The organism is Kitasatospora sp. NPDC002965 (assembly GCF_040611255.1).
GTDB lineage: Bacteria > Actinomycetota > Actinomycetes > Streptomycetales > Streptomycetaceae > Kitasatospora.
In genome coordinates this window covers 1-57,536 of sequence record NZ_JBEXNT010000004.1, presented here as the reverse complement: position 1 = coordinate 57,536, position 57,536 = coordinate 1, and the positions used below count along the sequence as shown (strand labels likewise).

The 57,536-nt window shown below is 73.0% G+C and carries 46 protein-coding genes and 1 riboswitch (1 of these 47 running past the window's edge); of the genes, 21 read left to right on the top strand and 25 right to left on the bottom strand.

The window, feature by feature from the left end:
• From ABZY91_RS03090 to sodN, 5 genes are all read right to left on the bottom strand, one after another.
• Nucleotides 1–201, bottom strand: partial view of a nuclear transport factor 2 family protein gene (locus ABZY91_RS03090; RefSeq protein ID WP_355399372.1) — the 5' portion only. 183 nt of this gene lie to the left of the window's left edge; 201 of the gene's 384 nt are visible here — the first part of the coding sequence; it begins with the start codon at nt 199–201; its stop codon lies off the left edge, out of view.
• A gap of 79 nt (nt 202–280) precedes the next feature.
• The gene (locus ABZY91_RS03085) at nt 281–1,276 is read right to left on the bottom strand and encodes an ABC transporter substrate-binding protein (RefSeq protein ID WP_355399370.1); all 996 of its coding nucleotides are present in this window, start codon (nt 1,274–1,276) and stop codon (nt 281–283) included.
• 28 nt (nt 1,277–1,304) lie between these two features.
• Nucleotides 1,305–2,078 carry an ABC transporter ATP-binding protein gene (locus ABZY91_RS03080; RefSeq protein ID WP_329952295.1) on the bottom strand — a complete coding sequence of 258 codons (774 nt, stop codon included), beginning with the start codon at nt 2,076–2,078 and terminating at the stop codon, nt 1,305–1,307.
• 44 nt (nt 2,079–2,122) lie between these two features.
• Nucleotides 2,123–3,220: an iron ABC transporter permease gene (locus tag ABZY91_RS03075; protein ID WP_355399368.1), complete on the bottom strand. Its 1,098-nt coding sequence runs from the start codon at nt 3,218–3,220 to the stop codon at nt 2,123–2,125.
• 101 nt (nt 3,221–3,321) lie between these two features.
• Nucleotides 3,322–3,458, bottom strand: a riboswitch (cobalamin riboswitch).
• Nucleotides 3,459–3,599: 141 nt separating this feature from the next.
• On the bottom strand, nt 3,600–3,995 hold the full coding sequence (gene sodN, locus ABZY91_RS03070) for a superoxide dismutase, Ni (protein ID WP_030392857.1): 396 nt from the start codon (nt 3,993–3,995) through the stop codon (nt 3,600–3,602).
• Nucleotides 3,996–4,183: 188 nt separating this feature from the next.
• Here sodN and sodX point away from each other — a divergent pair, with 188 nt between their 5' ends.
• A complete protein-coding gene (sodX, locus tag ABZY91_RS03065; RefSeq protein WP_355399366.1) occupies nt 4,184–4,648 on the top strand; it encodes a nickel-type superoxide dismutase maturation protease in 465 nt (154 codons plus the stop codon).
• A gap of 10 nt (nt 4,649–4,658) precedes the next feature.
• Here sodX and ABZY91_RS03060 read toward each other — a convergent pair whose 3' ends face one another.
• From ABZY91_RS03060 to ABZY91_RS03040, 5 genes are all read right to left on the bottom strand, one after another.
• Nucleotides 4,659–5,249 carry a CGNR zinc finger domain-containing protein gene (locus ABZY91_RS03060; RefSeq protein ID WP_355399364.1) on the bottom strand — a complete coding sequence of 197 codons (591 nt, stop codon included), beginning with the start codon at nt 5,247–5,249 and terminating at the stop codon, nt 4,659–4,661.
• A 112-nt stretch (nt 5,250–5,361) separates the two neighbouring features.
• Nucleotides 5,362–6,114 (bottom strand): amino acid ABC transporter ATP-binding protein, encoded by a 753-nt coding sequence (locus ABZY91_RS03055; RefSeq protein ID WP_329883209.1) that lies wholly within the window; start codon nt 6,112–6,114, stop codon nt 5,362–5,364.
• Between the two features lie 44 nt (nt 6,115–6,158).
• Nucleotides 6,159–7,133: an amino acid ABC transporter permease gene (locus tag ABZY91_RS03050; protein ID WP_329883090.1), complete on the bottom strand. Its 975-nt coding sequence runs from the start codon at nt 7,131–7,133 to the stop codon at nt 6,159–6,161.
• Nucleotides 7,134–7,170: 37 nt separating this feature from the next.
• Nucleotides 7,171–8,097 (bottom strand): ABC transporter substrate-binding protein, encoded by a 927-nt coding sequence (locus ABZY91_RS03045; protein ID WP_355399361.1) that lies wholly within the window; start codon nt 8,095–8,097, stop codon nt 7,171–7,173.
• A 429-nt stretch (nt 8,098–8,526) separates the two neighbouring features.
• Nucleotides 8,527–9,456 carry an ABC transporter substrate-binding protein gene (locus tag ABZY91_RS03040; RefSeq protein WP_355399359.1) on the bottom strand — a complete coding sequence of 310 codons (930 nt, stop codon included), beginning with the start codon at nt 9,454–9,456 and terminating at the stop codon, nt 8,527–8,529.
• Nucleotides 9,457–10,079: 623 nt separating this feature from the next.
• On the opposite strand from ABZY91_RS03040, the gene ABZY91_RS03035 reads away from it, so the two are divergent.
• A complete protein-coding gene (locus ABZY91_RS03035) occupies nt 10,080–11,276 on the top strand; it encodes an NADP-dependent malic enzyme (protein WP_355399357.1) in 1,197 nt (398 codons plus the stop codon).
• A 108-nt stretch (nt 11,277–11,384) separates the two neighbouring features.
• Nucleotides 11,385–12,347: a zinc-binding dehydrogenase gene (locus ABZY91_RS03030; protein WP_329952257.1), complete on the top strand. Its 963-nt coding sequence runs from the start codon at nt 11,385–11,387 to the stop codon at nt 12,345–12,347.
• A gap of 52 nt (nt 12,348–12,399) precedes the next feature.
• Here ABZY91_RS03030 and ABZY91_RS03025 read toward each other — a convergent pair whose 3' ends face one another.
• From ABZY91_RS03025 to ABZY91_RS02995, 7 genes are all read right to left on the bottom strand, one after another.
• Entirely contained in the window at nt 12,400–13,524 is a 1,125-nt protein-coding gene (locus ABZY91_RS03025) for a PadR family transcriptional regulator (protein WP_355399355.1), read from the bottom strand.
• A 1-nt stretch (nt 13,525) separates the two neighbouring features.
• Entirely contained in the window at nt 13,526–14,443 is a 918-nt protein-coding gene (locus ABZY91_RS03020; RefSeq protein WP_355399353.1) for a DUF4097 family beta strand repeat-containing protein, read from the bottom strand.
• A 219-nt stretch (nt 14,444–14,662) separates the two neighbouring features.
• Complete coding sequence (locus tag ABZY91_RS03015; protein WP_329883083.1) at nt 14,663–14,842, bottom strand: DUF6104 family protein; 180 nt, start codon at nt 14,840–14,842, stop codon at nt 14,663–14,665.
• Between the two features lie 47 nt (nt 14,843–14,889).
• Nucleotides 14,890–16,950 carry a protein kinase gene (locus ABZY91_RS03010; protein WP_355399351.1) on the bottom strand — a complete coding sequence of 687 codons (2,061 nt, stop codon included), beginning with the start codon at nt 16,948–16,950 and terminating at the stop codon, nt 14,890–14,892.
• Nucleotides 16,951–17,207: 257 nt separating this feature from the next.
• The gene (locus ABZY91_RS03005; RefSeq protein ID WP_355399349.1) at nt 17,208–20,996 is read right to left on the bottom strand and encodes a multifunctional oxoglutarate decarboxylase/oxoglutarate dehydrogenase thiamine pyrophosphate-binding subunit/dihydrolipoyllysine-residue succinyltransferase subunit; all 3,789 of its coding nucleotides are present in this window, start codon (nt 20,994–20,996) and stop codon (nt 17,208–17,210) included.
• A 454-nt stretch (nt 20,997–21,450) separates the two neighbouring features.
• Nucleotides 21,451–22,581 carry a HAMP domain-containing sensor histidine kinase gene (locus tag ABZY91_RS03000; protein WP_329952252.1) on the bottom strand — a complete coding sequence of 377 codons (1,131 nt, stop codon included), beginning with the start codon at nt 22,579–22,581 and terminating at the stop codon, nt 21,451–21,453.
• A gap of 98 nt (nt 22,582–22,679) precedes the next feature.
• Nucleotides 22,680–23,417, bottom strand: a complete 738-nt coding sequence (locus ABZY91_RS02995) for a response regulator transcription factor (protein WP_329883079.1) — start codon at nt 23,415–23,417, stop codon at nt 22,680–22,682.
• A 550-nt stretch (nt 23,418–23,967) separates the two neighbouring features.
• Between ABZY91_RS02995 and ABZY91_RS02990 the strand changes: the two genes are divergently transcribed.
• From ABZY91_RS02990 to ABZY91_RS02975, 4 genes are all read left to right on the top strand, one after another.
• Entirely contained in the window at nt 23,968–24,747 is a 780-nt protein-coding gene (locus tag ABZY91_RS02990) for a rhomboid-like protein (RefSeq protein WP_355399347.1), read from the top strand.
• Between the two features lie 361 nt (nt 24,748–25,108).
• Nucleotides 25,109–27,580: an endopeptidase La gene (gene lon, locus ABZY91_RS02985; RefSeq protein ID WP_355399345.1), complete on the top strand. Its 2,472-nt coding sequence runs from the start codon at nt 25,109–25,111 to the stop codon at nt 27,578–27,580.
• A 164-nt stretch (nt 27,581–27,744) separates the two neighbouring features.
• Complete coding sequence (locus ABZY91_RS02980) at nt 27,745–28,251, top strand: GtrA family protein (protein ID WP_329883076.1); 507 nt, start codon at nt 27,745–27,747, stop codon at nt 28,249–28,251.
• A gap of 130 nt (nt 28,252–28,381) precedes the next feature.
• Entirely contained in the window at nt 28,382–29,596 is a 1,215-nt protein-coding gene (locus tag ABZY91_RS02975; protein ID WP_329883075.1) for an ROK family transcriptional regulator, read from the top strand.
• A 52-nt stretch (nt 29,597–29,648) separates the two neighbouring features.
• Here the strand turns inward: ABZY91_RS02975 and ABZY91_RS02970 are convergent, their stop codons facing one another.
• Nucleotides 29,649–30,737, bottom strand: a complete 1,089-nt coding sequence (locus ABZY91_RS02970; RefSeq protein ID WP_355399342.1) for an ABC transporter permease — start codon at nt 30,735–30,737, stop codon at nt 29,649–29,651.
• Nucleotides 30,738–30,849: 112 nt separating this feature from the next.
• Here ABZY91_RS02970 and ABZY91_RS02965 point away from each other — a divergent pair, with 112 nt between their 5' ends.
• Together ABZY91_RS02965 and ABZY91_RS02960 are read left to right on the top strand one after the other, a co-directional pair.
• Nucleotides 30,850–31,404, top strand: coding sequence for a MarR family transcriptional regulator (locus tag ABZY91_RS02965; protein WP_355399340.1), 555 nt, complete (start codon nt 30,850–30,852; stop codon nt 31,402–31,404).
• A gap of 142 nt (nt 31,405–31,546) precedes the next feature.
• Entirely contained in the window at nt 31,547–33,094 is a 1,548-nt protein-coding gene (locus ABZY91_RS02960) for an MDR family MFS transporter (protein ID WP_329883072.1), read from the top strand.
• Nucleotides 33,095–33,292: 198 nt separating this feature from the next.
• On the opposite strand, the gene ABZY91_RS02955 is transcribed toward ABZY91_RS02960, so the two are convergent.
• Together ABZY91_RS02955 and ABZY91_RS02950 are read right to left on the bottom strand one after the other, a co-directional pair.
• Nucleotides 33,293–33,547: a hypothetical protein gene (locus tag ABZY91_RS02955; protein ID WP_329883071.1), complete on the bottom strand. Its 255-nt coding sequence runs from the start codon at nt 33,545–33,547 to the stop codon at nt 33,293–33,295.
• Nucleotides 33,548–33,574: 27 nt separating this feature from the next.
• Nucleotides 33,575–34,756 (bottom strand): inorganic phosphate transporter, encoded by a 1,182-nt coding sequence (locus ABZY91_RS02950; RefSeq protein WP_355399337.1) that lies wholly within the window; start codon nt 34,754–34,756, stop codon nt 33,575–33,577.
• 405 nt (nt 34,757–35,161) lie between these two features.
• Between ABZY91_RS02950 and ABZY91_RS02945 the strand changes: the two genes are divergently transcribed.
• Nucleotides 35,162–36,814, top strand: coding sequence for an NlpC/P60 family protein (locus tag ABZY91_RS02945; RefSeq protein WP_355399335.1), 1,653 nt, complete (start codon nt 35,162–35,164; stop codon nt 36,812–36,814).
• Nucleotides 36,815–36,902: 88 nt separating this feature from the next.
• Here the strand turns inward: ABZY91_RS02945 and ABZY91_RS02940 are convergent, their stop codons facing one another.
• From ABZY91_RS02940 to ABZY91_RS02930, 3 genes are all read right to left on the bottom strand, one after another.
• On the bottom strand, nt 36,903–39,188 hold the full coding sequence (locus ABZY91_RS02940) for an FdhF/YdeP family oxidoreductase (protein WP_329952246.1): 2,286 nt from the start codon (nt 39,186–39,188) through the stop codon (nt 36,903–36,905).
• 247 nt (nt 39,189–39,435) lie between these two features.
• Nucleotides 39,436–41,355 carry an FAD/NAD(P)-binding protein gene (locus tag ABZY91_RS02935; RefSeq protein WP_355399333.1) on the bottom strand — a complete coding sequence of 640 codons (1,920 nt, stop codon included), beginning with the start codon at nt 41,353–41,355 and terminating at the stop codon, nt 39,436–39,438.
• Complete coding sequence (locus ABZY91_RS02930) at nt 41,352–42,461, bottom strand: amino acid ABC transporter permease (protein WP_355399331.1); 1,110 nt, start codon at nt 42,459–42,461, stop codon at nt 41,352–41,354. The genes ABZY91_RS02935 and ABZY91_RS02930 overlap by 4 nt, the downstream gene beginning before the upstream one ends.
• Before the next feature lie 717 nt (nt 42,462–43,178).
• On the opposite strand from ABZY91_RS02930, the gene ABZY91_RS02925 reads away from it, so the two are divergent.
• The 7 genes from ABZY91_RS02925 to ABZY91_RS02895 all read left to right on the top strand — a co-directional run bounded on the left by ABZY91_RS02925 (nt 43,179) and on the right by ABZY91_RS02895 (nt 50,152).
• Nucleotides 43,179–44,333 (top strand): LLM class flavin-dependent oxidoreductase, encoded by a 1,155-nt coding sequence (locus ABZY91_RS02925; protein ID WP_329883065.1) that lies wholly within the window; start codon nt 43,179–43,181, stop codon nt 44,331–44,333.
• A complete protein-coding gene (locus tag ABZY91_RS02920; protein WP_329883064.1) occupies nt 44,330–44,824 on the top strand; it encodes a GNAT family N-acetyltransferase in 495 nt (164 codons plus the stop codon). Before ABZY91_RS02925 ends, ABZY91_RS02920 begins: the two co-directional genes overlap by 4 nt.
• A gap of 173 nt (nt 44,825–44,997) precedes the next feature.
• Nucleotides 44,998–45,945, top strand: a complete 948-nt coding sequence (locus ABZY91_RS02915) for an ABC transporter substrate-binding protein (protein WP_329952243.1) — start codon at nt 44,998–45,000, stop codon at nt 45,943–45,945.
• Between the two features lie 40 nt (nt 45,946–45,985).
• The gene (locus ABZY91_RS02910; protein ID WP_355399328.1) at nt 45,986–46,999 is read left to right on the top strand and encodes an amino acid ABC transporter permease; all 1,014 of its coding nucleotides are present in this window, start codon (nt 45,986–45,988) and stop codon (nt 46,997–46,999) included.
• Nucleotides 47,000–47,037: 38 nt separating this feature from the next.
• Nucleotides 47,038–47,790: an amino acid ABC transporter ATP-binding protein gene (locus tag ABZY91_RS02905; protein ID WP_329952294.1), complete on the top strand. Its 753-nt coding sequence runs from the start codon at nt 47,038–47,040 to the stop codon at nt 47,788–47,790.
• Nucleotides 47,791–47,882: 92 nt separating this feature from the next.
• A complete protein-coding gene (locus tag ABZY91_RS02900) occupies nt 47,883–48,872 on the top strand; it encodes an ABC transporter substrate-binding protein (RefSeq protein ID WP_329952241.1) in 990 nt (329 codons plus the stop codon).
• Nucleotides 48,873–48,958: 86 nt separating this feature from the next.
• Nucleotides 48,959–50,152 (top strand): serine/threonine-protein kinase, encoded by a 1,194-nt coding sequence (locus ABZY91_RS02895; protein ID WP_329952240.1) that lies wholly within the window; start codon nt 48,959–48,961, stop codon nt 50,150–50,152.
• Here the strand turns inward: ABZY91_RS02895 and ABZY91_RS02890 are convergent.
• The gene (locus ABZY91_RS02890; protein WP_329952239.1) at nt 50,108–50,809 is read right to left on the bottom strand and encodes an MBL fold metallo-hydrolase; all 702 of its coding nucleotides are present in this window, start codon (nt 50,807–50,809) and stop codon (nt 50,108–50,110) included. The two genes, ABZY91_RS02895 and ABZY91_RS02890, sit on opposite strands and share 45 nt — an antisense overlap.
• A gap of 379 nt (nt 50,810–51,188) precedes the next feature.
• Here ABZY91_RS02890 and ABZY91_RS02885 point away from each other — a divergent pair, with 379 nt between their 5' ends.
• Entirely contained in the window at nt 51,189–52,049 is an 861-nt protein-coding gene (locus tag ABZY91_RS02885; RefSeq protein ID WP_355399325.1) for a fumarylacetoacetate hydrolase family protein, read from the top strand.
• 208 nt (nt 52,050–52,257) lie between these two features.
• Here ABZY91_RS02885 and ABZY91_RS02880 read toward each other — a convergent pair whose 3' ends face one another.
• Nucleotides 52,258–52,998 (bottom strand): TetR/AcrR family transcriptional regulator, encoded by a 741-nt coding sequence (locus ABZY91_RS02880; protein WP_355399323.1) that lies wholly within the window; start codon nt 52,996–52,998, stop codon nt 52,258–52,260.
• 174 nt (nt 52,999–53,172) lie between these two features.
• Here ABZY91_RS02880 and ABZY91_RS02875 point away from each other — a divergent pair, with 174 nt between their 5' ends.
• The 3 genes from ABZY91_RS02875 to ABZY91_RS02865 all read left to right on the top strand — a co-directional run.
• Nucleotides 53,173–53,871, top strand: coding sequence for a rhomboid-like protein (locus ABZY91_RS02875; RefSeq protein WP_329952236.1), 699 nt, complete (start codon nt 53,173–53,175; stop codon nt 53,869–53,871).
• Nucleotides 53,872–53,966: 95 nt separating this feature from the next.
• Entirely contained in the window at nt 53,967–55,691 is a 1,725-nt protein-coding gene (locus ABZY91_RS02870) for a DUF885 domain-containing protein (RefSeq protein ID WP_355399321.1), read from the top strand.
• 325 nt (nt 55,692–56,016) lie between these two features.
• Nucleotides 56,017–57,536: MFS transporter (locus ABZY91_RS02865; protein ID WP_355399319.1), on the top strand; the 1,520-nt coding region annotated here is incomplete at its 3' end.

Below are 57,536 nucleotides of genomic sequence, written 5' to 3'. Positions count from 1 at the left end.
GCCGTAGAGGTCGTCCAGCAGGGCGCCGATCTCGTCCCGGCCGTGCATGACCAGGGGGTGGCTGGGCTGGGTGGTGCGGTCGACCACGCGGACCTCGGCGTCGTCCGCGTAGAGCGCCAGCAGGGCCGCGGCGTCGGCGTGTTCGATGCCCTGGCGAAGGGCTCCGGTGTCGAAGGCGGGCGGTGCGGCCATGGCGGTCATGTGCTCGCTCCTGCGGTCGGTTCCGTCGGCTCGTACCTTCGAGCGTACGCCCGGCGGAACCGGCCGCGGGGGCGGTGGTTCAGCGGGCCGGCACGGTCCGCAGGTAGGCCGCCAGCGCGGTGATCGCGGCCGGGTTGCGCGGGCTCTCCACCAGGTCGACGTAGTCCAGGACGAAGATCCGGTCGTTGCGGACGGCGGAGACGCCGGCCAGCGGCGGGAAGGTCTTCAGGAACTTCCGCTTGGCCTCGGCGTCCGGGGTGCCGTAGTTGTTGATCACGATCACCTCGGGGTCGCGCTGGACCACGCTCTCCCAGCCCACCGTGGTCCAGGAGTCGGCGACGTCGCCCATCACGTTCCGGCCGCCGGCCTTGGAGATGATCTCCTCCGGCGCCGCGAACTTCCCCGAGGTGAACGGCTTGTCCTCGCCGCTGTCGTAGAGGAACACGCCGGGGCGGTACGCCGGCTCCGGCACGGCGGCCACCTGGGTCCTGAACTCGGCGATCAGCTTGTCGGCCCGGTCCCGCACGTCGAAGATCTCGCCCAGGTTGGCGAGGTCCGTGTAGAGCGCGTCCAGCGGGGCCATCACGCCGCGCTCCGGGCCCTTGCCGCTGCGGCAGGACTCGCTGAGCACGTAGGAGGCGACACCCAGGTCGGCCAGGGCCTGCGGGGTGACGCCGCTCGCGTCGTCGAAGCCGTAGTGCCAGCCGGCGAAGACCAGGTCGGCCTTGGCCTCCAGCGCGATCTCCTTGGTGATCTGCTTCTTGGAGAGCCAGGTGGTCCGCTGGTAGCCGTCCTTCCAGGCGACCTTCTCGACGTCGCCCTTGTCGTCCGGCATGACGTAGCCGGCCATCCGGTCCTCCAGCCCGAGCGCGAGCATCAGCTCGGTGATGCCGACGTCGTTGGTCACCGTCCGTGCCGGCTTCTGCCGGAAGGTGAGCTCGGTGCCGCAGTTGCGGACGGTCACCGGGTAGTGGGCGGAGGCGGTGGCGCCGTCACCGCTCGGGGCTATCTCGGCGCCGCAGCCGGTGAGGGCGAGGGCGAGCAGGGCGGCGGCGGCAACGGCTTTGGTACGCATGGCGGTTCCTTGCTGGATCAACGGGGGGTCACTTGGCGAGTCGGTCGAAGAGCAGCTGGACGGCGCCGGTCCCCGGGTGCCGGACGGGCGTCGCGCGGACCCCGAACACCTCGGCGAGCAGGCCGGGTTCGAGCACCTCGGCGGGCGGTCCGGAGGCGACGATCCGCCCGGCCGCGACCACGTACAGCAGGTCGCAGTGGCCGGCCGCCAGGTTGAGGTCGTGCAGCGCGGTGAGTACCGTCGGCCCGGCCTCCCGGACCAGCGCCAGCACCTCCAACTGGTGCGCGATGTCGAGGTGGTTGGTGGGCTCGTCGAGCACCAGCACCTTCGGTTCCTGGACCAGCGCGCGGGCGATCAGCACCCGCTGCTTCTCGCCGCCGGACAGGCTCAGGAAGCCCCGTTCGGCGAGGTGGGCCGCACCCACCCGGCGCAGCGCCGCGGCGCACCGCTCGCCGTCGCCGGCGGCGGGCCCGGCGGCCGGGCCGCGCCGGTGCGGCAGCCGGCCCATGGCGACCACCTCGGCCACGGTGAAGTCGAACTCGGCGGAGTGCTCCTGGGGCAGCGCGGCGACCCGCCGGGCGGCCTCGCGCGCGGTGAGCGCGTGCAGTTCCTCGCCGCCCAGCCGGACGGCCCCGGCGGCGGGCCGCAGCGCCCGGTAGACGCAGCGCAGCAGCGTGGACTTGCCGCTGCCGTTCGGTCCGACCAGGCCGACCACCTGCCCGGCGGCGGCGGTCAGGGTGACGTCGTGGACCAGCCGGAGGCCGGCCAGCTCGACCGAGACGCGGTCGACGGCGAGGTCCAGGGCGGGGTCCGCGGTGAGGTCGGGGACGGTCGTGCGGACGGCCCTCATCGGCCACCTCCGAAGGAGTAGCCGCGGCGGCGCATCAGCAGCAGGAAGCAGGGCACCCCGAGGGCCGCGGTGACCACCCCGACCGGAAGTTCGGCCGGGGCCAGCAGGGTGCGCGAGACGATGTCCACCCAGACCAGCAGCAGGGCCCCGGCGAGCGGCGCGATCAGCAGCACCCGGCGGTGGCCGGCGCCGACCAGCATCCGCACCACGTGCGGGACCATCAGCCCGACGAAGCCGATCGCGCCGCTGACCGCGACGACCGTGCCGGTGACGGCGGCGGTCACGACGAACAGTTCGCGGCGCAGCCGGTCCGGGTCGACTCCGAGCGAGGCGGCCGTCTCGTCGCCCATGGCGAGCGCGTCCAGCCGCCCGGCGGAGCAGATCAGGTGGGTCAGTCCGGCGAGCACGGTGACGGCGGCGATCGGCACCGAGCCCCAGGTGGCCCCGCCGAGGCTGCCGAGCAGCCACATCATGGCGGAGCGGGCGGCCTCGCCGCGGGCGGCGGCGAACACCATCAGCGCCGTGACGGCGGAGAAGCCGTAGGACATCGCGGTGCCGGTCAGCACCAGGCGCAGCGGGGTGAGGCCGTAGGCGGTACGGGCCGTCAGGTAGACGAGCACCATGGCGAGCAGGGCCGCGCCGAAGGCGGAGACGGAGAGCGCCCAGACGCCGAGCGAGGCGAAGGCGCCCAGCATGAGCACGGCGTTGGCGCCGACCGAGGCGCCGGAGGAGATGCCGAGCACGAAGGGGTCGGCCAGCGCGTTGCGGACCATCGCCTGGACCGCGACCCCGGTGGCGGCCAGTCCGGCGCCGACCACGGCGGCGAGGACGGCACGCGGCAGCCGGATCTCCCAGACGATCGCGTAGGCGGCGGCCTCGTCGGCCTCCAGCCGGCCGCCGGTCAGGCCGGCGCCGAGCAGTCGCAGCACCCGGGCCCAGCCGAGTCCGGAGGAGCCCACCGCCACGGCGCAGACCAGCGAGAGCAGCAGGGCCGCGGCCAGGCCGGCGGCCAGCGGCGCGGTGGGTGTCCGGCGTGTCCCGGGCGCGGGCGGCGCGGCGGCCGGTATCGGGGGTGCGGTGGCGGTGGTGCTCACAAGCGGCGCGCCTTCGCCTCGGGCCGGGGCGGCGCGGGGCGGCACGTCCGGGCGGAGGGTACGCCGGGGCGGCATCCCCTCGCAGTCCACGGCGAGTTGTCGGGAGGTCGGCGCCCCGGGGCGGTCGGACTCACGGTGCGGGGCACCGTTCACCGTTGCGGGTCAGCGCCGGATTCGCACCGGCTTCCCCTCGGGACGCCCAGGCAGCATAACAAGCGCTCCGGTCAGGTAACCCTTACCGGGCCGGGTGCGGACGCGGACCGCCCGGGCAGGTCGCGGACGCGGGCCTGGGCGGCGGCGGGGCCCGACCCGCGGAGAACGCACGGCCGCCCCCGTCCGGCGGTGCGGACGGGGGCGGCCGAGGGGTGCTGACCGGGGGTCAGCCCTGCTTGGTCTCCCAGAAGATCTTGTCGACCTCGGCGATCAGGTCGAGCAGCGCCTGGCCGGTGGCCGGGTCGGTCGACGCCTTGGCGGCCGAGGCGGCCTTCAGGGTGTCGTTGATCAGCTGGTGCAGCTGCGGGTACTTCTCGAAGTGCGGGGCCTTGAAGTAGTCGCTCCAGAGCACCGAGATGTGGTGCTTGACGGCCTCCGCGCGCTGCTCCTTGATGATGACGGCGCGAGCGCGGAAGTGCGCGTCCTCGTTGGCCTGGTACTTCTCCTGGGTGGCCTTCACCGACTCGGCCTCGATCCGCGCCTGGGCGGGGTCGTACACGCCGCAGGGCAGGTCGCAGTGGGCGTGCGCGGTGGCACGCGGTGCAAACAGACGAGAGAACATGGGAGTCCTTCCTTAGATCGTCTTCCCGCGGCCGAGATTACCCCGCCGGTCGCGGGGTTTCGCGATCGGGCGGCGGGCCTAGGGCAAAAGGCCGAGCCGGAACCCGGCCAATCCGGACACCGGCGGGTGACGGTCCGTACGGCAGACTTGGGAGCCGAGGACGCGGGCGCGAGCCGGGAGGACGAGTCGTGGCACGGAGCGCGGAACCGGAGGACGGCGCCCCGGGGGGCGGCGCGCCGTTCGGGCTGATCGACGTGGCGGGCGACTCGATGGTGCCGACGCTGCGGGAGGGGGACCAGCTGCTGGTCCGGTACGGGGCACGGATCAGGCCGGGCGCGGTGGTGGTGTTCCGTCACCCGTTCCAGCAGGACCTGTTGGTGGTCAAACGGGCCGACGCCCGGCGCCCCACGGGCTGGTGGCTGCTCTCCGACAACCGGCCGGTCGACAGCGACAGCCGCAGCTACGGCGCGGTCCCGGACGAGCTGGTGCTCGGCCGGGTGCTGCTGCGGCTGCGCCCGCGCCCGGCCTGGCTGGCCCCCGGCCGCGGGCTGGAGCGCCTGCTGCTCTCCACCCCGCTGGCCCGGATCCCCGGCCTGGCCCGGCGCTGCGGCGTCTGGGTCCGCCCGGAGGAGATCCGGGGGAGCCGGGCGTAGGTCCGGGCCCTCAGCCCTGGCCGGCGGTGGCGGCCTCCTGGGCCTCCAGCCGCTTGCGGGCCCGGTAGGCGGCGACGTTGGCGCGGGTCGCGCAGCGGTCGGAGCAGTACCGCCGGGACCGGTTGGTCGAGGTGTCCAGGTAGGAGTTGCGGCAGGGTGCGGCCTGGCAGATGCCGAGCCGGTCGGCGCCCGTCTCGGTCAGGTGGACGGCCAGGCCCATGCAGGCGACGGCGCTGAAGTGCGCGGTGGCGGTGGGGGAGTTGTCGGCGAGGTGCAGGTGCCAGCGGGGCCGGCCGGCGGCGTCCAGGTAGTCGTGGCCGGAGACCAGCGGGCTGACCGGGAACTCCATGAGCAGGCTGTTCAGCAGGTCGACGCTGCGGAACTCGTCGCCCTCGGCGGCGGCCTCGAAGACTCCGCGCAGCCGGGTGCGGACGGCCCGCAGCCGGGGCAGGTCGGATTCGTCGGCGAGGTCGCGGGCCCGGGACGAGTCCGAGAACAGTCCGCGCACCGCATCCACCGAGGTCAGCGAGTCGGTGCCGCGCTCGGGCTCCTCGGTGTTCACCAGCCGGACGGCCAGATCGGCGTACGAGGCGAGCTCCACGGGGGTCCTTCCAGGGGTTGGTAACGGGCTGACTGCGTCCAGCCTATTACCTGTGCGGGGAAAACGTCGGCGCCCGGCAGGGCGGGCCTGCCGGGCGCCGACGTGGACGTGCTCAGAGCACCTTGGAGAGGAACGCGCGGGTGCGTTCGTGCTGCGGGTCGGTGAGGACCTGGCGCGGGTTGCCGGACTCGACGACGACGCCGCCGTCCATGAACACCAGCGCGTCGCCGACCTCGCGGGCGAAGCCCATCTCGTGGGTGACGACCACCATGGTCATCCCCTCCTCGGCGAGGCCGCGCATGACGTCGAGGACGTCGCCGACCAGCTCGGGGTCGAGTGCCGACGTGGGCTCGTCGAAGAGCATCAGCTTGGGCTTCATGGCCAGGGCCCGGGCGATCGCCACCCGCTGCTGCTGGCCGCCGGAGAGTTGGGACGGGTAGTTCTTGGCCTTGTCGGCCAGACCGACCCGCTCCAGCAGCGCCATCCCGCGTTCCCGGGCGGAGCTCCTGCTCTCGCCCTTGACCTGCACCGGCGCCTCGATGACGTTCTCTATGGCGGTCATGTGCGGGAACAGGTTGAAGCGCTGGAAGACCATGCCGATGTCGCGCCGCTTCAGCGCGACCTCGCTGTCCTTGAGCTCGTAGAGCTTGTCGCCCTTCTGGCGGTAGCCGACGAGGTCGCCGTCCACCCAGAGCCGGCCGCCGTTGATCTTCTCCAGGTGGTTGATGCACCGGAGGAAGGTCGACTTGCCGGAGCCGGAGGGGCCGATCAGACAGAACACCTCGCCCTGCTTGACCTCCAGGTCGATGCCCTTGAGGACCTGGACGGTGCCGTAGGACTTGTGGACGTTCTCGGACCGGACCATCGGGCCGCCCTGGGCGGCGTCGGCGGTCGGCTTGGTCAGATCGGTCATACGTGACCACCTCCCTCAAGCCCCGGGACCACGTCGGACTGGGTCTTCGGGGTGGGCTTCCCGGCGAACAGGCCCCGCAGTCGCTGCAGCGGGGTGGGCGGGAGGGTCCGGTTGGAGCCGCGGGCGTAGTGCCGCTCGATGTAGTACTGGCCGACGGTCAGCACGGAGGTGAAGGCGAGGTACCAGAGGCTGACCACGATCAGGATCGGGATGTTCTGGTAGTTCCGAGAGTAGATGATCTGACCGGCGCGGAAGATCTCCTCCAGGGAGATCACGGAGACCAGCGAGGTGGTCTTGAGCATCGAGATGGTCTCGTTGCCGGTCGGCGGGATGATCACCCGCATGGCCTGCGGCAGGATGACCCGCCGCATGGTCTGGAACTGGCTCATGCCGAGCGCGTGCGACGCCTCGGCCTGGCCCTCGTCCACCGACTGGATGCCGCCGCGGACGATCTCCGCCATGTAGGCGGCCTCGTTCAGGCCGAGGCCCAGCAGGGCGGCGACGAAGGTCGGGATCAGCACGTTGGTGGACTCGGACCAGAACTCCGGTCCCCACGGCACGCCGATCGAGAGCTTGGCCCAGATCAGGCCGAGGAAGTTCCAGAAGACCAGCTGCACCAGGACCGGCGTGCCGCGGAAGATCCAGATGTAGATCCAGGCGGTGCCGGAGAGCAGCGGGTTCCGGGAGAGCCGCATCACCGCGAGGATGATGCCGCCGACCACACCCATGATCATGGCGAGCGCGGTCAGCTCCAGCGTGACGAGCATGCCGTGCACGATGCTGTCGTGGAAGAGGTACTTCCCGACGATGTCCCACTTGAAAGCGGGGTTGGTGAAGAGGGCGCTCAGCAGCATCGCGCCGAGGACGGCGATGACGACGGCGCCCGCCCAGCGTCCGGGGTGGCGGACCGGGACGGCCTTGATGGTCTCAGGCCGTCCCTTCTCCGCGTGCCCCTTGTCCAGAGAATTCACGGTGTGGCCTCGGGGGAGAGAGGAATCCGGCGGAGGGTCAGCTGACGGCGCCGTTGAGCGTGGACTTGTCGAGGGCGCCGGCCTCGACGCCCCACTTGGCGAGGATCTGCTTGTAGGTGCCGTCGTCGATCAGCGACTGGACGGCGCCCTGGACGGCCGGGGCGAGCGCGGAGCCCTTGGCGAGCGCGATGCCGTAGGGGGCCGAGTCGTAGGTGGAGCCGAGCTTCTCCAGCTGGCCGCCGGACTGCTTGATCGCGTAGTCGACGACCGGGGAGTCGGCCATCATCGCCTGGTCGCGGCCGGAGACCACCGCGTTGGTGACGTCGGTCTGCAGGTCGAACTTGTCGCCGTCGTTCACGACACCCGGCTTGCCGGCCTTGACGCAGGCGGGGCTGCGGGTGTCGGTGATCTCCTGGGCCTGGGTGGTGCCGGTCTGGACGGCGATCTTCTTGCCGCAGAGGTCGTCGGCGTTGATCTTGTCCGGGTTGCCCTTCTTGACCGCGATCGCGCTGCCGGCGTTGAAGTAGGTGACCAGGTCGACGGTCTGCTCGCGCTCCTTGTTGTCCGTGAGGGACGACATGCCGAGCTGGAACTTGTTCGACTGGATGCCCGGGATGATCGCGGTGAACTGCGAGTCCTGGACGTCGGCCTTGAGGCCGAGCTTGGCCGCGACGGCGTTGGCCAGGTCGACGTCCATGCCGACGATCTTGCCGCTGTCGTCCTTGAACTCGTTCGGCGCGTACGAGGCGTCCGTACCGACCACGATCTTGCCGGCGGACTTGACGTCGGCCGGGACGAGCGCGGTCAGCTTCTCGTCGACCTTCACCTCGTTGACGGTTGCGGAGGCATTCGGCGCGCCGCTGCTCTCCTCCTTGCTGCTGCCGCAGGCGGTCAGCACGAGCGACGCGGACGCGAGCACGGCCGCGCCGGCGAGGAGACGGGTGCGCTGGGTACGGACGATCATGGGGGAGATCTCCTCCTGAGGGAGAGGTCGGGCGGAGCGCACCGCGGGGGGCGGCACACCGGGGCAGTAGGCCGTACGGCGCTGTACGGGTGGGGCAGGGTGACTGCGCAGGGTGGTACGAGGTACTGCTCTCCGCCACCGTCCGCCGAGGTGGGCGTTTGACCGAACCGCCTCGACCAGTGGCCGGCTCGATCCGAGATGGGGGGAATCCTGCCATCTGATGACGGGCGGGTGGTCCTTATTCAGATCAAAATCGGATAACGAGGGGGCGTGCCGTCCGCTATTCGGACGGATACCGTGTCCCTGTCACCCTGTGTATAAGTATGCAGACCCCCGTGCGGTCCGCCCGGAGGCCCGCCCGCGCTCTCGCCCGAATTGCGGCTGCCCCGCCGCGCCCGCCCGGACGCGGGCCCCGTGCTCCGTTCCCGCTCAGATTCCGCCGTTGACCACCGCGTTCTGGGCCGCGCCCGCGGAGACGTTCCACTTGGCGAGGATCTTGTCGTACTCGCCGCTGCGGATCAGCTGGTCGACCGCCTTGGCCAGGACGTCCCGCAGCTCGGTGTCCTCCTTGCGCAGGGCGATCCCGTACGGGTTGGACCGGGACTGCGAGCCGGTCACCTCGAAGCGGTTGCCGCCGTCGGTGTTCTTCGCCGCGTAGGCGGCCACCGGGAAGTCGTTCAGTCCGGCCTGCGACGCACCCGAGGCGACCTCGGCCAGCGCCTTGGCGTCGGTGTCGAACTTGTGCACGGTGAGCGGCTTGCCGGCCCGGGTGCAGGCCGTGACCTGCCGGGCCACGATCTCGTCCTGGGTGGTGCCCTGCTGCACGGCGACGGTCCGGCCGCAGAGGTCGTCCAGGGTGCGGATGCCCTTCGGGTTCCCCTTCGGCACCACCAGCGAGGTGCCGGCGATGAAGTAGTCCACGAAGTCCACGCCGGGGCCCGTCGGTCTGCCCTGGTCGTCCATGCCCTCCCGGCGCTGGCGGATGTCGCTCAGCGCGGACATCACCACGTCGAACTGCTTCTTGTGCAGCTCCGGTATCAGCTTGTCGAACGGGGTGTCGACGTACTCGATCCGCAGGTCGAGGATCCGGCCGAGCGCCGCCGCGATGTCGGGGTCCAGACCGTCCGGCTTGCCGTCGGCGCCGCGGAACTGCACCGGCGGGTAGTTCACGTCCATGCCGATCCGGAGCGCCTTCGCGGTCTGCTGGGCCTTCGGGATCTTCCCCCGGATCTCCTGGAGCGGGTCCTGCGCGGCCTGCTCGTCGCCGCCGCCGCCGCAGCCGCTCAGCAGCAGGGCTCCGGCGGTGGCCAGGGCGAGTGCGGCGGCGGCCGGTCGTCGGGAGTGGGGACGGTGATGCATGGGGGTACTCCTGTGGGAGGGATGGAGTGGCACCGCGGCATCGCGGAGGTGTACGCGAGATGGCGGGATGAGGGATCCTCCCATCCCGCTCTGCCGGTCCCGTGGGCGGGTGTGTCAGAATTCGGTACCGGGTGACCCCCGACGCTCGAACCAGACCGCCGAGCCGCAACCGGCTCGGGGTGCGCAGGAACGGAAGTCCATGACGTCGACTCCGTATCCGAGGCACCGGCCTCCCTCCGTGTCTGCGTTCACTCCTGCGGGTGTGCGTGCTCGTTCGCCATTGCCGCCGCCGGGGCCGGTGCTCGCGACGCCTGGTTCCTCAGGGTGGCCGTGAGGCGTACGACCGGTATGTGACTTGGACGAAAAGGCATGGGTGCGATGCCTCTCTCCGACCTACGCTCGGCGCGGAAGCACGACGCAGACCAGGCGCAGCAGAAAACTCGAATAAAACCCTCATCCGAGGGCGCACGCCCGACGGCGGCGCCCCGACCCGGCCTTCCCGGGGACGTCCCGGCGTCCCCGGACACCGGTGACCGGTCACCGCTGACCGGACGTCGGTCCAGGCCGGGCCGTCCGCTCCGTCGGCCGCGTGCCCTCGCTCGATCAATGACGAAGAGGTCATCGTGGCAGCGGAGATCATCCACAGCACTACTCAGGACACCGACGATCCGGTCGATGCCGTGTTCGCGCTCCACCGCGGCGGCAAGATGGAGGTCCGGGCGACCGTCCCGGTGCGCGACGCGGACGACCTGTCCCTCGCCTACACCCCCGGTGTCGCCCGCGTCTGCACGGCCATCGCCGAGCAGCCCGAGCTGGTGAACGACTACACCTGGAAGGCCAACACGGTGGCCGTGGTCACCGACGGCACCGCCGTGCTCGGCCTCGGCGACATCGGCCCCGAGGCGTCCCTCCCGGTCATGGAGGGCAAGGCGATCCTCTTCAAGCAGTTCGGCGGCGTGGACGCCGTCCCGATCGCGCTGGCCTGCACCGACGTGGACGAGATCGTCGAGACCGTGGTCCGGCTCGCGCCGTCCTTCGGCGGGGTCAACCTGGAGGACATCTCCGCCCCGCGCTGCTTCGAGATCGAGCGCCGGCTCCAGGAGGCCCTGGACATCCCGGTCTTCCACGACGACCAGCACGGCACCGCCATCGTCACCACCGCCGCGCTCTGGAACGCGGCCAAGGTGACCGGCCGTGAGATCGGCTCGCTGCGGGCCGTCATCTCCGGCGCCGGCGCGGCCGGTATCGCGATCGCCAAGATGCTGCTGGCCGCCGGCATCGGCGACGTGTCGGTCTGCGACCGCAAGGGCGTGGTGCACGAGGGCCGTGGCGACCTCACCGACGTCAAGGCGGAGATCGCCGCGCTGAGCAACCGGGCCGGCCTCAAGGGCTCGCTGGCCGACGCGCTGGCCGGCGCCGACGTCTTCATCGGCGTCTCCGGCGGCACGGTGCCGGAGGAGGTCGTCGCGACCATGGCCGCGGGCGCGTTCGTCTTCGCCATGGCGAACCCGAACCCGGAGATCCACCCCGAGGTCGCGCACCGGTACGCGGCCGTGGTGGCCACCGGGCGCAGCGACTTCCCGAACCAGATCAACAACGTGCTGGCCTTCCCGGGCATCTTCGCCGGCGCCCTGCAGGTCCGGGCGACCCGGATCACCGAGGGCATGAAGCTGGCCGCGGCCAAGGCGCTCGCCGGTGTGGTGGCGGACGAGCTGACGCCGCAGAAGGTGATCCCCTCGCCGTTCGACGAGCGGGTCGCCCCGGCGGTCAGCAAGGCCGTCGCCGAGGCCGCCCGCGCGGAGGGCGTCGCCCGCCGCTGACGCGCGCCGGGGGAGCGCCGCCCTCGCGGGGGCGCTCCCCCTCCCCGGGACGCGCGTCACACGTACGCGCGGTTCCGGCCCCGGGCGCCCGCCGCTATCGTCCGGATCATGTTTGCTGCCTACGCCGCACGAATCGACGCCGACGACCCGCTCGGCGGGCTGGAGCTGGGCGAGCTCCCCGAGCCGCAGGCCCGTCCGGGCTGGAGCGTGGTCACGGTCAGGGCCGCCAGCCTCAACCACCACGACCTCTGGTCGCTGCGCGGGGTCGGCCTGCCCGCCGGGAAGCTGCCGATGATCCTGGGCTGCGACGCGGCCGGGGTCGACGAGCACGGCAACGAGGTGGTCGTGCACTCGGTCATCGGCCAGTCCGGCCACGGCGTCGGGCCGGACGAGCCCCGCTCGATCCTGACCGAGCGCTACCAGGGCACCTTCGCCCGTCAGGTGGCCGTCCCCACCTGGAACCTGCTGCCCAAGCCCGCCGGGCTCTCCTTCGAGCAGGCCGCCTGCCTGCCCACCGCCTGGCTGACGGCCTACCGGATGCTGTTCACCAACGCCGGGGTGCGGCCGGGGGACACCGTCCTGGTGCAGGGCGCCGGCGGCGGTGTGTCCACCGCGCTGGTGGTCCTCGGCAAGGCGGCCGGGCTGCGGGTCTGGGTCACCGGCCGCGACGAGACCAAGCTCGCCCGGGCCGTGGAGCTCGGCGCCGACGCGGCGTTCCCCGCCGGGGCCCGACTGCCCGAGCGGGTCGACGCGGTGATGGAGACGGTCGGCGCCGCGACCTGGTCCCACTCCGTGAAGTCGCTCCGCCCGGGCGGCACGATCGTCATCTCCGGGGCCACCTCCGGCCCCAACCCGGCCGCCACCGAGCTGAACCGGATCTTCTTCCTGGAGCTGAAGGTGGTCGGCTCCACCATGGGCGACCGGGACGAACTGGCCGGGCTGCTCTCGTTCTGCGCCACCACCGGCGTCCGCCCGGTGATCGACTCGGTGCTCCCGCTGGCCGACGCCCGGGACGGCTTCGCCCGGCTCGCGCGGGGCGACGTCTTCGGGAAGATCGTCCTGACCCCGTGACGCGCGCGGGTCCGGCACCCCCGCGGGGATGCCGGACCCGATGGTGCCGGGGTCAGCCCAGCAGCCGCTTCAGGCGCTCGCCGGCGGCGCCCAGCACCGCGCGGGCCTCGGCCAGCCGGTCGGCGGACACGCCGCCGTCCCGGGCCGCGTCGCGGACCTGGTCACGGAACCGGTCGAGCAGCCGCTCCAGCTCCCGGGCCGGGTCACCGGCCGGGTCGGTGGCCGCCCACGCCGGCAGGTCGGCCGGGGCCGCGCCGGTCGGCTCGTCCTTGTCGAGGTCGATCCGGGTGACGGTGACCTTCTCGGTGGGCGCTCCGGCCGGCCGGTCGGCGGGCCGCTCGCCCCGCTCCTCGGCCCGGTCGTCGGCCTGCTGGCCCCAGCGGGCCGCGTCGGCCAGCCCGGCCAGGCCCCTGGTCAGCTCGGAGAGCCCCTCGGCCAGCCCGGTCGGCCAGTCGCCGCGGGCGGCGTGGTCGCGGACCTGCTGCTCGACCCGGCGCTTGATCCGCAGCGCCTCCTGCTGCGCGGCCGTGCGGGCCGCCCGGGACTGCTCGCGCAGCCGGCGGGCCTCCTCCTCGGCCGCCTTGGCCTTGGCCTTGGCGGCCTTCTCCTGCTCCTTGGCCCGTTTGGCCTGCTCCTTGGCCTGCCGCTTGAACTCGGCGAACTCGTCCTTGGCCCGCTGCCAGGCGGCCCTGTCGCTCCACGGTCCGGCCCACGGGCTGCCGTCCCCGGTGGTGCCCTCGTCCCCGTCCCCGTCCCCGGTCGCGTCCCCGTCACCGGAGGCGCGCCGCCGGGCCTGCTTCGCCGCCGCGCCCCACAGTTCCTCGCGCAGGTCCTGGGCGCTGTCGCGGACGTCCTCGCGGATCGCCCCGGCGAGCTGGGCCACCGAGTCGTGGATCTCCAGCTCCAGGTCGTCCAGCTCGCCCTGGCGGGCCTCCAGCTCGGCCCGGCCGGCGTCGGTGAGCCGGTAGACCTTGCGGCCGCCCTCGGTGCTGTGCGTGACCAGGCCCTCCTGCTCCAGCTTGGCCAGCCGCGGGTAGACGGTACCCGCCGAGGGCGCGTACAGGCCCTGGAAGCGCTCCTCCAGCAGGCGGATCACCTCGTAGCCGTGCCGCGGGGCCTCGTCCAGCAGCTTGAGCAGGTAGAGGCGAAGCCGGCCGTGGCCGAAGACGGGGGTCATCTCAGACCTCCTTGGTGAGGTCGGGGCCCTTGGTGAGGTCGGCCGGGGCGGGCAGCTCCCGCACCACGGCCGGGGCGTCCTCCTCGGCGTCGGGCCGGTGCAGGACGGTGACGGCGCCGGAGACGGTGGTCACGGAGAGGCTGCCCTTGCCGTCGCCGAGCTGGCCGGAGAGCCGCTTGGTGCCCCAGGAGCCGCCGACCTTCAGCTGCTCGAAGGTGGAGGAGAGGTCGCCGCTGGTGGTGCCGGCCTCGACCTTGGTGTCGGCCAGCGACGGCAGCCGGACGCCGACCGCGCCGCTGACCGTGGTGACCTTGATCTCGGTCGGGGTGGCGGCGGCGAGGTCCAGGGTGACCGCGCCGGTGACGGCGTTGGCCGACACCTTCTCCGCGGTGCCGGCGACCACGGTGAGCCGGCCCGAGACGGTGTTCAGCTTGAGCCGGCCGGCCACCGACTGGGCGTCCACGTCGCCGGTGACGGTGTTGACGTCGGTGCGGCCGGCCAGGCCGACGAGGGTGACGTCGGCGCTGGCGGTCTGCGCCGAGACGCGCTCCGTGAAGCCGGAGACCGTCGTCGCGGCCGAGACGGTGCCGACCTTGACCTCGGTGCCGGCGGGCACGGTCAGGGTGACCTCGGCGGTCCGCTTGCGCTTGAACGAGGTGAAGAAGCCCTTCACCGATTCGACCGACTTGAGGACGTCGCCGAACTCGTTCCAGCTGCTGAGGTCCTTGTAGGTGACGGTGAGGACACCGTCGACCAGGGTGACGTGCAGCGGCTCGCCCTTGAGCTCGGTGACCTCCAGGCGGGCGGGCCCCTCGGCGGCCACCACGTTCACCGTGCCGTCGATGATCCGCACCTGGAGGGTCCGGACGGCCTCCTCGATGGTGATCCTGTCAGGTCCTTCGACCGTCCACTGGCTCATCTCTGCCGCCTCCCGTAGATGACTCGCGATGTATCGCGTTCTCTCTCTAAAGACGATATATCGCGTGACGGTGAAGTCAAGGGAATCCGGCCGGACCCCGACCCGGAGCGGACCCGGAGCCCACCCCGAGCCGTCCCCTACGGGGGACGGCGAAGGGCCCGGAGAGCGGGTGCTCTCCGGGCCCTTCGCCCAGCCGGCCTGCGAGGACGGCCTACCGGGTCAGTCGTCGTCCTCGTCGTCGAGCCGGGCCAGCCAGGTGGCCAGCCGCTCGACCGGGACCTCGAAGTCCGGGTTGAGGTCGACGAACTCGCGCAGGCGCTCGGCCAGCCACTCGAAGGTGACCTCCTCGTCGCCGCGCCGGCTCTGCAGCTCCTCGATGCCGCGGTCGGTGAAGTACACGGTTCGCTCCGGTCCGGTGGGGATTCGACCTGGTCAGGATAGTCCGGTCAGCTGGCGCGCCAGGTGGACAGGTTCACCTTGGCCGCACCGGTGGTGGCGTCCGCGACCTCGACCGCGGCGATGGCGATGTTGCGGGTGACGCGGTCGCGGATGCAGAGCAGCCGGCCCGGGGTGACCCGGTTGAAGGTCAGGTCGGTGTCCGGACGGGAGTCGATCGCCGCCGCGCACTGCTCGGGGGTGACGGCCGCCTCGGTGATGACCGCGAAGTCCGACTTGCTGTCGCCGGAGCTGGCGAAGGAGTCGGCCCGGCTGCCGCTGGAGGTGGACTCCCGGGTCAGGCCGAGCCCCCACTTCAGGTCGGAGCCGCGCGGCACCACGTTGCCGGTGGTCAGGTCGATCCGGTACGCCTCGCTGGAGTACTCGGCGCCCGGGATCGAGAGCGGCTTCTTGTCGATCACCAGCTGGTAGCCGGTCGGCCGGGCCGGGGCGGTGACCCCGGAGGCGCTGGACGAGCCGGGCAGGGGCACGGCGCTGACCGGTGCGGAGGTCGCGGACGGGCTCGCCTTCGGTGACGAGCCGCCCGTCGTGGCGGTCGGGGTCGTCTCCACCGGAGTGGTCGGCAGGGCGGCGGGCTGCTGGGTGACCGGCGCGCTCGGGGCGGAGCTCGTCCTGGCCTCGTCCTTCTTCGACTTGTCCATCCGGTCCATCAGCACCACACCGCCCGCGGTGCCGCCGAGCGCCATCACCAGGGCGACGGTCAGCAGCACCTTCCAGGAGACGCCCTTGCGCTTCGGCTCCGGCGCCGCCGGTGTGTCCGTCACCACCGGTCCCGGCGGCGGGGTGTCGTAGGACGGCGGCTCCTGGCGCAGCTGGACGGTCGGCGGTGCGGGGAGCAGCGGGCCGGTGGGCGCTTCGGTGGGCGACTGCGCGGCGCCGTACGCGCCGAGCGCGGGCGGGACGAAGCCCGGCGGCGGGGTGGCCTGGTGGGCCTGGCCGTAGCCGGTGGGCGGGGTGGCCGGCTGGGTGGGTCCGTAGCCGGTGGGCGGGCCGAAGGAGGGCGCGGTGCCCGGGTGGGTGGGGACGGTCGCCGGCTGCGGCGGGGCGGTCGGCGGACCGGCCGGGGCGGGGGGAGCGGTGGGCGCGGCCGGCAGCGGGGTGGGCGGCGTCTTCGGCAGGTCGGAGCGGCGGGTGATCTCGGTGTTGACCTGCCGGGGCAGCCAGTCGTCCGAGAACCGCAGCTGGCCGCCGACGGCCGGGTGGTTGCGGGCGATCTCGATGATCTCGGCGGGCCGGGGCCGGTCCTCGGGGGACTTGGCCAGGCAGCGCAGGATCAGCTCGCGCAGGTCGGCCGGGACGGCGTCCAGGTCGGGCTGCTCGTGCACCACGCGGTAGAGCACCGCGGTGTCCGGGCCGTCGCCGAACGGTGCGGAGCCGGCGGCCACGTAGGCGGCCAGCGCGCCGAGTGCGAAGACGTCGGTGGCCGGCGTGACCGGGCGGCCCTGGGCCTGCTCGGGGGACATGAAGGCGGGCGAGCCGATCCGGTAGCCGGTGCCGGTGAGCGCGGTGGCGTCGGCGGCCCGGGCGATGCCGAAGTCGATCACGCGCGGGCCGTCGCCGGCCACTAGGACGTTGGCCGGCTTGAGGTCGCGGTGGACCACCTCGACGCTGTGGATCGCCTGGAGGGCCTCGGCGACGCCGCCCATCAGCAGCAGCACGGTACGGACCGGCAGCGCGCCGTTCTCGCGCACCACCTGCTGGAGCGAGGGGCCGGGGACGTACGCGGTGACCAGCCAGGGGGCGTCGCCGTCCAGGCCGCCGGAGTCGATCACCTGCGCGGTGTAGAGCCCGTGGATCCGCTGGGCGTTGGAGACCTCCTGCGCGAAGCGGCGGCGGAACTCGCTGTCCTCGGCGAACTCCGGGCGGACCACCTTGAGCGCCACCGGCCGGCCGCCGGGCGTGTAGGAGAGGTAGACCCGGCCCATGCCGCCGGCCCCGAGCCGGGCGAACAGCCGGTAGCCGCCCACCTCCCTCGGGTCGTCCGGGTGCAGCGGCTGGAAGACCGGTGGGAGCGGGGTGGCTGAGGCGTCCCTCGGCGTGTCGGCGGTCATGCGGTAGATCCCCCTGGGAGAGCGGTGAGGTCGTCCGACCGCGTCCCGGGCTCGTTGACGGCGGCCCCGACGACGGTCTGGCGAGGCTTAACCTATCGACCCGTCAGTCTTCCCCGCAGGTCGGTACCGCTTTGGTTGCAGAGCTGGGACCTTCGCACACGCCGTGGTGATACGCCTCCGGCCCCCCGCGCGGCCCTGGGGACCAGGGATGCGCGGGGGGCCGGAGGTACGACGGTGCCGGAGTCCGACCGGGAGGGTCAGATGGTGAAGATCTCCTCCAGCAGCGACTGCTGCTCGGCGGCGTGACGCTTGGCCGAACCGACCGCGGGGGCCGAGGAGGCCGGGCGGGCGACGCGGCGCAGGCGGGCGCCGTTGGCACTGCGGCCGATGACGACCTGGAGGTGGTCGACCAGGTTCATCGCGATGAACGGCCAGGCACCCTGGTTGGCCGGCTCCTCCTGGGCCCAGACGAACTGGACGTCCTCGCCGTAGCGGGCCAGCTCCTCCTGGAGCTCGGCCACCGGCAGCGGGTAGAGCCGCTCGACCCGGACGATCGCCGTGTCGGTGACGCCGCGCTCGGTGCGGGCCGCCTCGACGTCGTAGTAGAACTTGCCGGCGGTGATGACCACCTTCCGGACGTTCGCCGGGTCGACGGTGTTGTCACCGATGACCGGGCGGAACGAGCCGGACGTGAACTCCTCGGTGGCGCTCGCCGCGGCCTTCAGACGCAGCATCGACTTCGGGGTGAAGACGACCAGCGGCTTGTGGTGCGGGTTGTGCGCCTGCCAGCGGAGCAGGTGGAAGTAGTTCGACGGCAGGGTCGGCATGGCGACCGTCATGTTGTTCTGCGCGCACAGCTGGAGGAAGCGCTCCGGGCGCGCGGACGAGTGGTCCGGGCCCTGGCCCTCGTAGCCGTGCGGCAGCAGCAGGGTGACGCCCGAGTGCTGGCCCCACTTCTGCTCGGCGGAGGCGATGTACTCGTCCACCACGGTCTGCGCGCCGTTGACGAAGTCGCCGAACTGCGCCTCCCACATGACCAGCGCGTTCGGGCGGGTCAGCGAGTAGCCGTACTCGAAGCCCATGGCCGCGTACTCGGACAGCAGGCTGTCGTAGACGGTGTAGCGGGCCTGGTCCTCGGTGAGGTACTGCAGCGGGGTGTAGTCGTCGCCGGTCTGGCGGTCGATCAGGACGGCGTGCCGCTGGCCGAAGGTGCCGCGGCGGCTGTCCTGGCCGGCCAGGCGGACCGGGTGGCCCTCCATGAGCAGCGAGCCGATGGCGAGGGTCTCGCCCGTCGCCCAGTCGATGGTGTTGTCCTCGACCGAGGCGGCCCGGCGCTGGAGCTGCGGCAGCAGGCGCGGGTGGACGGTCAGCCAGTCCGGCAGGTTGACCTGGGAGGCGGCGATCCGCTTGACCATCTCCTGGGAGATGCCGGTCTGGATGTTGACCGGGAAGTCGGCGACCGGCTTGCCGTTGGTGGCGGGGGCCGGGGCCTGGGCGGCGTCGCGGACCTCCGCGAAGACCTTCTCCAGCTGGCCCTGGAAGTCCTGGAGCGCCTGCTCCGCCTCTTCCATGGTGATGTCGCCGCGACCGATCAGACCCTCGGTGTAGAGCTTGCGCACCGAGCGCTTCTTGTCGATCAGGTCGTACATCAGCGGCTGGGTGAACGACGGGTTGTCGGCCTCGTTGTGACCGCGGCGGCGGTAGCAGATGAGGTCGATCACGACGTCCTTGTGGAACGTCTGGCGGAACTCGAAGGCGAGCCGCGCGACGCGGACCACGGCCTCCGGGTCGTCACCGTTCACGTGGAAGATCGGGGCCTCGATCATCCGGGCCACGTCGGTGCAGTACATCGAGGAGCGCGAGGACGCCGGGGCGGCGGTGAAGCCGACCTGGTTGTTCACCACGACGTGCACGGTGCCGCCGGTGCGGTAGCCGCGCAGCTGCGACATGTTCAGGGTCTCCGCGACGACGCCCTGGCCGGCGAAGGCCGCGTCGCCGTGGATCTGGATCGGCAGCACCGGGAAGGTCGTGCCGCCCTGGTCCAGGATGTCCTGCTTGGCGCGGGCGATGCCCTCGACGACCGGGTCCACGGCCTCCAGGTGGGAGGGGTTCGCGGCGAGCGAGACCTTGATGGTCTCGCCGTCCAGGCCGGTGAAGGTGCCCTCGGAGCCGAGGTGGTACTTCACGTCGCCGGAGCCGTGCATGGACTTCGGGTCGAGGTTGCCCTCGAACTCGCCGAAGATCTTGCCGTACGGCTTGCCGACGATGTTGGCCAGCACGTTCAGACGGCCGCGGTGGGCCATGCCGATGACGGCCTCGTCCAGACGGTGCTCGGCCGCCGAGTCGATGGTGGCGTCCAGCAGCGGGATGAGCGACTCGCCGCCCTCCAGCGAGAAACGCTTCTGCCCGACGTACTTGGTCTGCAGGAAGGTCTCGAAGGCCTCGGCGGAGTTCAGGCGGCGCAGGATGCGCAGCTGCTCCTCGCGCTCCGGCTTCGTGTACGGCTTCTCCACGCGCTCCTGCAGCCACTTGCGCTGCTTCGGGTCCTGGATGTGCATGTACTCGATGCCGACGGTGCGGCAGTAGGTGTTCCGCAGCAGGCCGAGGATGTCGCGGAGCTTCATCATCCGCTGGCCGCCGAAGCCGCCGACCGCGAACTCGCGCTCCAGGTCCCACAGGGTGAGGCCGTGGGTGGTGACGTCCAGGTCGGGGTGCTTGCGCTGCTTGTACTCCAGCGGGTCGGTGTCGGCCATGAGGTGGCCGCGGACCCGGTAGGAGTGGATCAGCTCGATGACGCGCGCGGTCTTGTTGACCTCGTCGTCGTGGGTGGTGGCGACGTCGGTGGCCCAGCGGACCGGCTCGTACGGGATCCGCAGCGACTCGAAGATCTCGTCGTAGAAGCCGTTCTCGCCGAGCAGCAGGCGGTGGATCTCGCGCAGGAACTCGCCGGACGCCGCACCCTGGATGACGCGGTGGTCGTAGGTCGAGGTCAGCGTCATGATCTTGGAGACGCCGAGCCGGGACAGGGTCTCCGGGGCGGAGCCCTGGAACTCGGCCGGGTACTCCATGGCGCCGACGCCGACGATGGTGCCCTGGTTCTGCATCAGGCGCGGCACGGAGTGCACGGTGCCGATGCCGCCCGGGTTGGTCAGCGAGACCGTGACGCCGGTGAAGTCGTCCATGGTCAGCTTGTTGGCGCGGGCCCGGCGGACGATGTCCTCGTAGGCCTGCCAGAAGCCGAAGAAGTCGAGGGTCTCGGCCTTCTTGATGGCCGCGACGACGAGCTGGCGGTCGCCGTTCGGCTTGACCAGGTCGATGGCCAGGCCGAGGTTCACGTGCTCCGGCTTGACCAGGTAGGACTTGCCGTTCTCCACCTTGTAGCTGTTGTTCATCCCGGGGGAGGCCTTGACGGCCTGCACCAGGGCGTACCCGATCAGGTGGGTGAAGGAGACCTTGCCACCACGGGCGCGCTGCAGGTGGTTGTTGATGACGATGCGGTTGTCGATCAACAGCTTGGCCGGGACGGCGCGGACCGAGGTCGCGGTCGGCACCTCCAGCGAGGCGTCCATGTTGGTCGCGACGGCCTTCGCCGGGCCGCGGAGCGGGACCAGCTCGGGGCCGGTCGCGTCGGTGGCGGGCGCAGCGGCCGGGGCGGCGGCCTTGGGGGCCGGAGGCGCGGCGGGGGCTGCGGCGAGCGGCGCGGCCGGGGCCGGGGCCGCGACCGGGGCCGCGGCGGCCGGAGCTGCCGGGGCGGCGGGCGCTGCCGGAGCCGGCGCTGCCGGGGCCGGAGCCGCCGGAGCAGCAGCGGCGGCGGGCGCGGGGGCGGCGGCGGGGGTCGGCGTGGGGCCGACCTGGGTCGCGGCCTGGGTCACTGGGGTCACCTCGGTACCGGGCTTGTAGTCGGCGAAAAAGTCCCACCAGGCTCGGTCGACCGAGTTCGGGTCCTGGAGGTACTGCTGGTAGATCTCGTCGACGAGCCACTCATTGGGGCCGAAGCCCGTGGAGCTTGCCGAGCTGTTGGAGGTTTCATGGGACTGTGGCGACACGGCGGCAACCGCCCTCTTCCGCTTCCTTTTGGGATGTTTGGACAGCGGGGATTAAGGCTACGCCTCTGACCAGTGATCGCGCAGTCCCCGGGGCCCAGGCGTCGCCCAGATCACAGTCCTGACCTGCAGGTTGGCTGAAAATGTGCGTTAGAAGGCCGCATCGGAGGGGAACCGATCGCGCCTGATCGCGCCCCATATGCGGGCAAAAGCGGACAAAAGTATTCGATTGACCGGCGGACTCCGCCGCGCATGTCTGTGTCGCTTCTGTGACATGCGGGCGAAGTCCGCTCGACGCGAACATCGCGGCGGCCTCCGACGGAACCGCCTGCGGGACACCGGCGGGATCACCGGCGCACTCACCGGGGTGAACGCGGACGCGAGCGCCGTCGGGGCCGCCGGCGGGGTCGGTGCGGGGTCGGTGAGGTGCGGGGTCGACGGGGGGCCGCCCGCGCGGTCAGCGCGGGCCGGGCAGCCGGACCGCGATCCGGCAGCCGCGTTCGGCCTCGGCGACCTCGATCCGCCCGCCGTGCAGGTCCACCGCCCAGCGGGCGATGGCCAGGCCCAGCCCGGTGCCGCCGTCGGCACCCGGCCCGGCCCCCGTGGCGGTGCCGCTGCGGCTGAACCGCTCGAAGACCCTGGTCCGGTCGGCCGCCGGGATGCCCGGACCCTCGTCCTCCACCTCCAGCAGGAGCCCGCCCGGCATGTCGCCGGGCCGGGCGCGGACCGTCACGGTGCCGCCCGGCGGGGAGTGCTTGCAGGCGTTGTCGACCAGGTTGGCGACCACCTGGTGGAGCCGTTCCGGGTCGGCGACGCCGGTCAGGCCGGCCGGGCTGACCTCCAGGGCGAGCCGGACGTCGCCCCGGCGGGAGAACGCCCCGCCGGCCGTCGCGCCGTCCACGGTGACCCCGCGCAGCACGCCGTCCAGGAACTCGCGCACCTCGAAGGGGCGGGCGTCCAGGTCGACCACGCCGTCGTCGATCTTGGACAGGTCGAGCAGGTGGGCGACCAGCCGGCCGAGCCGTTCGGTCTGTTCCAGCGCGGCACCCAGGGTCGCCGGGTTCGGCTGGACCACGCCGTCGACCACGTTCTCCAGCACGGCGTGCAGCGCGGCGATCGGCGTGCGCAGTTCGTGCGAGACGTTGGCGACGAGCTCGCGGCGGTGGCGGTCGGCGGCTCCGAGATCGGCCGCCATCTGGTTGAAGGTCGCCGCCAGCTCGCCGATCTCGTCGCGCGAGTTCACCTCGACCCGGCGGGTGTAGTCGCCGGAGGCCATCGCGCGGGCGGCGGCGGTCATGTCGCGCAGCGGGGCGGTCAGCCCGTGCGCGAGGAACTGCATGAAGAGCAGCGAGGCGATCATCGAGAAGATCATGATGATCCGGATCTGGGTCTCGGACCGGATCGCCACGACCACCATGCCGGTGGCCAGGAAGACCGAGACGATCACCAGGAGGGCGAGTTTGCCCTTGATGGAGCGGACCGGGTCGAGCGGCCGGATGTCGGCCCAGACCCGGCGGGCGGCACGCGTGGCCAGCGTGGGCGGCCTGCTGCCGGTGGTGTCCCCGTTGCGTTGCTGTGGAAAGGTCATTGGTCCCCTGTGAATCCCCCGCGTGCTGTGATCCCTCGGGTGGCGCGCACGGCGGTTCGGGACACGGGCCCCCCGGAGGCCCGCCGCCCGAGGCGCCGCTAGGAGAGCGGGGCCTCCAGCGCGTACCCGACACCGTGGACGGTGCGGATCCAGCTGGCGCCGATCTTGCGGCGGAGCGCCTTGACGTGGCTGTCGACGGTCCGGGTTCCGGACGCGTCGGTCCAGTCCCACACCTCGGCCAGCAGCTGCTCGCGGGTGAGCACCGCGCGCGGCTGTGCGGCCAGGCAGGCGAGCAGGTCGAACTCGGTCGGCGTCAGGTGGACGTCGCCCGCGGCCAGCCGGACCCGGCGCTGGACGTGGTCGATCTCCAGCTCGCCGAAGCGCAGCGAGCCCAGTGCGGGCGTCCGGGCGGCCTGCTGGGCGCGCTCGACGCGGCGCAGCAGCACGTTGACCCGGGCGGCCAGTTCGCGCATGGAGAAGGGCTTGGTCATGTAGTCGTCGGCACCGACGCCGAGGCCGACCAGCAGGTCCGTCTCGTCGTCGCGCGCGGTGAGCATCAGGACCGGGACCGGGCGCTGGGCCTGGATCCGGCGGCACACCTCCAGCCCGTCGAAGCCGGGCAGCATGATGTCGAGGACGACGAGGTCGGGCTGCCAGGTGTGGAAGCCGTCGACGGCGCCGGGTCCGTCGTGGGCCACGGCCACCTTGAAGCCCTCCGCGCCCAGCCGGGCCGCGATGGACTCGGCGATCGTGGGCTCGTCCTCCACCACCAGCACTCTGCGCTGGCTGCTCACCGTGCCGCCGTTGTTCTGGTGGTCCTGCTGAATTTCTGTCACGGTCACGCCACCGCCCCCAGGGCTGCGGGCCGGCCACCTGTGGGGATGGCGAGGCTCCGCTCGTAGTCTTGTTCCGTCGTGGACTGTGCCGGGTCCGCCGTCCCGTCGCGCGTGCGGCGTCGGAGGGCGGGTGTGGACCGCCCTTCTCTTCCGCACACTCCGCAGCGTACGGACAGAGGATGCTTCCCGGCAGGCGGACCGGACGTTTCCGGCCCGTGGACCGGCCTGTCGGACCGGTTTCCGGACCCACTCGGAAGTGGGCACGGGCCGATACCTTACCCGGCGATTTTTCACTCAGTAACGGTACGTATGCACATGAGTTGACACCAACCCGCCGGTCAGGGGCGCCACCCCCCTGTGGGGAGGGGGATGGTCTGGACCAATGTCGGGTCTCTACCGGTATCGGAATACTCACGGCATTTTCCCAGCCGGCTCCCAGGAGCCGGACGTACCGTGGCCACGACAAGTCGTGGAGGTGGGATCGCCGGAGCCCGCCGGTACGTTGGGCACCGGGCGGGGCCGGTGGCTGCGGCGTCTGAGCGGAGGCGGCATGACGGGGCGACGGATCGGCGCCGGGCAGGGCGGGCCGCCGTACGGGATGCTCCGCCACGGGCTGCGGGCCGGCCCGCTCGCCTGGGTGCTGGCCCGGGTGCCGACCCCCCGGCGCAACCCCTTCGCGCTCGGCTACCTCGCCGTGGTCGGCGCCACCACCACGTTCGCGATGCTCGCCGATCCGGAACTGGTGGCCCGCCTCCAGGAGGCGTCCAGCTCGGACGGGCACAACCTGTTGCACCATCCGCTGCGCGCGCTCCTGCTCAGCGGCTTCTGGGTGGCCGGCACGGTCTGGATGCCCTACCTGTGGGCCTTCGCCCTGACCGTCGCGCCACTGGAGCGCCGGGTCGGGGCGGTCCGCGCCGCGGTGGTCTTCGCGGCCGGGCACGTCACGGCCACCCTGCTCTCCCAGGCCGTGGTGATCACCGCGGTGGAGACCGGGCGCCTGGAGACCGCGGCGCTCGACCACCTGGACATCGGGGTCAGCTACGGCGTGCTGGCCAGCCTCGGCGCACTGGCCGGGCTGCTCCCCCTGCCCGGCCGGGTGTTCGGCCTGGGTCTGGCCGGCGTGCTGATCGCCGAGCAGATCGCGACCGACCGCGACCTGGTCACCGGCGTCGGGCACCCGGTGGCGCTGCTGGCCGGGGTGGCGCTCTGGCGCTGGCTGCGCCGCTGGGACGGCCACGGACCGGGGCGCGGCCGGGCGGTCGCGCCGGCCGCCGGGGTGCCGGCGCCGGCGACCGCGCGCGGCCGGACCGCGGTGCTGGACCGGCTGTAGGCGCCCGGCCGGCCGTCGCCCGGCGGCGGTGGCCGCCTCCCGGTGGTGTGGCTCCGGTGCCGCTCCGGTGTCGTTCCGGTGCCGCTTTCCGATCGATCTCTTCCGGGTGCAGCCCGCGGCCGTCCGTCTCCGTCCGTCTCCGTCCTTCCGGCCGTCCCTCCGGCCGTCCTTCCGGCCGGCGCCCCGGCCGGCGGCGCCCGGACGCCGCCGCGGCCACCCCGGGACGCGTCTTTTTGACAGCCCCCGCGCGCGCTCCCTGCGCCGACTCCGCGTTCGCTCACGGCGAACAACTGGCGGGGAACATCCGGCGCCCGCAGATCCTTAGTCAGGTCGACTCAAGTTCGCTGACTGGGGAGAGATCATGGCATCGACGTCCACACCGCTCACCCTGCCCGTGCTGCCGCTCGACGACGAGGTCGTGCTCCCGGGCATGGTCGTCCCGCTGGACCTGAAGGACACCGAGGTCCGCGCCGCCGTCGAGGCCGCCCGCGCCGCGGCCGGGACGGGCAAGCCCCAGGTCCTGCTCGTCCCGAGGGTGGACGGCTCGTACGCGGCCGCCGGCACCCTCGCCACCGTCGAGCAGGTCGGCCGGCTGGCGGACGGCGACCCGGCCGCGCTGGTCCGCGCGGTGCGGCGGGTGCGGATCGGCGTCGGCACCACCGGGCCCGGCGCCGCGCTCTGGGTCGAGACCACGCCGTTCCGCGAGTCCTCGGCCGGCACCCCCGTGGCCGGGCGGGCCGCCGAGCTGGTCAGGGACTACAAGAACCTCTCCACCCAGTGGCTGCGCAAGCGCGGCGCCTGGCAGATCGTCGACCGGGTCGCCGCCATCGAGGACGTCGGCGAGCTCGCCGACAACATCGGCTACGCGCCCTTCGTCACCGCCGAGCAGAAGCTCAAGGTGCTGCTGGAGGCCGACCAGGTCGCCCGACTGGAGTACGCGCTCGGCCTGCTCCGCGACCACCTCGCCGAGGAGGAGGTCAACGACACCATCCGCAAGGACGTCGAGGAGGGCGTGGCCAAGCAGCAGAAGGAGTTCCTGCTCCGCCGCCAGCTGGAGGCCGTCCGCAAGGAGCTGGCCGAGCTGAACGGCGACCCGGCCGACGAGGAGGACGACTACCGCGCCCGGGTCGAGGCCGCGGGCCTCCCGGAGAAGGTGCGCGAGGCCGCGCTCAAGGAGGTCGACAAGCTGGAGCGGGCGAGCGACCAGTCGCCGGAGGGCTCCTGGATCCGCACCTGGCTGGACACCGTCCTGGAGCTGCCCTGGAACGAGCGGACCGAGGACGCCTACGACATCGTCGGCGCCCGCGCGGTGCTGGACGCCGACCACGCCGGCCTGGCCGACGTGAAGGACCGCATCGTCGAGTACCTCGCGGTCCGCAAGCGCCGGGCCGAGCAGGGGCTCGGGCCGGTCGGTGCCGACGTCGGTGCCGGTGCCGGCAGCGGCGGCAAGGAGCGGCGGGACGGCGCGCTGCCCGGGAAGGGCGGCGGAGGGCGACGGGCCGGCGGGGCGGTGCTCGCGCTGGTCGGCCCGCCCGGCGTCGGCAAGACCTCGCTCGGCGAGTCGGTGGCCCGGGCGATGGGCCGCAGCTTCGTCCGGGTCTCGCTCGGCGGCATCCGGGACGAGGCGGAGATCCGCGGCCACCGGCGCACCTACGTCGGCGCGCTGCCCGGGCGGCTGGTCCGCGCCATCAAGGAGGCCGGCTCGATGAACCCGGTCGTCCTGCTCGACGAGATCGACAAGGTCGGCTCGGACTACCGGGGCGACCCGGCCGCCGCCCTGCTGGAGGTGCTCGACCCGGCCCAGAACCACACCTTCCGGGACCACTACCTGGAGGTCGAGCTGGACCTCTCCGACGTCGTCTTCCTCGCCACCGCCAACGTGCTGGAGGCCATCCCCGAGCCGCTGCTCGACCGGATGGAACTCGTCCGGCTCGACGGCTACACCGAGGACGAGAAGGTCGTCATCGCCCGTGACCACCTGCTCCCGCGTCAGCTGGAGCGGGCCGGCCTCCGGGACGAGGAGGTCACCGTCGACGAGACCGCACTGCGCCGGCTGGCCGGCGAGTACACCCGCGAGGCCGGCGTCCGGACCCTCGAACGCTCGATCGCCCGGGTGCTGCGCAAGATCGCCGCACAGAGCGAGCTGGGCGAGCGCGAGCTGCCCGTCAGGATCGGCGCCGACGACCTGCGCGCCCTGATCGGCCGCCCGCACCACGTCCCGGAGGCCGCCCAGGAGCCGGCCGAGCGGCGCACCGCCGTCCCCGGGGTGGCGACCGGCCTGGCGGTCACCGGCGCCGGCGGCGACGTCCTCTACATCGAGGCCTCGCTCGCGGACGCCGAGACCGGCGGCACCGGGCTGACCCTGACCGGCCAGCTGGGCGACGTCATGAAGGAGTCCGCCCACATCGCGCTCTCCTACCTGCGCTCGCGCGGAGCCGAACTGGAGCTGCCGGTCACCTCGCTGCGCGACCGCGGCGTGCACCTGCACGTCCCGGCCGGGGCCGTGCCCAAGGACGGTCCGAGTGCCGGCATCACCATGACCACGGCGCTGGCCTCGCTGCTCTCCGGCCGCAAGGTGCGCACCGACGTGGCGATGACCGGTGAGGTGTCGCTGACCGGGCGGGTGCTGCCGATCGGCGGGGTGAAGCAGAAGCTGCTCGCCGCCGACCGGGCCGGCGTCACCACGGTGATCATCCCCCGGCGGAACGAGGCCGACCTGGACGACGTCCCGGCCGAGGTGCTGGAGCGGCTCACCGTCCACCCGGTCTCGGACGTCCGGGAGGTGCTGAGGCTGGCCCTGGAGCCGGCCGAGGTGCTGGTCGCGGCCGCCTGAGGCGGCGCCGGGCGGCCACCGGCGGGGCGTTAACGGCCCCGGGAAGGGCCCGAACGGCCCCGGGACAGGCCCGGCGGAGTACTCCTCCGCCGGGCCACCGGCGTGCCCGGACGCCGGACGGGTTCCGGCGGGAACGGCGGCGGGCCCCGTGCCAGACTGCGGAGATGGCGTCCCCCACGCAGCGCGTCCTGGCCCGGGTGCCGGCCGGGCTGCGCCCGGTCCTGCTCCGGCACCGGAGGCTGGTGAAGTTCCTGCTGGTCGGCAGCGGGTGCTTCGCCCTGACCGTGGTGATCAACTACTCGCTGCGGCTCACCCTGCTGGCGCACAAGCCGGTGGTGGCCCTCACCGTGGCGACCGTGGTGGCCACCGTCGTCTCCTACGTGTTCAACCGCCGGTGGGCCTTCCGGGCGAACGGCCGGCAGCGCGAGGCACTGCTCTACTTCCTGGTCAGCGTGGCGGCGATCGCCGTCAACGACGTCCCGCTGATCGTCTCGCGGTACATGCTGAACCTGCGGGAGCCCTGGGTCAGCCCCTTCGCCCAGGAACTGGCCGACTTCCTCAGCGGGATGGTCCTGGGCACCTTCGTGGCGATGCTCTTCCGGTTCTGGGCCATGCAGCGGTGGGTGTTCCGGCTCGCCGAGCCCGCCTCCACCCGGGTGGAGCAACCCTGACGGCAGGCCCCCGCGTCCGGCCCGCGCTCCTCCGGCCGGCCCGTCGACCGGCCCCCGACCGGCCGGGAGCGGTCGGCGAAACCGGGCTACGCTGCAAACGAGTCTGCGGAAGCCGATCGGGGTGATGGCGATGCGCGAGACGGACGGTCTCCGGTCAGGGCCCGCCAGCCAGCAGGGCATGCGCCGGGCCAACCTGGCGCTGGTGCTCGGGGTCATCGCGCGCGCCCCGCGCTCCCGGGCCGAGGTCGCCGCCGACACCGGGCTGACCAGGGCGGCCGTCTCCTCGCTCGCCGAGGAGCTGATCGCGGCCGGCCTGGTGGTCGAGGAGGGCCCGTCGGCCCCCAGCGGCAAGGTCGGCCGGCCCGGCACGGCGCTCGGCCTCCACCCGGACGGCCCCGGGGGCCTCGGCGCCGAGATCGGCGTGGAGCACCTCGGCGCCTGCGTGGTCGACCTGCGCGGCGAGGTCCGGGCCTGGCGACGGCAGGAGATCCGCAACCGGGGCCGGCATCCCGCCGCCGTCATGGCCGACCTGGCCGAGCTGCTCCGCCGCGCCGCCGCCGACGCCGGACTGCGCCCGGCCGGGCTGACCCTGGCCGTGCCCGGACTGGTCGGCGGCGACGGGGCGATGCTCCAGCGGGCCGCCAACCTCGGCTGGCGGGACGTCCCGGTCACCGCCGAGCTGCGGCTCGCACTGCGCGCCGCCAACGCCGACGAACTGGCCGAGCTGCCGATCCTGGCCGACAACGAGGCCAACCTCGGCGGGCTCGCCGAACTCTGGCTGGGCGGCGGGCCGGAACACTTCCTGCACGTCTCGGCCGAGGCCGGTGTCGGCTCGGCGATCGTGGTCGGCGGCCGGCTGCTGCGCGGGGTGCGCGGCTACGCGGGCGAGCTGGGCCACGTCCCCGTCCACCCGGACGGGCCGCGCTGCGCCTGCGGGGCGACCGGCTGCCTGGAGCAGTACGCGGGGGAGGCGGCGGTGATGCGCCAGGCCGGACTGGAGGGGATCCGCGGCGACTGGGTGGCGCTGCTCGCCGAGCGCGCCGCCGCGGGGGACGAGGAGGTGGTGGCGGCGCTGGCCGGGGCGGGCGCCGCGCTGGGCATCGCCTCGGCGGGTGCGGTCAACCTGCTCGACCCGGCGGAGGTGGTGCTGGGCGGCGGCTACGCGCAGCTGGCGCCCTGGCTGGTGCCGGCGATGAGGGCCGAGCTGGCCGCCCGGGTGACCGTCCGCCCCTGGACGGACGAGCGGCTGACGGTCTCCCGGCTGGGCCGCCGCGGCCCCCTGCTGGGGGCCGCGGTCGGCGTGGTCCGGTCGGTGATCGCCGACCCCGGGCGGCCGGAGGACTGAGGCCGCCCGGCGACCGGTGCCGTCCGGCGACCGGTGCGGTCGCCGAACCGCGTCAGTCCGTGGTCAGCGTGCGGGTGAGGTGCCCCGGCCGGCGGAGTACGGCGGCGAAGGTGACGGCGACGCCGACCGCCGCCCACACCAGCAGGACCACCAGCGGTACGGCGAGGCCGGAGCCGCCGAAGTAGGCGATCGAGCGGGCCGCGTCCGTCCCGGCGCCGTTCGGGAACCAGGCGCCGATCGCCCGCCAGAACGTCGGCATCATCGGCGGGGGGAAGACCCCGCCGGCGCTCGGGTTGCCGAGCACCACGAAGAGCAGGACCGCGATCCCGATGCCGATGATGTCGAACAGGCACTGGAGCGCCATGGTGACCGCGCCGACCGAGAAGACCACCAGCGCGCCGACCGCCGACAGGCCCCAGAACGAGCCCGGCAGCGCGTCCAGCACCGACTGGACGATGATCGCACCGCCGATGCCGGCCGCGACCGAGTACAGGGCCAGGGTGCCGAGCCGGATCACCGCCCGGTTGGCGTTGGCGGGCTTCGCCCCGGCGCTGACGCCGAGGATCGAGGCGACCAGGTAGCCGCCGACGCACCAGCCGATCACCAGGTAGAAGGAGGAGAGGCCGTTGGCGTCCCCCTTGGCCAGCGGGACGACGTCCTCGACCTTGACCGTCCGGCCCTGGGACTTCTCCAGGCCGGTGACGATGCTCTCGGCGGCCCGGGCCGCGGACGGCCCGCGTGCGTTGGCGACCAGCAGCACGTCCTCGGTGGAGGCCGGGTTCACCACCAGCGCGGCGTAGATCTTCTGGTCCTTGAGCTGCTCGGTGGCGGTGGCCGCGTCCGGCGCCGTGACGGCCTTCACGGCCTCGTCCGGGACGGACTCCAGTCCTTCCACCAGCTTGGGGGCCACCTGCGGCGGGGCCACCACCGCGATCGACAGCTCGTGCGGGGTCGGGTGGTGGAGCGCCCCGACGTACGACGTGATGAAGCCGAGCTGGAGGAGGAGCACGGCGATCACCAGCAGTGCCGCACGCGGGGTGACCGCGCCCTTCAGTTCGGCGGCGAAGCCCTGCCCCGGTGCCGGCGGTGATGCCTGCTCCGGTGCCGTGGCCTGCCCTGGTCCCTGCCCTGGGGCGGTCATCGACATCTCCTTGCGTATCGGGGGAAACCGGATACTTAATAGCATGAACTAGTTTCGTTGACGTTTCTCCCGCGCCGGGTCCGGCGTTCTCGTGCTGCGCGATACTGGCGCGGTGACTGCGGCGAACGAGGACGAGGAACCACTGCTGGCGGTGGAGCGCGAGGTCGGGGTGCTCTTCCGGCGGGGCCGGGCGCGGGTGGCGGAGCTCTCCCGGCGGGTCCATCCGCAGCTGGAGGGCATGGCGTACAGCATGCTCGGCTACATCGAACAGGCCGGCCGGGTGCGGGTGACGGACGTCGGCGTGCACTTCGCCGTGGGCAAGGCCACGGTCAGCCGGCAGATCCGCGCCCTGGAGGAGCTGGGTCTGGTCGCCAGGGTGGCGGACCCGCTGGACCGCCGCTCGGCGCTGGTCTCGCTCACCGAGGACGGCCGGCGGCGGTACCTGGCGGCCCGGGACGCCCGGATGGGGCGGGTCAGGGAGCTGATGGCCGGCTGGTCGTCGGAGGAGGTGGCCCGGTTCGCCGAGTTGCTGCACCGCTTCAACGACGTGGTCGGCGAGGCGGCCGTCCCGTCGCTCGCCCCGTCGGGCGCGGCGTCGGGCGTGGCGTCGGGCGTGGCGTCGGCCGCCCCGTCGGGCGTGGCGGGCGGGCGCGGCGAGGAGGCGTAGCGGGGAGGCGCCGCGAGGGGGCGTCACCGGGATCGAGGCCCGGGCCGAGTGGTCGGCCCGGGCTTTACTTGCCCTTGACGAATGTTGCCCAAGTCAACCAACCCACTTATGGTTGTGTCAGGCAACGAATTTAAGGACCTCGATGACCGTCACCGCCCCCGCCTCGACCGGAGTCGCCGCCACCACCGACCAACCGATGACGCACCGGCAGGTGATGGAGGCGCTCTCCGGCCTGCTGCTCGGTCTCTTCGTGGCCGTGCTCTCGTCGACCGTCGTCTCCAACGCCCTGCCGCGGATCCTGACCGACCTGCACGGCGGCCAGTCCGCCTACACCTGGGTGATCACCGCGACCCTGCTCACCCTCACCGCGTCCACCCCGATCTGGGGCAAGCTGTCCGACCTCGCCAGCAAGAAGCTGCTGCTGCAGATCGCCCTGGTGATCTACATCGCCTCCTCCGCACTGGCCGGGTTCTCCCAGAACACCGGCCAGCTGATCGCCTGCCGCGCCCTCCAGGGCATCGGCGCCGGCGGCGTCACGGCGCTGGCCCAGATCTGCCTGGCGGCGATGGTCCCGCCGCGCGAGCGCGGCCGGTACAGCGGCTACTTCGGCGCCGTCTTCGCGCTGGCCACCATCGGCGGCCCGCTGATCGGCGGCATCATCGTCGACACCTCCTGGCTGGGCTGGCGCTGGTGCTTCTACGTCGGCATCCCGTTCGCGCTGGCCGCGATCCTGGTGCTGCAGCGCACTCTCAAGCTGCCGGTGGTCAGGCGCAAGGTGAAGATCGACTACCTCGGCGCGCTGGTCATCACCGCCGCCGTCAGCCTGCTGATGATCTGGATCACGCTGGCCGGCAAGAACTACGCCTGGCTGTCCTGGCAGACCGTGGTCATGGTCGGTGGCGGGCTGCTGCTGGGCGCGCTCGCCGTCGTGGTCGAGCGCCGGGCCGCCGAGCCGATCATCCCGCCGAGCCTGTTCCGGTACCGGACCGTCGTCCTGTCCGCGCTGGCCAGCGTCCTGGTCGGCATCGGGATGTACGGCGCGACCACCTTCCTCAGCCAGTACTTCCAGCTGGCCCGGGAGAAGTCCCCGACCATCGCCGGGCTGATGACCCTGCCGATGATCCTCGGCCTGGCCGTCTCCTCCACCGTCGCGGGCAAGCTCATCACCAAGTACGGCAAGTGGAAGGCCTACCTGGTCGCCGGCACCCTGCTGCTGGCCGTCGGCTTCGGCCTGCTCGGCACCGCCCGGGCCGACACCGACTACGGCCTGCTCTCCCTCTACATGGCGATCACCGGGATCGGCCTCGGGCTCACCATGCAGAACCTCGTCCTCGCGGTGCAGAACACCGTGCCGCGCAGCGAGCTCGGCGCGGCCAGCTCGGTGGTCACCTTCTTCCGCACCATGGGCGGCGCGATGGGCGTCTCCGCACTCGGCGCGCTGATGAACAACCGGGTCGGCCACTACCTGACGGAGAACCTGGCCGCCGCGCACGTCCCGGCGGGCGGCGGTGCGCTCGGCGGCGGCATTCCGGACCTGCACAAGCTGCCCGCCCCGCTCGTCCCGCTGGTGACCGACGCCTTCGGGCACGGTGTGGGCGTGGTCTTCCTGGTCGCGGCGCCGTTCGCGCTGCTGGCCTTCGTCACGGTGCTGTTCATCCGCGAGACCGTGCTGCGGACCGGCCGGGAGTGAGTGCGGACCCGGGTGGGCCGCTCCGGCCGGGGCGGCTCCGGGGTCGAGCCCGCGGGTCCGGTCACCGGGAGCGGGCGCCGGGAGCGGTCACCGGGGGCGGGGAAAGGCGGGAGGGCCGGGAGTGGTGATCCACTCCCGGCCCTCCCGCCGTGTGGGTGCGTGCCCGTGTGCCGGTGCCGGCGCCCGTGGGCGTGGCGGCTACCGGCCGGCGATCAGCGTCAGCCCGTAGAGGACGGCCGCGCCGCAGACGGCGAAGCAGGCGTACGCGCCGGCCAGGGCCAGCCGGCTGCCGGACACCGAGGTGCCCGGGCCGGCCGCCTCGCGGCGCGCGGTGAGCGCGGCCTCGTGACGCGACAGCGCCAGGATGCCGAGCGCGAAGACGGTGACCACGGCGACCGTGATGCCGAAGCTGAAGCCGGCGGTCTGGGCCAGGGCGTTCCACTTGATGTGCATGGTGCTGTGCTCCTCAGCCTGCGGCGGTCAGGCCGCGACCGTGGTCGAGGCGGGGGTCGGGGTGGGGGGCGCGGTGGCGGGGTCCACCTCGACCGGGGTGACGTCGTGGACCTCGTTGACGTTGTCCGCGCCGACCGGCTGGCGGCGGGAGACGATCCACATCGCGCCCGAGCCGGCGACCAGCACGGCGCCGACCAGGACGACGCCCCAGGTGCCCTGCTCGGCGAGGAGGGCCGCGAGGCCGGCCACCGTGGCGGCGGCGGGCAGGGTCAGGCCCCAGGTGTAGACCATGCGGCGGACCAGGCTCCAGCGCAGCTGGCCCTTCGGCCCGCCCAGACCGGCGCCCATGATGCCGCCGGAGCAGACCTGGGTGGTGGAGAGGCCGAAGCCCATGTGCGACGAGGTGAGGATGACGGTCGCGGCGGCCGACTCGGAGGCGAAGCCCTGCGGCGGGGTGATGTCCGCCAGGCCCTTGCCCATCGAGCGGATGATCCGCCAGCCGCCCATGTACGTGCCGATCGCGATGGCCGCACCGGCCGAGATGATGACCCAGGTGGGGGGCAGCGCGCCCTTCGGCAGGGCGCCGACCGAGACCAGGGTCAGGGTGATGATGCCCATCGTCTTCTGGGCGTCGTTGGTGCCGTGCGCCAGCGAGATCAGCGAGGAGGAGAAGATCTGGCCGGTCTTGAAGCCCTTGTTGACCGTCCCGCCGTTGCTCCTGCGGGTGATCGCGAACGCCAGCTTGGTGGCGCCCCAGGAGGCCAGGCCGGCGACCAGCGGGGAGGCGACGGCGGGGATGAGGATCTTGGACACGACGGTGTCGAAGTTGACGCCGTTGACACCGACGCCGACGACGGTGGCGCCGATCAGGCCGCCGTAGAGGGCGTGCGACGAGCTCGACGGGAGGCCGCGCAGCCACGTCAGCAGGTTCCAGAGGATGGCACCGACCAGGGCGGCGAAGATGATCTCCGGATGGATGCCGGCCTTCTCGTTGACGATGCCGCCCGAGATGGTGGTGGCGACCTTCACGGAGAGGAACGCACCCGCGAAGTTGAGGACGGCCGCGATGGTGACCGCGACCTTGGGCCGAAGGGCTCCCGTCGCGATGGAGGTGGCCATCGCATTGGCGGTGTCGTGGAACCCGTTGGTGAAATCGAAGGCGAGCGCCGTGATGATCACAACGGCCACCAGGAACGAGATGTGTTCCATACCCAAACAATCGTCGTAGTTGTCGCACTGACGTTGGTGTCGTGCGCGACGCTAGGGACGCTTGATGAACGGAAGGTGAACTGGCGTCGGACTCATGGTTCCGATGGTGTCGGCGGGGTTGCCACGGCCTTGCCGGGGCGTGTCGGTCACTGCCCTGAGCTGGACATTCGCGGAGAAACGCCCACTTCACCCGTTTTGTTGAGAGCTGTCTCACAGACTGCTCGTAGAATTCACCGAGCCGTACGGGTGCGGTCTGTTTCCCGCGAGTAACACATGGCAGGATCAGCGGGGATCCGGGGACCCCGGAGTACGGGCAGGTGGGCGGGGAGGGCGAGACCCATGGGCGGGGCTGGGCAGCACACGGAGCGGACAGGCACACGCCCGTCGACCGGCACACGACCCTGGGTGCGGGCCGCACTGCGCTGCGGAGCCGTCCTCGCGGCCGCCGCGCTCGCCCTGCCGCTGGCCGGACCGGCCTACGCCGACCCCGCGCCGCCGGTTCCCGGCACCACCGGCCCGACCGTCCCGGGGGCCGACCCCGGCGCCGACCCGCTCGCCGAGGCGAGGGCCACCCTGGGCCCGCTCCTCGACCAGCTGCACGCGCTCTACCAGGGCGCCGAGGCCGCCACCGAGCAGTACAACGCCTCGGTGGCCAAGGTCGCCGAGCAGCAGGCCGCGCTCACCGAGCTCAAGGGCAAGCTGGAGCGCCAGCAGAAGCAGGTCGACGCCGGCACCGACGTCGCCGCCCAGCTCGCCGCCGCCCAGTACCGCAACGGCGCCGTCTCCGCCTACGCCGAGCTGCTGCTCTCCAAGGACCCGTACGAGGCCGTCACCATCGCCGAGCTGCTGACCGCGGCCAGCCGCTCCCAGTCCGAGTTCCTCAACAAGCTGACCGTCGACCGCGACGCGCTCACCGGACTGCAGAAGCAGAACGAGGAGGCGCTGGCGAACTCGCAGACCCTGGTCACCCAGCAGGACACGGCGAAGGCCAAGATGGCCGCCGACCTCGCCTCCGTCGAGCAGCTGGTCTCCTCGCTCACCGGCGCCCAGCGGGCCGACCTGGAGAAGCTGGAGAAGGCCAAGGCCGACGAGGCCCAGATCGCCTTCCTCGCCTCCGGCGTGCTCGGCCAGGGCGAGCGCACCCCCTCGCAGGCCGGCCGGGGCGCCGTCGCCTACGCGCTCGCCCAGCTGGGCAAGCCGTACGTCTGGGGCGGCGCCGGACCGGACGTCTTCGACTGCTCCGGCCTCACCTCGCAGGCCTGGCTGCACGCCGGCAAGCCGATCCCGCGCACCAGCCAGGAGCAGTGGGCCCGGCTCCAGCACGTCCCGCTCAACCAGCTGCGCGCCGGCGACCTGATCATCTACTTCGCGGGCGCCACACACGTCGGGATGTACATCGGCGGCGGCCTGGTCGTCCACGCGCCCCGGCCGGGTTCGGTCGTCAAGGTGGCGCCGATCGGGGGCAACCCGATCCTCGGCGCCGTCCGCCCCGACCCGGACGGCGCGGCCGACGAGGCCGGCGGCGCCTGGAAGGTGCCGGACCTGCCGGCGGGCTGGGACTCCGTCACCGCGATCGCGCCGAGCCCGCTCAACCAGGTGCCCGTCGCTCCGGTGCCGGGAGCGCCGACCGACGCCCCGGTGCCCGGCACCGCTCCGGCCCCGGGCACGCCGGCTCCCGGCACGCCTGCCCCGGACGGCACCGGCACGCCGACCGGCACTCCGACGGGAACCCCGACCGACCCGGTCACGGGGACGCCGACGGGGACTCCCACCGGTACCCCGACCGGGACGCCCACCGGCACGCCGACCGGCACCCCCACGGGGACGCCGACGGGCACGCCCACGGGCACTCCCACGGGCACGCCGACCGGAACGCCGACGGGCACGCCCACCGGGACGCCGACCGACCCGCCGAGCAGCACGCCGACGGGCACGCCGACGGGGACGCCCACCGGCACCCCGGCCGCGTCCGGCTCGGCCACCGCGACCGGCACCGCCTCGGCCTCCGGTAGGGCGACCGGCACGGCGACCGGCACCCTGCCGCCCGGCCAGAACTGACGACACCCCGAACAGCACGGTGCCCCGCCGGGATCCGGCGGGGCACACTGCCGCCTCTCCGCCGTGCACCGCGGGAGGTACGCGGTGGTCAGACCTCCGCGCCGGAGTCGGGTTCGAAGCGGATCACGACGGCCTTGGAGGTGGGCGTGTTGCTGATGTCGGCCGTCGAGTCGAGCGGGACCAGGACGTTGGTCTCCGGGTAGTACGCGGCGGCGCCCCCGCGGGCGACGGGGTAGTGGACCACGCGGAAGTGCGGGGCGCGGCGTTCGACGCCGTCCTTCCACTCGCTGACCAGGTCGACGTACGCGCCGTCGGCGAGGCCGAACCCGGCGGCGTCCTCGGGGTTGACCAGGACGACCCGGCGCCCGCCGCGGATGCCCCGGTAGCGGTCGTCGAGGCCGTAGACGGTGGTGTTGTACTGGTCGTGCGAGCGGATCGTCTGCAGCAGCAGGCGGCCCGGCGGGACCTCCGGGGCGGTGAGCGGGTTGACCGTGAAGTTGGCCTTCCCGGTCGCCGTCGGGAAGGTCCGGGAGTCGCGCGGGCCGTGCGGCAGGGTGAAGCCGCCGGGGCGGCGGACCCGGTCGTTGTAGTCCTCGAACCCCGGGACCACCCGGGCGATCCGGTCCCGCACGGTGTCGTAGTCGGCGGCGAAGTCCTCCCACGGCACGGTGTCCCGGGGGCCGAGCACCGCGCGGGCCAGCCGGCAGACGATCGCCACCTCGGAGAGCAGCCCGGGCGCCGGCGGGCGCAGGCCGCCGCGCGAGGAGTGCACCTGGCCCATCGAGTCCTCGACGCTGACGAACTGGGCGCCGCGCGCGGTGACGTCCCGGTCGGTGCGGCCGAGGGTGGGCAGGATCAGGGCGCGGGCGCCGGTGACCACGTGCGAGCGGTTGAGCTTGGTGGAGACGTGTACGGTCAGCCGGCAGCGGCGCATCGCCGCCTCGGTGACGTCGGTGTCCGGGGTGGCGGCGACGAAGTTGCCGCCCATCGCGAAGAACACCCCGACCTTGCCGTCGCGCATCGCCCGGATGGTGTCGACCGCGTCGAGGCCGTGCTCGCGCGGCGGCTCGAAGCCGAACTCCTTGCCGAGGGCGTCCAGGAAGGCCGTCGAGGGGCGTTCGAAGATGCCCATCGTCCGGTCGCCCTGGACGTTGCTGTGGCCGCGCACCGGGCAGACGCCGGCGCCGGGGCGGCCGACGTTGCCGCGCAGCAGCAGGAAGTTGACCACCTCGCGGATGGTCGGCACGGAGTGCTTGTGCTGGGTGAGGCCCATCGCCCAGCAGACGATGACCTTCTTCGAGGCGAGGACCAGCCGGCCGAGCTCCTCGATCTGCGCCCAGGGCAGGCCGGTGGCGGCCAGCACCTCCTCGCGGGTGGTCCGGCGGGCCTCGGCGGCGAACTCGTCGAAGCCGTGGCAGTGCTCGTCGACGAACGCCCGGTCGACGCCGTCCGCGTCGAGGATCAGCTGGTTGAGCGCCCGGAACAGGGCGAGGTCGCCGCCGAGCCGGATCTGCAGGAAGAGGTCGGTGAGCTTGGTGCCGTGGCCGACCAGGCCGCGCGCCTGCTGCGGGTTCTTGAACCGCTCCAGGCCGGCCTCCGGCAGCGGGTTGACGCTGACGATCGCCGCGCCGGCGCGCTTGGCCCGCTCCAGGGCGGAGAGCATCCGGGGGTGGTTGGTGCCGGGGTTCTGGCCGGCCACGATGATCAGGTCGGCCTGGTAGAGGTCCTGGAGGCTGACGCTGCCCTTGCCGACGCCGAGCGTCTCGGTGAGCGCCGAGCCGGAGGACTCGTGGCACATGTTGGAGCAGTCCGGCAGGTTGTTGGTGCCGAGCCGGCGGGCGAGGAGCTGGTAGGCGAACGCGGCCTCGTTGCTGGTCCGGCCCGAGGTGTAGAACGCGGCGCCGTCCGGGGTGTCCAGGGCGCGGAGCTCCTCGGCGATCAGCGCGAAGGCGTCGTCCCAGGAGACCGGGGTGTAGTGGGTGGCGCCCTCGTCGAGCAGCATCGGACCGGTGAGGCGGCCCTGCTGGCCGAGCCAGTAGCCGGAGCGCCCGGCCAGTTCGGCGACCGGGTGGGCGGCGAAGAACTCGGCGCGGATCCGGCGTTCGGTGGCCTCCTCGGCGACGGCCTTGGCGCCGTTCTCGCAGAACTCGGCGGTGTGCGTCTTGCCCGGTTCGGGCCAGGCGCAGCCGGGGCAGTCGAAGCCGTCGGGCTGGTTGACCTTGAGCAGGGTGGAGAGGGTGCGGCGGGCGCCCATCTGCTCGGCGGCCATCCGCAGGCTGTGGCCGACGGCGGGCAGCCCGGCCGCGGCGTGCTGGGGCGCCGACACCCGGGGGGCGTCTTGCGCCGGATCGCTCTGCGGGGCCTGCTTGGCCATGACTGCGCTCCTCGGATCGTTCGGCCCGCAGCTCCTTCGCGGGGGCCTGAGCCCATCCTTCCATCCGTTCGGGTGACGGGGGCCGGCGCGACGGCCGTCATGGTAGGGCGCGCCGGGCGGTCGGAGGAAGAAGGCCGCAGGTGGGACGCGTCGCGGGCGGCCCGCCGGCGTGCGCGCGTGGGCCGGCGCGCGGGGCCCGGTGGGGAGGGGACGGGACCGGGGTCCGCCCCCCTTCCCACCGGGGCGCTCAGACCGCGACGGCCGAGCCGGTCCGGGCCAGCGTGCAGAGCAGGGCCCGTGCGGCGGCGTCGTTCTGGCGGAAGCCGGGCGAGTCGGTGCGCGGGCGGGCGAAGGCGGCGGCGGCCCGGAGGCTGGTGTGCGGGCCGAGGGCGGTGCGGCGCGGGTGCGGTCCGTCGTCGAGGGCCGGGTCGAGGACGCGGCTGTCACCCGGCCGGATGGTGAGCAGTCCGGAGCGGTGGGTGTACTCCTCGTCGGTGACGACCTCCTCGACGATGCGCCCGGTGCGGTGCAGGTCGCGCAGCAGGGGGTCGCGGGTGCGGGTCAGGGCGTGCTTGGGCAGGTACGCCTCGACGAGCGCGGTGGCGGTGACGGTGTGGCCGGGCACGGTGGCGCCGGAGGCCCGCCAGGTGCCACCGGCCTCGTCCCGTTCGACCCTGACGCCCGCGCCGAGGAAGCGGACCACGCCGGCCTCGGAGAGCGCGAGCAGCTGGCGCAGCCGGAAGCCGGGCGGCCCGGAGGCGAGGTAGCTGAAGTAGCCGAAGAACCACTCGTCGACGTCCTCGGCGACCGAGCGGGCGGTGAGCCGGCCGGAGGCGAGTACCCGGGGCAGCTGGCCGAAGAGCGAGAGCAGGGCGAGGAAGGCACCGAGGTCGGCGCTGTACGCGGGGTCGGCGCGGCGGTCGACGTCCTCGGTGATGTAGCGGCGCAGGTGGGCCTGGAGTTCTTCGTCGCTGCCGAGTTGGAGGCCGGCGAGGGGGAAGTCGAGGCGTTCGAGGTCGAGCCGGTCGGCCGGGTCGGGGACGGCGCGTTCGACCAGGGCGCTCAGTTCGGGGGAGTACCAGTCGTGGGCGTCGTAGCCGGCGAGGAAGTCCGCCCAGGGCAGTGCGGTGCGTTCGGGGTGGGCGTGGAACAGCTCGTGGTAGTGGCCGAAGCCGATGTCCTTGGCCATCAACGGCCAGACCTGGCGCCGTAGTTCGATCGGTCCGGGCCGGTCGAGCAGGGCGTCGACGGCGGTCGCGTCGAAGTAGCGGGGGAGCGGCGCGCGCGGGCCCTGGAGCCGGTAGTCGGTCTTGGAGTGGTAGGGCACGCCGCGTCGCGAGCCGACGTGGATCACCGGCTCCCGGCCGGAGGGGCGGTAGACCAGGCCGTCGTCGGTCCGGTCGAAGCGTCCGCCGCGGCCCTCGGTGAGCAGCGAGACCAGGTCGACGAAGGCGAGCCCGAAGCCGCGCAGCACGGTGTGCTCGCCGGGGGCGATGCCGTCGAGGTCGGCGTCGGCGGAGAAGGCGGGCGGCAGGTGGTAGCGGCCGTGCCGGGCGGCGAACTCGGCGTCGGCGGAGTACCGGGGGTCCGGGGCGGAGTCGAGGTGGCCGAGGGTGAGGACGACGTGGTCGGCGGTGAGGACCCGGTCGGTGAGGTGGACGAGCTGCGGGCCGTCGACCGGCCCTTCGATGCGGTGCGCGGTGTCCCGGTGGACGGTGACGGTGACGTGCGGCGGCAGGTCGGCGACGGCGCGGCGGAACACCCAGTCCAGGTAGGCGCTCTGGGCCCGCCGGGTGGGGAAGTCGGTGGGCGCCAGGGTGCGCAGCTCGGCCAGCACGGTCGGGTCGGTCAGTTCCCGGTAGGGCTCGAACTCCTCGATGTGGGAGGCCCATTCGGCGAGGGAGGGGCCGGGGCGGACCGGTCCGTCGATGGTGGAGCGTTCGTCGGTGAACATCGTGACGTCCTCGGCCATCGAGTTCATCCGGAGCAGGGGGGACTGCTCGTGGCGCCAGATCCGGCCGGCGCCGGGCGGGTACGGGTCGACCAGGTGGATGTGCAGCGGGCGGTCGGCGGGCAGCAGCTCGGCGGCGTTGGCGGCGATCCGCTCCAGGAGTCCGGTGCCGCGCGGGCCGGCGCCGACGACGACCAGGGTGCTCTCGGCGGTCATCGGGCGGCCCCCTTCGCGGAGGCGTGACCGGAGCCCGGGCCGGTGCCGGTGTCGGAGCCCGGGCCGGTGCCGGAGCCCGGGGCGGTGTCGGTGCCGGAGCCCGAGCCGGTGTCGCCGGTGTCGGCGTCCGCCGCGGCGCGCAGTCGCCGGTACGCGGTCCGGGCCTTCTGCAGCGGAGTGGGCGGCAGGCCCTCCCGGGTGGCGCCCTTCGCGTAGTGCCGTTCGACGTAGTACTGGCCGACGGAGAGGACGGTGGTGATCACGATGTACCAGATGGTGGCGACCATCAGCATCGGGATGACCTGGTAGGACTGCAGGTAGACCAGCTGGACCGAGTAGAGCAGGTCGGAGACGGCCAGCACGCTGATGATGCTGGTGCCCTTGAGCGCGCTGATCAGCATGTTCCCGGCGGTGGGCACGATGGAGCGCATCGCCTGCGGGACGATGATCCGCCGCAGCACCCGCAGCCGGCCGATCCCGAGCGCCGAGGCGGCCTCCAGCTGGCCGCGGTCGACGGAGAGGATCCCGCCGCGCACCACCTCGGCGGCGTACGCGGCCTCCAGCAGGGTCAGGCCCACGACGGCCGTCAGGGTGGGGCCGAAGAGGTTGACGGTCTTGACGGTGAGGAACTCCGGGCCGAACGGGATGCCTATGCCCAGGGTCGGGTAGAGCGCGCCGATGTTGAAGAAGAGCAGCAGCTGCACCAGCGCCGGAGTGGAGCGGAAGATCCAGATGTAGACCCAGCTGAGCGTGCGCAGCACCGGGTTGGTGGAGAGCCGCATGGTGGCGAGGACGGTGCCGAGCACGAAGCCGAGGGCGAGGGTGACGGCGGTCAGCCAGAGGGTCAGGGTGAGGCCGTTCAGGACCGAGGTGGCGGTGAACCAGTCGGCCACCACGTCCCACTGGAACGCCTGGTTGCGGACCAGGGAGTTGACGACCATCGCGAAGACCAGCAGGGCGACGGCGGCGGAGACCCACTGGCCGGTCCGGCGGCGGGCGACGATCCGGGCGTCGGCCGCCGTGGCGTCGGTGGCGGCGGCCGGTGGTGGTGCGGCGGTGGTGGCGGTGAGGGCGGGAGCGGGGAGGACGTCCTGCGGGGTGGCCATGCGGAGGCTCCAGGCGGGAGGGCGGAGATGCGGGCAGGCGGGGGGCACGGCGTGGTCACGTACGGCCGTTGCGGCCGGCCCGTGTCCCTCAACACGGCCGGCCCTGCACTGCACTCCTCCGTGATCGTACGCATGAGCGATCGGCGGCTGTCAAGGGTGGTGCGCCGGGGTCCCGGGCCGCGTCGCGGGGCGACAGGAGATCGCAACAGAGCGGTAATGGAGGGTGGTTGACGCCATGCATGGTTCACTGCTCAACTTGGGTCCATGTACGCCGAGCAGCCCCTGGTCACCCGCGACCACATCGACTTCGGTCGAGTGTGGTCCGCGGCGTGTCGCGGCTGACCCGGCAGCGGGCCGTCCAGCCGGCCCCGTCCTCCTGCGGAGGACCTTCCCTCGGTGCCCCGTCGCGGGCCGGGAGAGCCGTCGTCACCTGACGGTTCGTTTGGCGCACGCTGCCGCCGCCCCTCTCCTCCCCAGCTCTGCGCTCCGGCAGTCTCCCCTCCCGCCCCGGCCGACCGGTCATGCACGCCACCCCGCACACCCGGGCGGTCCCGCTCACCCGCGACCCGTTCACCGGGGACCCGCCCACCCGGCCACCGCACCGCCACCACCCCGTACGCGCCCGTCCAGCACCACGGCCCGGCCCCGCCAGGGCCCTCTCCGGCCTGCCCACCCGCAGCCCACCGGACCGCGCACGACCCGAAAGGTTCCACCACCATGCCCGTCGAATTCCTCGGCATAGCCGCCACCGGCGACGGTTCGGAGACCACCGCCCGCACCACGGCCGCCTTCGACCGCGACTACACCCTGCGGCTGGCCCGCGCCCACGAGGACCACGGCTGGGACCGTGTGCTCTTCGCCTACGGCGCCGGTGCCCCCGACCCGGCACCCGCCGCGGCCTTCCTCGCCTCGCGCCTCGACAAGCTGCAGATCCTGCTCGCCCACCGGCCGAACGTGTCCTACCCGACCTTCGCCGCCAAGACCTTCGCCACCCTCGACCGGATCAGCGACGGCCGGCTCACCGTCCACTTCATCACCGGCGGCAACGACCACGAGCAGCAGCGCGAGGGCGACTTCCTCACCAAGGACGAGCGGTACGCCCGCACCCGGGAGTACATCGGCATCGTCAAGAAGGCGTGGACCAGCCGGGAGCCCTTCGACCACGAGGGCGAGTACTACCGGTTCAACGACTTCGTCTCCGACGTCTTCCCGGTGCAGCAGCCGCGCCCGGGCGTCTCCTTCGGCGGCTCCTCGGAGGCGGCCTACGCGGCCGGCGGCGCCGAGGCGGACATCTTCTGCCTCTGGGGCGAGCCGCTGGCCCGGACCGCCGAGCAGATCGAGCGCGTGAAGGAGGCGGCGCGGGCCGCCGGGCGGAGCGACGTGCCGCGGATCCAGGTGGCGTTCCGGCCGATCATCGCGCCGACCGAGGAACTGGCCTGGGAGAAGGCGCACCGGACGGTCGACGCGATCAAGGCCCGCCGGGAGGGCGGCGAGCTGGTCCGCCGCGGGCAGCCGCAGGGCACCGCCCCCGAGAACACCGGCTCCCGGCGACTGCTGGAGATCGCCGAGGCCGGTGAGCGGTACGACCGGGCGCTGTGGACCCCGACCGCCGCCGCCACCGGCGGGGCCGGCAACTCCAACGCGCTGGTCGGCACCCCGGAGACGGTCGCCCAGGCGCTGCTCGACTACTACGACCTCGGCGTGGACATCCTCTCGGCGCGCGGCTACGACCTGATCGGCGACACCATCGACTTCGGCCGGCACGTGATCCCGATCGTCCGCGAGGAGGTCGCCAAGCGGGACGCCGAGAAGGCGGCCAGGGCCGAGCGGGACGAGCGGGACCGGCAGCAGCTGATCGCGGTGCAGGCGTGAGCGGCGCCGGCCCCGGCACCGGCCTCGACGTCGAGGTCCGCCGGGTCACCATCGACGACCCGCTCGTCGAGCCGCTGCTGCGCGAACTCACCGAGGAGTACGTCCGCCGGTACGGACCGTCCGCGCACAGCGAGATGACCCGCTACCCGGCCGACAGCTGGACCGAGCCGGACGGCGTGCTGCTGATCCTCCTGGAGGACGGCGAGCCGGTGGCGGGCGGCGCGTACAAGCGGTACGACGAGCGGACCGCCGAGGTGAAGCGGATGTGGACGCACTCGGCGCACCGCCGCCGGGGCCTGGCCCGCCGGGTTCTGGTCGAGCTGGAGCGGGCCGCCGCGGCGGTCGGCTACAGCCGGATCTTCCTCACCACCGGGCCGCTCCAGCCGGAGGCCAAGGAGCTGTACCTGGCCACCGGCTACACCCCGCAGTTCGACGTCGGAGCCGACCCGCTGACCATCGGCCCGCTGCCGTTCGAGAAGGACCTGCGGTGAGCCCGACCGCACCGGTTCACCGCTGCACCGCCCGAGCACCCGGCCGCACCGGAGCACCCAGGGGCACCGGAGCACCCAGCCGCACCGAGACACCGTCCCGCACCGAAGCCGCGCCCGGCACCGAAGCCGAGTCCCGCACCGAAGCACCGAAGCACCGAAAGGCACCAGCCCCCGTGAGAACCACCACCGCCCGCCGCCTGCTCGCGTCGACCGCCCTGCTGCCGATCCTGGTGCTGGCCGCGTGCGGCTCGGACCCGAAGAGCGGGGGCACGCCGGGCCCCGGCGGGCAGGCCGTCTCCGCCGCCGCCGAGGACCTGATCTCCGGTCTCAAGAAGTCGGACGCCGCCGCCGCCCTGCTGCCCGCGGAGGTCCGCGCCGCCGGGACGGTCAAGTTCGGTTCCTCGTTCGGTGCCCCGCCCAGCGCGTTCTACGCGGACCAGGCCACCAAGAAGGCCGCCGGGCTCGACATCGACTTCTCCGACGCGGTGGCCAAGCTGCTCGGCCTGACCGTGCAGCGCGAGGAGGCCGCCTTCGAGACCATCCTCCCCGCGCTGGGCAGCGGCAAGTACGACGTCGGCACCGGCAACTTCGGCGTCACCGCGACCCGGCTGAAGACCATCGACTTCGTCACCTACATCGACGACGGCCAGGGCTTCGCGGTCAAGAAGGACAACACGAGCATCCAGCCGGTCACCGACCTGGTCCAGCTGTGCGGCCTGACCATCGGCACCGGCGCCGGCACCACCTTCGAGACCACCCTCAACGCCAAGAAGAACGTCTGCACCGACGCCGGCAAGAAGCCCTACGAGGTGAAGGCGTTCAGCGACGCCGGCGCCGCGCTGACCAGCCTCCAGCAGGGCCGGGTGGACATCTCGATGTCCACCATCAACGGTCTGCGCTACCAGGCCTCCCAGGAGGCGTCCGGCACCAAGTTCCTCGGGGAGTTCCACCGGCTGGACGTCGGCTTCGCGTTCAAGAAGGGCTCCACGCTCACCCCGGCGTTCCAGGCGGCGGTCAACCAGCTGATCAAGGACGGCAGCTACGAGCGGATCCTGAAGAAGTGGGGGGTGGCCGACTCGGCCATCAAGGAGTCCCAGATCAGCCCGCCCGAGCACGCGTGACCCCCTGTCCGGGCCCCGGGGCCCTTGGAGGAATCCCACCATGACCGTCACCACCACGACCCCGGCCGTTCCGGCCGCCCCCGGGAAGTCCGCGGGCAGACCGGACACCGCCCCGCTCGACCTCGGCGAGCTCGCCGAGCTGCGCACCGTCCGCGCCCGGCACCCCTGGCGCTGGGCGGCCGGTGTCGCCGCGCTCGTCGTGCTCGCCCAGTTCGCCCACGGGCTGGCCACCAACCCCGGCTGGGACTGGGCGACGTTCCGGGTCTACTTCTCCGCCGACACCATCCTGCGAGCGGTCGGCCGGACCGTCGAACTCACCGCCTACGGAACCCTGCTGGGCTTCCTGCTGGGCGCCGTGGTGGCCGCGATGCGGCTCTCCCGCAGCGCGATCCTGCAGTCCATCGCGTGGGCGTACGTCTGGGCGTTCCGCTCGATCCCGCTGATCGTCCAGCTGGTCTTCTGGTTCAACCTGTCGTACCTCTACAAGACGTTCGGCATCGGCATCCCGTTCGGCCCGACCGTCGGCGACTTCGAGACGATCGGCGTGCTGGGCGCGCTCGGCGCGGCCGTGCTCGGCCTCGGGCTGCACCAGGCCGCGTTCGCCGCCGAGATCATCCGCGGCGGCATCATCGCCGTCGACGCGGGCCAGCGGGAGGCCGCCGCCGCGCTGGGCGTGCCGCGCTGGCGCCAGGCCTGGCGGATCGTGCTGCCGCAGGCGATGCGCGGCATCCTGCCGTCCGCCGCCAACGAGGTGATCTCGCTCTTCAAGGGCACCTCGGTGGTCTACGTGATGGCCATCGGCGAGCTCTTCTACCAGGTCCAGGTGGTCTACGGACGCACCGGCCGGGTGGTGCCGATGCTGATGGTCGCCACCGTCTGGTACGTGCTGCTCACCACCGTGCTGTCGATCGGCCAGTACTACGTCGAGCGCTACTTCGCCCGGGGCGCCGACCGGACCCCGCCACCCACTCCGCTCCAGCGGGCCCGGACCTTCGCCCAGGGCCTGCGTGCCCGCACCAGCACCGTCGAGACCGCCCCCGGAGGACGCTCGTGACCACCGCCGTCGAGAAGCCCGCCCCCGCCGCGGAGCCCATGGTGCAGGTCCGCGGCCTGTACAAGAGCTTCGGCCCGCAGGCCGTGCTGCGCGGCGTCGACCTCGACGTCGCGGTCGGCTCGGTGACCGTGGTGCTCGGTCCGTCCGGCTCCGGCAAGTCCACCCTGCTGCGGTCGATCAACCACCTGGAGAAGCTCGACAGGGGCTTCGTGGCGATCGACGGCGAGCTGATCGGCTACCGCCGGTCGGGGGACCGGCTGCACGAGCTGAAGGAGCGCGAGGTCCTGCGGCAGCGGACCAACATCGGGTTCGTCTTCCAGAACTTCAACCTCTTCCCGCACCTGACGGTGCTGGAGAACATCGTCGAGGCGCCGGTCAGCGCGCTGCGCCGGCCCAAGGCCGAGGCCCGGGCCCGGGCGCGGGAACTGCTCGACCGGGTCGGCCTGGCCGACCGGGAGGACGCCTACCCGCGCCAGCTCTCCGGCGGCCAGCAGCAGCGGGTGGCGATCGCCCGCGCGCTGGCGCTGGACCCGAAGGTGCTGCTCTTCGACGAGCCCACCTCGGCGCTCGACCCGGAGCTGGTCGGCGAGGTGCTCGACGTCATCAAGGACCTCGCCCGGGGCGGCACCACGATGATCGTGGTCACGCACGAGATCGGCTTCGCCCGCGAGGTCGCCGACACCGTGGTCTTCATGGACGACGGCCTGGTGGTCGAGCAGGGCTCCCCGGCGGCCGTCCTCGACGACCCGCAGCACGAGCGGACCAGGGCCTTCCTGGCCAAGGTCCTCTGAGCCGAGGTCCTCTGAGCCGAGGTCCTCCGAGCCGAGGTCCTCCGAACCACCACCCTCCCGAACGACCCCCTTCCATCCGCAGGAGTTCCGCCATGTCCCTACCCCGTCGCGCCCTCGTGACCGCCGCCGCCGCGCTCGCCGCCGCCCTCACCCTGGCCGCCTGCGGCAGCTCCTCGGACGCGACGGCGGAACTCGCCCCCGCGAAGGGCAGCACCGCGCCGAACGGCACCACGGTGAACCTCACCCCGGACCAGAACCGGGTGACCACGCCCAAGGTGGACGCCATCGCGGCGCTGGTGCCGGAGGAGATCAGAAAGCGGGGCACACTGACCGTGGTCGACTCGCTCGGCACCACCCCGCCGCTGGACTTCTACGCCAACGACGACAAGACCATCATCGGCGTCGAGCCGGACATCGCCTCGCTGGTCGGCAACGTGCTGGGCCTCAAGGTCGAGTTCAACCCGGTCTCCTGGGAGAACATCTTCGTCGGCCTGGACAGCGGCAAGTACGACGTCGGCATCTCCAACATCACCGTCACCGAGGCCCGCAAGGAGAAGTACGACTTCGCCACCTACCGCCTCGACATCCTCGGCTTCGAGGCCAAGAAGGGCAGCGGCTGGAAGGTCACCGGGCCCAAGGACATCGCCGGCAAGACCGTCGCCGTCTCGTCCGGCACCAACCAGGAGAAGCTGCTGATCTCCTGGAACGAGGAGAACGTCAAGAACGGTCTGAAGGCCGCCGACATCAAGTACTTCCAGAGCTCGTCCGACTACTACCTGGCGCTCTCCTCCGGCCGGATCGACGCCTACGTCGGCCCCAACCCGGTGGCCGCCTTCCACGGCGTGCAGACCGGCGAGACCGAGGTGATCGGCACCTACTCGGGCGGCGGCGCCGACGTGCTCGGCAAGATCGGGGCCACCACGAAGAAGGACAACGGCCTGGTCCAGGCGCTCAACGGCGCGATCAACGAGGTCATCAAGAACGGCACCTACGGCCAGGTGCTGAAGCGCTGGGGGCTGGACGCCGAGGCCGTCCCGACCTCCGAGGTCAATCCGGTCGGCCTGCCCAAGCCCAAGGCCTGACCCGTTCACCTCCAGGCCTTCCCCCACCGCTATCGTGACCCGGTCAGGATGAACGGCGTTCGATTCCGGCGGACTTGGGGGAAGGCATGAAGGCGGACGATGTCGTGGGCGGCCGCTACCGGCTGGACCGGGAGCTCGGTCAGGGCGGCTTCGGCGTGGTGTGGGCCGCCTACGACGAGACCATCGGCCGGTCGGTCGCGCTCAAGGTGCTCTCCGAGGAGAAGGCCACCGACGACGAGGCGGTCAGCAGGTTCGTCCGCGAGGCCAAGACCGTCGGCGGCCTCTCCAACCCGCACATCGTCACCCTGCACGACTACGGCCGGGTGCAGGACGGCTCCCGCTGGACGCACTACCTGGTGATGGAGCTGGTCCGGGGCCGTCCGCTCTCCGCGCTGCTCCGCGACGGCACCCCCGACCTGACGCTCTCCCTCAAGTGGGTCCGGCAGGTCTGCAAGGCGCTGGACGCCGCGCACCGCTCGGGCGTGGTGCACCGGGACATCAAGCCCGAGAACATCATGATCGCCGACACCGGCGAGGCCAAGGTGCTGGACTTCGGCATCGCCCGCCTGCTCACCCAGTCCGGCAGCGGGCTCACCTCCACCGGCGTGGTCATCGGTACCCCGCCGTACCTGGCGCCCGAGTGCTGGGCCGGCGGGCACATCGACGGCCGGACGGACCTGTACGCGCTCGGCGTGCTGCTCTACCAACTCTCCACCGGCCGCCGTCCGTTCAACGCCGGCTCGGCGGTCACCATGATGTTCCAGCACCTCAACGAGGCCCCGCCGCCGCTGCGCACCGCGGACCCGGCGCTCGACCGGCTGGTCCTGCAGCTGCTCGCCAAGGACCCGGCCGACCGGCCCGCCGACGCGGCGGAGGTCCGCCGGCGGCTGCGCGACGTCAGGCTCGGCCCCGACCCGGAGCAGCTGCGGACCAGGGCCGACGACGCCTGGCGGCGCGGTGCGGCCGGCTCGCCGGACCGGGCCGTCGAGCAGCTGACCGCGCTGATCCCCGAGTTCGCCCGGGCCTTCGGACCGGCCGACCCGCGGACCCTGCGGACCTGCCACGACCTGGCGCTCTGGCTGGCCCGCTCGGGCAGCCCGGGGGCGGCCGTCGCGCTGCTGCGCGACCTGGTGCCCGCCCTGGACGGCCACGAGCGGGCCCGCGCCGACGTCGAACGCGACCTGGACCGCTGGGAGCGCGAGACCCTGCTCGCGGGCCCCGGCCCGGCCCGGCCGCTAGTGCTGGCCCAGCTGCTCGACGGCACGCCGCAGCACGGCTGAGCCGTCCTCGACGACCGGGTCGCCGTGTCCGAACAGCACCGTCCGGGAGTCCAGCGCGGCCAGCCGGCGGAACGACTCGACGGCCAGGGCCGGGTCGGCGTTGAAGACGCCGGGCATGGTCCGGCCGTCCACGTTGGCCGCGACGTCCCCGGTGAACAGCACGCCGGGGCCGGGCAGGTGCAGGGCGATCGAGCCGGCGGTGTGCCCCGGCACGTGCACGACGACCGCGCCGCCGCCGAAGCCGAGCACCTCGCCGTCCTCGACCTCGCGGTGCACCTCGCACGGCGGGGCCGGTGGACGCGGCGGAAGGCTGTCCCAGATCTGCTGCTCGAAGGGGCTCAGCACGAACGGCGCCTCGTCCTGCTCGCCGCGGATCACCGGTGCCTCCAGCCGGTGCGCGATTACCTCGGCGCCCAGCCGCTTCGCCAGCTCGGCCGCCGAGCCGATGTGGTCCTCGTGGTAGTGGGTGAGCACGACGGTGCGCAGCGCGGCCGGGTCGGCGCCGACGGCGCGGATCCCCGCCTCGATCGCGTCGGCCTGTCCGGCGATGCCGGTGTCGACCAGGGTCAGCGTGCCGTCCTCGTCGCGCCAGAGGTAGACGAGGCCGAAGTCCAGGGTGATGAGGGTCAGTTCGGGGCGTATGCGGGTGATCTCCATGCCGGAATCCTGGACCGCGGGGCGGTCGTTCAGTCCTCGTGTTCGCCTTGGGCGTGGGGTTTTCGCCGTCGGCGTGACGGCGGGCGGGGAGGGCGGGGAGGGCGCGATCCGGGCGGCGGCGGGGCGGCGGCGGGGTGCCCGCGGGGGGTGCCGGGCGGGGGTGTGAGGGGTGCCCGTGGGTGCCCGTGGGGTGCCCGTGGGGTGTCAACCGTGCGGGCGGCCGAAAGGCGGGGCCCGGGCCCGGGCGGGTTGGGAGGATTTCGCCGACCGGGACGGTCTGGTCCCGGGGTGCGGGCCGTTGATATACCTCCTGGACAAGAGGCCGGCGCGGTCCGCGACCGCCCCGGTGACCTGCGACGAACTTGATGGTGAGGCTCAGATGAAGCTCCTCCGTGTCGGCCCGCCGGGCGCCGAGCGCCCGGTCGTGCTGGGTCAGGACGGCACCGCGTACGACCTCTCCGGGGTGACCGCGGACATCGACGGCGGGTTCCTCGCCGGGCTGGACGACGCCGGCCTGGCCGAACTGGCCGGCGCGGTGACGGCCGGGCGGCTGCCGGTCGCCGACATCGCCGGCCGGCGGGTCGGCGCGCCGGTCGCCCGGCCGGGCAAGGTGGTCGGCATCGGGCTCAACTACCGCGACCACGCGGCCGAGGCCGGCGCGCCGGTCCCGGACGAGCCGGTGATCTTCCTCAAGCCGAGCTCCACCGTGGTCGGCCCGTACGACGAGGTGCTGGTGCCGCGCGGCGGCGAGAAGACGGACTACGAGGCGGAGCTGGCGGTGGTGATCGGCCGCACCGGCCGCTACCTGGAGGACCACGCGGCGGCGGCCGGGGTGATAGCCGGGTACACCATCGCCAACGACGTCACCGAGCGGGCGTTCCAGTTCGAGCGCGGCGGCCAGTGGGACAAGGGCAAGTCGGCGGAGACCTTCACCCCGCTCGGGCCCTGGCTGGTGACGGCGGACGAGGTGGCGGACCCGCAGCGGCTCCCGCTGCGGCTCTGGGTCAACGGCGAGCTGCGGCAGGACGGCTCCACCGGGCAGATGATCTTCCCGGTGCTGGAGCTGGTCCGCTACGCGAGCCAGTTCATGGTGCTGGAGCCGGGCGACGTCCTCGTCACCGGCACCCCGGCCGGCGTCACCCTCGGCCGCCCGGGCACGCCCTTCCTGGCGCCGGGCGACATCGTCGAGATCGAGATCGACGGGCTCGGCCGGCAGCGCCAGGTGCTCGGCAAGGCCTGAGCGCCCGCGCACCCGACCCTTGGCACGGGGGTCGGAGGTCGGGGTCGGCGACGGCGACGGCGACGGCGACGGCGACGCACGGAACGGAGGGCCAGAGGGTCCGGCCGGTCCGGGGCAGAGGTCCGACGCTGCACAGGCAGGGCACAGGCAGGGCACAGGCGGGGCACGCGCAGGCAGGGCACGCGCAGACGGGGCACCCGGAGGCGGGTCAGCGCGGGGAGAGGATCTCCCGCAGCCGCGCCGTCCGGGGCGAGTCCTCGCCCTCCAGGGCCAGCAGCGCCGTCAGCACCCCGGCGGTCTGCGGATCGTGCAGCGCCGACGCCGCGGCCATCGCCACGAACTGGTCCACCAGCCACTCCCGAAGCTCGGAGACCGGCAGCGCCCGCCCTTCGTCCAGCCAGCTCAGCGAGGCGCCCTCGACCACCGCGATCCACGAGCGCACCAGCAGGGTCAGCAGCGGTCCGGCCTCGCGGACCCCGAGGTGCCGCAGTGTCCGCTTCAGCGCGGCCCGCCGGACGTCGTCCACGATCGCCGAGGTCCGCGCCGTCTCCACCACCGAACCGCCGCGCAGCAGCGCCGAGTAGCCGGCGCCGTGCTCCTCGACGAAGGCGAAGTACCGCTCCAGCACGGCCGACAGCTGCTCGGTCGGGGTGCCGGCGAGCGGTACCGCGAACCGTCCGGTCAGCTCCTCGGCCGCGCTGCGCAGCGCGGCCTCGTACAGCTGCTGCTTGCCGCCCGCGAAGTAGCGGTACACCAGCGGCCGGGAGGCTCCGGCGGCCTCCGCGACGTCGTCCAGGCCGACCTCCTCGGGCGGCCGCGTGGCGAACAGCTCCAGCGCCACCTCGATCAGCTGCTCCCGCCGCTGCTGCACCGGCAGCCGCCGGTATCCGGCCCGCCGCGGCCGGGCCGGCTCGGGTGCGGGCGGGACGGGCGCTGAGCTGGCTTCCATGGCGGCCAGCGTAGTCGCCGCGGGCCGGATGGGATCCGGCCGTGCACCGATCTTCCGAACGGGCGTTTGCGGACGTCGCGGGCCCGGTGCCGGGCGGCCCGGTCCGGAGGCGGGCGGCCGCGAGACCACCGAGGATGGGACCGATCGTCCGCGCTACCGAGGAGGGCCCGCCGGATGGCGCAGTCGCCGGGACGGGGGAGTCGGGCCGGCGGGCTGCGCGGGTTGCCGCGCGGGGTGGTGCGGTGGGTCCGCTCGGCCCCCGGGACGTACCTGTGGCTGCTGCTCCTCGGGGTCACCAGCTTCGTGGTGGCGCGGACGGACCCGGCCACCCTGGACTGGTTCCTGGCCGCTCGCTCGACCAACCTCGACCAGTTGCGCGAGCGGCCGGTGCACGCCCTCGTGGCCAGCGCGCTCTGGACCGAGCAGGCGAGCTGGCCGTCGTACGCCGTCCTCTTCACCCTGTTCCACGCCAACGCCGAGCGCTGGCTGGGGACGTTGCGCTGGTTCACGGTCGCCGCGACCGCGCACGTGCTGGCCACGCTGGTGAGCGAGGGCGTGGTCGCCTGGGGGATCGTCCGGGGCAGCCTGCAGCGGAGCATGGCCGAGACCGTGGACGTCGGTGTCTCGTACGCGCTGGCCGGCGTGGTCGCCGTGCTCACCTACCGGTTCGCCGGCCGCTGGCGCGCGGTGTACGGGGGAGGGGTGCTGCTCTTCTACGGTCTGCCGCTCGCCGTCTCGCACACGTTCACGGATCTCGGGCACTTCAGCGCCGTCCTGATCGGCCTCTGTTTCTTCCGCTTCGCGCGCGGACGGCCGGTCTGGGACCCGGGCGCGGCCCTGCGCAGGTGGCGGATCCGCCACCTGCCCGGCTGAACCTTCCGGCGAAAACCGGTCGTTCGTCCGAATTGGCCGGTCCATGCCACTCGTCAGGGGCTTGCAATCGGCTCCGGCCGCGAAATGATGTCCGGATGGCTGAACTGATCACCTCCGACGGCACCACCCCCCGCCGTATCGCGGACGACCACGTGCGGGAGCTCGCGGAGCTCGACCCGCTGACCGCGGTGTACCTGGGACTCAACCCCGAGGACGACCGCCTTCCCGACCTCTCCCCGGCCGGCGCCGAGACGATCGCCGCGCTGGGCCGCCGCACCCTCGCCCGGCTCGACGCGGCCGAGGCGGCACTGGACGCGGCCGAGGCGGCCGGCACCCCCCGGGACGAGGCCGAACGGCGCTGCGCCCGCCTGCTGCGCGAGCGGCTCACCGCCGAGCTCGCCGTGCACGACGCGGGGGAGGTCTACCGGGCGGTGCGCAACCTCGGCTCGCCGGTGCACAACGTGCGCGAGGTCTTCACCCTCATGCCCACCGACACCGAGGAGCAGTGGCAGGTCCTCGGCCGCCGTCTCGCCCGGGTGCCGGCCGCGCTCACCGGCTACCGCGAGACCCTCGACGAGGGCATCCGGCGCGGCCTGCTCTCCGGCCCCCGCCAGGTCACCACCGTGGCCGGCCAGCTGGGCGAGTGGCTGGCGGGCGACGTGCCCGGCGGCTGGTTCGGCGAGTTGGTCCAGGACGCCCCCGAGGCGCTGCGCGCGGGCCTCGCCGAGCACGCCGTGGCCGCCGCCGGGGCGCTCGCCGAGCTGCGCGACTGGCTGCGTGACGTCTACGGCCCGGCCGCCGCCGACGTCTCCGACACCGCCGGCCGTGAGCGCTACGCCCGCTGGGTCCGCTACTGGACGGGCGCCGACCTCGACCTCGACGAGGCGTACGCGTGGGCCTGGGAGGAGTTCCACGACCTGAACGCCCAGATGCAGGCCGAGGCCGAGAAGGTGCGGCCCGGCGCCGCCCCGATGGAGGCCATGAAGTGGCTGGAGAGCGACGGCCCCGCGCTGCACGGCGCCGAGGCCGCCCGCACCTACCTCCAGGGCCTGATGGACGGGGCGATCGCCGACCTCCAGGGCACCCACTTCGACCTGGCCGAGCCGATCACCCGGGTCGAGTCGATGATCGCCCCGGCCGGCAGCGCCGCCGCGCCGTACTACACCGCCCCCTCGCTGGACTTCACCCGCCCCGGCCGCACCTGGCTGCCCACCCTCGGCCGCGAGCGCTTCCCCCAGTGGGACCTCGTCTCGACCTGGTACCACGAGGGCGTTCCCGGCCACCACCTGCAGCTCGCGCAGTGGAGCTACGTCGCCGACCGGCTCTCCACCTACCAGGTCAGCGTCGGAGGGGTGAGCGCCAACCTGGAGGGCTGGGCGCTGTACGCCGAGCGCCTGATGGACGAGCTGGGCTACCTGACCGACCCGGGCCACCGGCTCGGCTACCTCAACGCCCAGATGATGCGGGCGCTGCGGGTCATCGTCGACATCGGCATGCACGCCGGCCTCGACTTCCCCGCCGACTCGCCGTACCGGGCGGGCGAGCCGGTCGCGCCGGACGCCGCGCGCGAGTTCTTCGGCCTGTACTGCGGGCTGTCGGCCGACTTCCTGGACAGCGAGCTGGTCCGCTACCTGGGCATGCCCGGCCAGGCGATCGGCTACAAGCTGGGCGAGCGCGCCTGGCTGCGGGGCCGGGCCGCCGCCCGGGCGGCGCACGAGGCGCGCGGCGAGGTGTTCGACCTCAAGGCGTGGCACATGGCGGCGCTGTCGCAGGGCTCGCTGGGCCTGGACGACCTGGTCGCGGAGCTGTCGGCGCTGTAGGCGCGGCGGACCCCGCGCCCGAGGCGCGGGACCGCTCGGTGGCCCCCGGGGTGTCAGCCCCGGGGGCCCCGCCCGTTCCGGCCCCGGGCCGTCCGGTCCTGAGGTCTCCCGGGTCCTCGGGCCGTCCGGAGCACGTGGTGGGCGTCCGGCCCGGGGCGTCCGTCCTCCGGCCCGGGAGCCGCTCGTCCTCCGGTCCCGCACCTCTGGTTCTTTGGTCCTGTTTCACCCTATTTGGTGAGCTTTTTCCTTGCCATCCGCCCGAACGCGCGTTTGGCTGGAAGTCGACTGCGTGACCTCTCCGCACCCCTCCGGAAAGGCTCCCCCAGTGTCTTCCACTGCTGCCACCCGTCATGAGACGCCGGACCCCCGCCGTTGGTGGGCCCTGGCGGTCATCGCGATCGCCCAGTTGATGATCGTCCTCGACATCACCATCGTGAACATCGCCCTCCCGTCGGCCCAGAAGGACCTCGGCATATCCGACGCCGACCGGCAGTGGGTGATCACCGCCTACACGCTGGCGTTCGGAGGTCTGCTCCTCCTCGGCGGCCGGCTCGGCGACCTCTTCGGCCGCAAACGCGTCTTCACCGTCGGCCTGCTCGGCTTCGCCCTCGCCTCCGCGATCGGCGGCGCCGCGACCGGCCCGGAGATGCTGTTCGGGGCCCGCGCCCTCCAGGGCGCCTTCGGCGCACTGCTCGCTCCCTCGGCCCTGGGGCTGCTCTCCACCACGTTCACCGACCCGAAGGAACGGAGTACCGCCTTCGGCATCTTCGGCGCGATCGCCGGCGGCGGCGCCGCGATCGGCCTGCTCGCCGGCGGGCTGCTCACCGAGTACCTGAACTGGCGCTGGTGCCTGTTCGTCAACACCCCGATCGCTGTGGTCACCGCCTTCGCCGCCTTCTCCGTGCTCTCCCGCGACCACATCGGCAAGGGCCGGCGGATCAAACTCGACCTGCCCGGTGCGGTGCTCGGCTGCGGCGGCCTGCTCGCCATCGTGTTCGGCACGTCCGAGGCGGTGACCCGGGGCTGGGGCGACTGGCTGGTGCTGGGTTCGCTGATCCTCGGCGTCGTCCTGCTCGTGGTGTTCGTCCTGGTCGAGAAGCGCACCGAACACGCGCTGCTGCCCCTGCACATCGTCGCCGAGCGCAACCGCGGCGGCGGCGCGCTCTCGATCGGCCTGGCCATGATCGGGATGTTCGGCCTGTTCCTGTTCCTGACCTACTACCTCCAGGTCATCAAGGGGTTCTCGCCGGTGATGTCCGGCGTCTCCTTCCTTCCGATGACCGCCGCCATCGTCATCGCCTCCACCGGGTTCGCGGCCCGGCTGATGACGAGGGTGCCGTCCCGCAACCTGATCGGGCCGGGGCTCCTGCTCGCCGCCGCCGGCATGGCCTGGCTGACCCAGATGAAGGTGGACAGCCCGTGGGCCGGCATGGTGCTGCCCGCCGAACTGCTGCTCGGCTTCGGCATGGGCCTGGTCTTCATGCCGTCGATGAGCCTGGCCACCCTCGGCGTCGCGCCCAGCGAGGCGGGCGCCGCGTCGGCCACCATCAACTCGGCCCAGCAGGTGGGAGGCTCCTTCGGAACCGCACTGCTCAACACCATCGCGGCCAGCGCCACCGCGAGCTACCTCGCCACCCGGATCTCGGCCGATCCGGGGGTCCAGGCCCAGGGCGCGGTGCACGGCTACGTGGTGGCCACCTGGGTCGCGATGGGCATCCTGCTGGTCGCCGCGCTGATCGCGTTCCTGATGATCGACCACCGGCCGGCGCCGGGTGAGGCCGCCGGCGAGGCGGGCGGCGCCGCCGAGGCCACCGCCACGGCGGGCGCGCAGGCGCCGGGTCCGCG

Excerpts from the sequence above, each read along its gene's own strand:
- ABZY91_RS03085 (WP_355399370.1), bottom strand. The coding sequence starts at position 1,276 with ATGCGTACCAAAGCCGTTGCCGCCGCCGCCCTGCTCGCCCTCGCCCTC.
- sodN (WP_030392857.1), bottom strand. The coding sequence starts at position 3,995 with ATGTTCTCTCGTCTGTTTGCACCGCGTGCCACCGCGCACGCCCACTGC.
- ABZY91_RS03055 (WP_329883209.1), bottom strand. The coding sequence starts at position 6,114 with ATGGTCCGGTCCGAGAACGTCCACAAGTCCTACGGCACCGTCCAGGTC.
- ABZY91_RS03045 (WP_355399361.1), bottom strand. The coding sequence starts at position 8,097 with ATGATCGTCCGTACCCAGCGCACCCGTCTCCTCGCCGGCGCGGCCGTG.
- ABZY91_RS03040 (WP_355399359.1), bottom strand. The coding sequence starts at position 9,456 with ATGCATCACCGTCCCCACTCCCGACGACCGGCCGCCGCCGCACTCGCC.
- ABZY91_RS03030 (WP_329952257.1), top strand. The coding sequence starts at position 11,385 with ATGTTTGCTGCCTACGCCGCACGAATCGACGCCGACGACCCGCTCGGC.
- ABZY91_RS03025 (WP_355399355.1), bottom strand. The coding sequence starts at position 13,524 with ATGACCCCCGTCTTCGGCCACGGCCGGCTTCGCCTCTACCTGCTCAAG.
- ABZY91_RS03020 (WP_355399353.1), bottom strand. The coding sequence starts at position 14,443 with ATGAGCCAGTGGACGGTCGAAGGACCTGACAGGATCACCATCGAGGAG.
- ABZY91_RS03010 (WP_355399351.1), bottom strand. The coding sequence starts at position 16,950 with ATGACCGCCGACACGCCGAGGGACGCCTCAGCCACCCCGCTCCCACCG.
- ABZY91_RS03000 (WP_329952252.1), bottom strand. The coding sequence starts at position 22,581 with ATGACCTTTCCACAGCAACGCAACGGGGACACCACCGGCAGCAGGCCG.
- ABZY91_RS02990 (WP_355399347.1), top strand. The coding sequence starts at position 23,968 with ATGACGGGGCGACGGATCGGCGCCGGGCAGGGCGGGCCGCCGTACGGG.
- lon (WP_355399345.1), top strand. The coding sequence starts at position 25,109 with ATGGCATCGACGTCCACACCGCTCACCCTGCCCGTGCTGCCGCTCGAC.
- ABZY91_RS02980 (WP_329883076.1), top strand. The coding sequence starts at position 27,745 with ATGGCGTCCCCCACGCAGCGCGTCCTGGCCCGGGTGCCGGCCGGGCTG.
- ABZY91_RS02975 (WP_329883075.1), top strand. The coding sequence starts at position 28,382 with ATGCGCGAGACGGACGGTCTCCGGTCAGGGCCCGCCAGCCAGCAGGGC.
- ABZY91_RS02970 (WP_355399342.1), bottom strand. The coding sequence starts at position 30,737 with ATGACCGCCCCAGGGCAGGGACCAGGGCAGGCCACGGCACCGGAGCAG.
- ABZY91_RS02960 (WP_329883072.1), top strand. The coding sequence starts at position 31,547 with ATGACCGTCACCGCCCCCGCCTCGACCGGAGTCGCCGCCACCACCGAC.
- ABZY91_RS02955 (WP_329883071.1), bottom strand. The coding sequence starts at position 33,547 with ATGCACATCAAGTGGAACGCCCTGGCCCAGACCGCCGGCTTCAGCTTC.
- ABZY91_RS02950 (WP_355399337.1), bottom strand. The coding sequence starts at position 34,756 with ATGGAACACATCTCGTTCCTGGTGGCCGTTGTGATCATCACGGCGCTC.
- ABZY91_RS02940 (WP_329952246.1), bottom strand. The coding sequence starts at position 39,188 with ATGGCCAAGCAGGCCCCGCAGAGCGATCCGGCGCAAGACGCCCCCCGG.
- ABZY91_RS02935 (WP_355399333.1), bottom strand. The coding sequence starts at position 41,355 with ATGACCGCCGAGAGCACCCTGGTCGTCGTCGGCGCCGGCCCGCGCGGC.
- ABZY91_RS02930 (WP_355399331.1), bottom strand. The coding sequence starts at position 42,461 with ATGGCCACCCCGCAGGACGTCCTCCCCGCTCCCGCCCTCACCGCCACC.
- ABZY91_RS02925 (WP_329883065.1), top strand. The coding sequence starts at position 43,179 with ATGCCCGTCGAATTCCTCGGCATAGCCGCCACCGGCGACGGTTCGGAG.
- ABZY91_RS02910 (WP_355399328.1), top strand. The coding sequence starts at position 45,986 with ATGACCGTCACCACCACGACCCCGGCCGTTCCGGCCGCCCCCGGGAAG.
- ABZY91_RS02905 (WP_329952294.1), top strand. The coding sequence starts at position 47,038 with ATGGTGCAGGTCCGCGGCCTGTACAAGAGCTTCGGCCCGCAGGCCGTG.
- ABZY91_RS02900 (WP_329952241.1), top strand. The coding sequence starts at position 47,883 with ATGTCCCTACCCCGTCGCGCCCTCGTGACCGCCGCCGCCGCGCTCGCC.
- ABZY91_RS02895 (WP_329952240.1), top strand. The coding sequence starts at position 48,959 with ATGAAGGCGGACGATGTCGTGGGCGGCCGCTACCGGCTGGACCGGGAG.
- ABZY91_RS02890 (WP_329952239.1), bottom strand. The coding sequence starts at position 50,809 with ATGGAGATCACCCGCATACGCCCCGAACTGACCCTCATCACCCTGGAC.
- ABZY91_RS02885 (WP_355399325.1), top strand. The coding sequence starts at position 51,189 with ATGAAGCTCCTCCGTGTCGGCCCGCCGGGCGCCGAGCGCCCGGTCGTG.
- ABZY91_RS02880 (WP_355399323.1), bottom strand. The coding sequence starts at position 52,998 with ATGGAAGCCAGCTCAGCGCCCGTCCCGCCCGCACCCGAGCCGGCCCGG.
- ABZY91_RS02875 (WP_329952236.1), top strand. The coding sequence starts at position 53,173 with ATGGCGCAGTCGCCGGGACGGGGGAGTCGGGCCGGCGGGCTGCGCGGG.
- ABZY91_RS02870 (WP_355399321.1), top strand. The coding sequence starts at position 53,967 with ATGGCTGAACTGATCACCTCCGACGGCACCACCCCCCGCCGTATCGCG.